Genomic DNA, 56,163 nt, shown 5'->3' with positions numbered 1-56,163 from the left:
GTGCCCGGCTCCATGAACTCTTCGGTGGCGAGGCCGTTCCGGTAGCGGGCGCGAAGGATCCCGTCGCACAGGTTGAACGCCCTGCCGTCGGCGAAGACGTCGACGAGCTTGGCGGTGAAATCGGTGTCACCATAGACGAGGACACGAACAAGGTCAGGCTCACCGGACCGGTCACCTCGACAGCCTCCTCCAGACCGTGCCCGTGAAGCACAGGACGTCGTCTCGGCCCGAGACGGTCCGCCGGTCGACAGGGCCGCCGAACCCTGGCGTCGTCGGCATCGACGCCCCGCCGGCCGAGGGACCGGGCGACGCGGGTCATAGAGGTACGTGTCACGTTCCACGCCGCTCGGCGATTCGGTGGTCAGCGCGCCGTCGCCGTCAGCCGTGTTGGCGCGATCGCCGCTCGTGAGGTGGTAGTCGGTCCACCTGGTGTCGGGCAGCGGCCACTCCTGCTCGTCGCGCCACTGGTCGATCAGCCGCTGCCCGTCGCGTACCTGCGCACAGCTGGCCTGCTGGCGGGCGGTGGTGTAGGTGCGCAGGGTCTGCCCGATGTAGAGGTCGTACCAGCCGCCGATGTTGAGCGCCGGAGCGGTGACGTTCTTGAGTTCGGGTGTGAGCTCCATGGCATCCCAGTAGCCGTCGTGGGAGGGGTGGGCCATGCAGGCGTCCCACCACTTCCCGTACGCCGCCAGGACCGGGACCTCCGCTGTGGGCAGCACATCGTTGAGGGTCTCCGGGAACAGTGCCGCTTGACCGAGCTGCTGCAGCTGGTCCACGGAGCCCTCACCGGCTGCCAGGGACCGCTGGGCGTCGGCCGCGTACATCATGGCGTTCCACCACGTGACCAGGCTCAGTGAGAGCGCGCCGCCCGGGCCGTACCAGGGCGACTCGTAGTTGTCGATCGAGGTGAAGGCCGGCGCGATCGCCTTGAAGGCTGGGGCACCGGTCACGGCGGTCTCCCACTGGACCATCCCAGGTAGGACGGCCCGTACATGCCCACCGTGCCGTCCGACCACGGCTGCTCGGCGATCCAGGCGACGGTGTCCTCACCGTCGGCCCGGTCGGCCATGTGCGGAACGAACTCGCCTTCCGAACGGTGGGTGCCCCGGCAGTCCTGCACCACCACCGCGTAACCGGCCTCCAGCAAAGCGGGCAGATCGGGTATGACCCCGCCCGCGGTGATGACCATCGCGTCCTTGCCCTACGGCAGGCGCACGAGCAGCGTCGGCGCTTGCCCCTCGGCCGGATGCCACACGTTGGCCGCCAGGGCCACACCGTCCCGCATCGGAGCTCCCCGTTGAGCTGAACGGGGTTGCCCTCGAATGGTGCGGGTGCGTTAGAAAACACTTTCGCACCCTGTCAATTACCACAGGGGGGCGACTCTCGTGATTCACCAGCCCCGGCGTGGGCCCTCCAGGTCCGGTCGGCCGGTATCGCGATCAACTGCTCGTCCGCCGCGCCGCATCCATGATCAAAAGATCCGCCATTGATCAGAGGTGTACGAGGTGAGTGGATCGACTTGCCTCTCGGGCGACGCGTGCGTTACGTTTCGGGAGGTGAGTCGATCGACTTACCACGCCTCCGGAATGACGCCGCCAGCTCAGTGAGGAGCGCCATGGCAGCGGCCGGTCGGGCCTTCCATGCGTCGAGGTGATGCGGCAACCCGCCGCCCCCTCCCGTGATTTCACCCAGTAGGAGACGCGCACATGAGACGACGTACGTTCCTTGCGGCGACCACCGCGTCGCTGGCTGCCACCCAGCTCGCGGGGCCCGCCCATGCCGCCGGCGCGACGGTTGGTTCAACCGCCGGACGTCACACGGTCGTTGCCCGCTTCTGGGGCGCGATGCCGACGGGTGTCACCGTCTCGCGCCGAGGCCGGATCTTCGTCAACTTTCCCCGCTGGGGCGACGATGTCCCGTTCACCGTCGCCGAAGTGCGGAACGGGAAGCCGGTGCCCTACCCGAACGCCGAGGTGAACCGCGAGGACCCCGCCGACCTTGCTGGGCACTTCCAGTCGGTGCAGAGCGTCGTCGTCGACCCGGCCGACCGGCTGTGGGTCCTGGACACCGGAAGCCCGCTGTTCGCGGGGTCCTCCTACGGCGGTCCGAAGCTCGTGGCGGTCGATCTGCGCACCGACCGGATCGTACGGAAGATCCTCTTCCCGCCCGAGGTGGTGCCGACGAACAGCTACCCCAACGACGTGCGCTTCGACCTGCGGCGCGGCGCCGAGGGCATGGCGTTCATCACCGACTCGGGCGGCTCGAAGGGTGTGATCGTGGTCGACCTCGCCACCGGCCGCTCCTGGCGGCGACTGACCGGGCATCCCTCGGCGCTCCCGGACGCGCAGTTCCTTCCGGTCATCGAGGGCGAGCCCTTCATGGTCCGCCCCGCGGGCGGCGAACCCACGCACTTCGAGACCGGCTCCGACGGCATCGCTCTCAGCGCCGATGGCACGCGCCTCTACTACTGCCCACTCTCCAGCCGCCGGCTGCACAGCGTGTCCACCGCCGTCCTCGCCGACCCGGACGCCACGGACGCCGAGGTGGCGGCGACGGTCGAGGACCACGGGTTCAAACCGATGGCCGACGGCCTGGAGAGCGACGACAAGGGACGGCTCTACGGCGGCGACCTCGAACACAACACGATCTGGCGCAGGAACTCGGACGGCGCCTACCAAACCCTCGCCCAGGGGAGCGACCTGATCTGGATCGACACCCTGTCCATCGCCCCAGACCGGCACCTGTACGCCATCGCCAACCAGGTCAACCGGCAGGCGCTCTTCCACGAGGGCAGGGACCTGCGCCGCAAGCCCTATCTCCTCCTCCGCCTGCCCCTCGACGCCGGACCGGTCAGGCTCGCGTGACCTCCGGACCACCACTTGGTGCACGAGACATCAAGCAGGCGATCTACTTGCATATGGTGCGACGCTCGCTGGAATCCGTCATCTGCTTCACGGCTTCTCGGCGCGCTGCACAGGACTGATCAGGTTGTTGGTGAGGTGCTCGTAGACGATCGAGGTGCGGACGTCGGCGACCTCTCGCCGCTCGGTCAGGCGGTCGATCACGAAAGCGTAGAGGCTGGCGTTGTCGGGGACTGCGACGTGGAGGATGAAGTCTTCCGTGCCCGTGGTGACGTAGACGCCGAGGAGGTCGGGCAGACTGGTGACCCAGTTGCGGAAGCTCTCGATCACCGGGCGGGAGGGCGGCCGGATGCGGACGGCGATGAGGGCTTGGACGGGGCGTCCGATCGCGGCGAGATCCACATCGAGGATCGCGCCACGGATGATTCCGCGTCGGCGCAGCGCCCGCGTGCGATCGAGCGCCGTCGTGGCGGAGACACCGACCGCTGCCGCGACCTCCCGGTTCGTCTTCCGTGCGTCCGACTGCAGTTCTCGAAGGATCGCCTTATCAAGTTCGTCCATGGCCACGGAAGAACCTCCCCGTCCACACTAAATTCGGATCAAGTAGATCTGTGCCGTACTGATGCCTAGCATCTCGCACACAGTCCGTACGAGGTGAGGATGCGAGTCATGAGTGTGGCCCCGGTCAGCGAGTCCGAAGGTGCCGTGGTCGGCTTTGCGCCGGACGAGGTCGACCTCAGCCTGTCGACGCGCGCTGCCCGTTTGAAGTGGGTGATCGTCGTCAACAGCGACCTGCCGCCCGGCCGCGCCGCGAACGCCGCGATCTGCGCTGCGGCTCCGACCGTGGCCCAAGTCCCCGGCCTGCTCGGAGTGGATGTCGCCGATGCTTCGGGCTCCGTTCATCCAGCGCTGCCTTGGGTGGGTTGTTCGGTGCTGGTCGCCGATCCGGCCACCCTGCGCGGCATCCGGCAGAAGGCGGGCTCGTACGCGGACACCTTCGTCGCCGACATGCCCACCGCCGCCCAGCACACCCTCGTCTACACCGACTACGCCGCCTCCGTGGCCGGCACCGGCAGCGAGGAGATGGACTACTACGCCGTCAGCATCGTCGGTCCCCGCAACCGGGTCTCCAAGATCGTCGGCAAGCTGCCCCTGCTGGACTGACATCGCTACGATCAGATCGTCTTCACCATCGACTCGACAGACGAGCTCAGACGAGGTTTCAGGACGATATCCCTGTTATCGACCAGCGTCTTGAGCACACGATCTGGCGCATCGTCAGTCAATGCGCGCAGTTGGTCCGCTCGCCCCCGGCAGTGTCACCGCTAGGTGGTGTGCGCAATCTTCGACGCTCGTTCCGATGGTGCTGCTCAGGCATCCGGCCGGTCGCGGCCGCCGACCTGCGGACGAGCGGAGCAACTTCTGGGTCGGCCGGTCGTCCCTGCCCGAGCGGCATAGGAAAGCCCCACGTCGCCGACATGTCCCTCCTGGACGACGGAGCGGATAGGGCACACGCCGCTCACTGCATGTTTGGAGTCTCGGTGGCGAGTGTCACGAATTCGGGCTCATCCCGATGCTCCGGCTCGCCGGCGCATCAGCCGCGCGGGCCCGCCAACGTCAGCTACCTGCTCAAGGTCACCCGACAACTCGCCTCACATGCGAAGGCTTCGTTAACCTCCGGCGTTGGGAGCCCGGAGGCATTCTCGTAGCCGAACGGGGTTGGCGATTCCTCCGGTACGCCCGGGTCTCGACGGATCCCGAACATGGCCGAAACCAGGGTCCTGTGCTGGTGTTCCCTCGGGTAACACTGGTCACGCAAAGTTGCTTGAGACTTGTACAACCCCTCGACGATTGGAAGAGGCATGCGCCTGACGTCCCCCCACGGCCGCACTCACCGCACGGCCCGTTCCGCTTCCCTGGCCGCCCTGCTCGCCCTCACCGGCGCCAGCGCCCTTGCGGCTGCGCCCACAGCGTCCGCAGCCCCCACGGCCTCTCTCACCGCCGACGTTCCGCTGGCCGCCCGAGGCGCAGGCAACTCCGTCGTGTATTTCGGCAGTCTCCGGATCGACGACGGCACCTCCGTCACCTGCGTGAACACGAGCAACGCCACCCCCTCTGGCGGCAACGGCCGGATCATATTCGCCACCAACTACAAGATCACCGCAGGCACCACCTACGGCATCTCCGCCTGGGAGACCGGCAACTGCAACTCGGGGAGCCAGCAGTCCCTCGGCGGCGTGACCGTCAAGCCCACCGCCGCCGACGTCTCCAACGGTGTCTACAAGATCAGGATCCCCTAGGGCGCGTGACCGAAACCGGACCGCTGAACGCCACCAGAACGCCCGTCACGATCGTGTGAGCCCTCATATGGGGCGACCGCGATGGGACTGACGCCGACAGTCCGGAACCTTTCGGTGGAGCCCTCAAGGCGGCACGGCAACTGCGTCGGCGGGCCATGGGAGGGCTGTCAGGGTGTCGGTTGATCCAGGCCAGGCCAGCGAGCCATGCGGCTGTGTCGCGGGCCTTCAATGCGACCAGTGAAGAGTCATCCGCCGAGCTCTCGACAGGTGAGCGGTTCGACCATGGCGGAGGAGGCTCCGTTGCGTGGTGTCATCGTCGAGGTGGAAGTCGACAACATGGCGGCCAGCGACCTGAGGCCGTTCCTCGCGGAGGCGGACGCCGTCGACGGGTAACGCGTGGGAATCGCGGTAACCGCCGCTGCGAAGGCAGGAGTCGGTCGGCTCTTCCTCGTTTCCGCCTTCCCGTGCGCGGCCCGCCCCGCCGGACACGTGTCCGGCGGGGCGGGTGGAACATCAGGCACCCTCACGCTCATTGGCCGCCCTGATGGTCACCGCGGCGCTCTGCACCGCCTTGGTGCCACGCGTGTGCACCATCGCCGACAACACCAAGATCTCGGCTGAGCGTCCGTCCACCGACACCGCATCCGTCCCTTCAGGCAGCGTTCAGAAGCTCCCGACCCGCGATGCGGCCCGGGACCGGCGCGCTCCGGTGCCATGGTGGATCGGTGTTTGCGAACTGTTCAGTGGGAGACCTGTTCCGCCCTGGCGGGTGGCGACGATCTCGGCGGCGATGGACAGGGCGGTCTCCTCGGGTATGCGGGCGCCGAGGTCGAGGCCGATGGGTGAGTGGAGCCGGGTCAGTTCGGCTTCGGTGAGGCCCCTCTCGCGGAGTCTGCGGTCGCGGTCGGCGTGGGTGCGGCGCGAGCCCATCGCGCCGAGGTAGGCGGCAGGCAGGCGCAGGGCCGCTTCCAGGAGGGGTATGTCGAACTTGGCGTCGTGGGTGAGTACGCACACCACGGTGCGGTCGTCGGTCCCGGTTCGGCGCAGGTAGCGGTGCGGCCAGTCGACGACGATGTCGTCGGCTTCGGGGAAGCGTGCCCGCGTGGCGAAGACAGGTCGGGCATCGCACACGGTGACGTGGTAGCCGAGGAACTTGCCCACGCGTACCAGGGCCGCGGCGAAGTCGATGGCACCGAAGACGAGCATGCGGGGCGGCGGCACGCTCGACTCGGCGAGCAGGGTCAGGTCCGGCTCGCAGTGGGATCCGTCCTCCGCGATGTCGAAGGTGGCGGTGCGGCCGGCGTTTAGGAGGGTGCGGGTTTCCTCGGCGACGGCGCGGTCCAGGTCGGGTTGTCCGCCGAGTTCGCCTTCGCACGAGCCGTCGGGGCGGACTGCCAGAGCTCGCCCCAGGAGCCCTGCCGGGCCGCGGACCACGCGGGCGAGCGCCGCCGCCTCCCCCCGGGCGGCGGACGACAGCGCCACCTGGAGCACCTTCCTGCCTGGCCCCTCGGCGGGTACCGGGGTGATCAGGATGTCGAGGACGCCGCCGCAGGTCAGTCCGATGGCGAAGGCGTCCTCGTCGCTGTAGCCGAACCGCTCGCGTACCGCCTGGCCGTCCTTGAGCGCCTGGGCGCACAGGTCGTAGACCGCGCCCTCGACGCAGCCGCCGGAGACCGAGCCGATGGCGGTGCCGTCGGCGTCGACGGCGAGCGCGGCGCCCGGCCCGCGCGGTGCGCTGCCGCTGACGGCCACGACCGTGGCCACGGCGAAGTCCCGCCCCTCCTCGAGCCACCGGTTCAGCTCGTCCGCGAGGTCCAGCACGTGCATTCCTTTCGTCGGGGGAAGGGGCGGGCCGTCGTCGCGCATTCGGCACCCGAAGGGCCGGGCGCGGCGGCGGCCCGCAACTACCGTCGTCTTAGAGGTCCTAACAAAGGCGTTGGACATGGCGGTGGGTGATCAGACAGGTGGCGAGGCCGAGGAAGGCTTCGTGGATGTCGTCGCGTCGTTCCCAGCGGATCCGCAGTCGGCGGAAGCCGTGCAGCCAGGCGATGGTGCGCTCGACCACGTAGCGGAAGATGCCCAGGCCGGAGCCGTGTGGCTGGCCTCGTTCGGCGATGACGGGGCGGATGCCTCGTTGCCACAGCAGGCGCCGGTACTTGTCGTGGTCGTAGCCGCGGTCTGCGAGGAGCGCGTCGGGCCGGCGTCTGGGCCGGCCGACGACGCCGGCCACGGCCGGAACCTTGTCCAGCAGAGGCAGCAACTGCGTGACGTCGTTGCGGTTTCCGCCGGTCAGCGAGACTGCGAGCGGGATGCCCTGGCCGTCGGTGAGGACGTGGTGCTTGCTGCCCGGCCGTGCGCGGTCGACCGGGCTGGGACCGCTTTTGGGCCGCGCCGAGCGGCCCGTACGTGGGAGGAGTCGATCACCGCCCGCGACCAGTCGAGCTTCTTCGCCACCCGTAGTTTCCGCAGCAGCACCAGGTGCAGCTCGTCCCACACGCCGGCCTCGTTCCACGCGGCCAGTCGCCGCCAGCACGTCATGCCGGAACCGAAGCCCAGCTCCTGGGGCAGGTACTCCCACTGGATACCGGTGTGCAGCACGAACAGGATCCCGCACAGGGCCTGCCGATCCGGCACCCGCGGCCTGCCCTCCACCAGCTTCGGACCCGGCCCGGGCAGCAACGGCTCAATGAGCGACCACAGTTCATCCGACACGATCCAAGGCCGCGACTGACGTTTTCCCACGACCAGACCAACGACAACCCACACCGAAAGTCACTTGATCAACAACTTCTGTTAGGACCTCTTAGTGGTGACACGCACGTGGACGAGGATGAGTGGGCGGTCATGTTCACCCCCTTCGTCTTCACCTGCCCGGCCTGCGACCTCCGGGTCGAGCACGAGGAACTTGAAGAGTTGGAGGACCTCGCAGAGGAGGTCAAGCTGGATGAGTCACCAAACGACTTCTACGCGGACTGGGAGCCAGATGAAGTCCTCCACCGGGACCGGTGACCACCGTGGATCTCCACGGGATGGAGGACCATTCCGCAACTTCTGATAGCCGGACTTACCAACAACGGCCATGGGCGGGGATTCTCCTTTGTGTGGGGGCGGCGCGGGCGCCGGCGGGGTCAGGGGGTGCGGGAGGCTGGTGCGTGCTGCTGGGCGAACTGCTCGGCGGCGCGTGCGAGGAGGTCCGCCTGGCGCCGCGGGGTCCTGCGGGCAGCGGTGGCCAGGACGCCGTCGATACGGGCATCGAGGGTGCTGACGGCGTCCAGACTTGCGGCGCGGGCTACGGCCAGGCGCAGTTCGGCGTCGACCCAGGGCCAGTGCTCGGTCTTGGGCACCGGGGTGGTCTCGTCGCCGCCCAGGGACGAAGCCAGACCGCGCAGGTAGTGGCCGCCGTCGCTGAGGATCTCGGCCAACGGGATGTCGTCCTCGACCATGAAGACGCCGTGTTGCAAGACCGTGAGGACGGCGCAGCGCAGCAGGGCCGGCTCGTCGCGGTCGGGTGAGGTGCAGACCGCACAGTCCTCGATGTGGTGGTCCCAGACGGACGAAGACGGGTGGGGCAAGGCGGAAGGGCCTTTCAGAGGTGAGGGATGGGAAGCGGGGCGGCGGCGACGTCCACGGGGAGGTGGGCGTGTCGGACTCGGACCAGCGGCAGTCGCCCCGTTCGAGGGCCCGCGGGTCGTGCCGCTGTCGCTGGGTGGACAACAGACGGGTGGGACGACGGCGGTGGGTTCAGTGGCCACCACGGGCGGTGATGCGGTGGCGGGCGGCGGCGAGGACCGTCAGGGCGAGGGTGGCTCCGGCCGCGGGCAGGGCCGCGGCTGTGAGGCGGTGGGTGGCGAGGGCCCCGGCCAGGGCGGTGCCGGCGGCCTGTCCGACGCCGACCGAGGCGATCAGCCATGCGTACGCTTCGGTTCTCCGCTGAGTTGGCACGAGGGCGTCCGCGGTCGTGAAGCCGCAGGCGATCACCACAGTGAGGAACACGCCCGGCACGGTGACCACGACGGTCGCCATGTGAGGGCCGGGAAGGGCGAGCAGTGGCAGCCACCCGGCGCAGAATCCGGCCGCGGCCGACAGCAGCTGGACGATGGGCGAGCCCGGCCAGGCTCGGCGGGCGTAGAGGAGGCCGCCGAGGAAGCTGCCGGCGGCGAAGGCGGCGGGGATCAGCCCAGACAGCAGATCCATGTCGTGCAGTTCGGCCATGGCCACCGCCCAGACGTTCATGGCGCCGAGGGCGATTCCGAAGCCGGCATGGGCCAGGAAGATTAGCGACAGGGGCGTGCCGTGCAGCCCGGCCGCGGCGGAGCCAGCGGTGTGCTGCGGGCGCCAGGTGCGGGACGGGGGCGCGGTGAGCACCACGGTCGTGCCCAGGAGGCCGAGTACGACGGTTGCGAGGATCGCGGCGCGGGGACCGTAGGCGGTGGCGAGCACGGCGACCAGGAGCGGGCCGGCGATGTAGAGCAGGCCCTGGGAGCCGGTGTCGAGAGCGAGGGCGACCCGGCGCCGATGGGGGTCGGGCAGGACGGTGGGCCACAGGGCCCGCAGTCCTGCCTCCAGGGGAGGGGAGGACAGGCCCGCGAGCACGATCGCGGCTAGCGCGAGGGTCGGATCGTCTCCGACCAGCAGGAGCAGCAGACAGCCGGAGTTGATGACTGCGCCGGGTGCGGACACCGGCATCTGGCCATGACGGTCCATCAGGTGGCCTTTGACCGGCTGGGAGAGTGCGCCAGCCAGCCCGTACAGGGCGCTCAGCAGTCCGGCGGAGGCAAGGGAGGCACCTTGGGAGGTGATCAGGAGCACGATGGCCACGGGCGCCATGCCGTTGGGCATGCGTCCGATGAGAGTGCCGCCGAGCAGCCGGGCGACATGCCGGCTGCCCAGCACAGCGCGATAGGAAGTCGAGGCGGCGGCCGGGGCCTGGCCGACCGCATGATCAGTCGTGGTCAATTGGGGAGAGGTGTTTCCATTCAAGGGATCAGCGGCGAGGGCGCCGGGCGCTACCGGGCGGTGCGGGCTGGACGGTCATCGCGGCCTTCGTACGGCGGGTCGTCGGCGGCGCGGATCCGTCGGGCGGGCCGGGTCGCAGGTCCGGGTCGAGGTCGACGCGGTAGCGGGCGGCGGTGAGCATGTCGGCCGCCCAGCTGCCGTGTTCGTTCTCCCAGGCGCGGCCGAGGTCGAAGGGCAGCCGGACCCACTGCCCGCGCAGCGTCGGAAAGGTCATGAATCCGGCGTGGGCCAGGATGCGTGCGGCGAACTCGTCGTACGGTCCTTCGACTTCGACCTCGCCGCCTTCGCCGCGGGTGATGCGGATCGGCTCGCTGGTCAGGTTCACCGGCTCCGTCCTTGACCGGCAGCCGGGGCTTTACCGGCGGCGGCAGGCGGCGCCGACGGCGCGGCGTTGGCCAGGGCTGTGATCCGGGAGGGGCGTACGGCGGCGGCCCGTGCGATGCGGGAGCGCCGTTCGGCCAGGTCGTTGCTGGCCGTCGGCCGGGGTGGAGCTGATGCGTGGGCGGGATCGAGTGCGCTGTCGTCCCGCACGCGGTAGCCGAGGTTGCGCAGGTCGTGGACGGCTTGGCGGGTGCGGCGCAGCCCGTCGCGGTTGGGCTCGGTGAGCCGGTACAGGCCCGGCGAGAAGGGGACGGGCTCGAACTGCTCGCGGACAAGCAACCATTCGGCGAGGTGGGGCGTGAAGCTCGGAGCGGCGGTGGCGACGAAGCCGTGTTCGGGATGGTGGCGGAAGCGGAAGTGGTCGGACAGCGAGGGATCCTTTCTGCTGGTCAGCGGCGAGGGGCCGGTGGTTGGGAGGGGCGTGGTACGGCGGGCTGGGTGCAGGGAACGGGCCCGCCGACGGGCAGCCGGGCGTGGCCGCTGGGCTCGGCCGAGCGGGCGATGCGCACGAACGCGTCGCGCGGGGCGAGCCAGGTCTCGATGGCCGGCACGGCCTCAAGCCCGAGCCGGGTGCGTACCTCGGCCGGCGGCAGGAGGCGGGCGGAAGGCTGGACGGAGGCGGGGTTCTGGCTGTGCCGCCAGACATCAAGTGCCGCCTGGCTGGAGGCGAGAGCCTCGCTCAGCTGGACCACGATGTCGGCGTCGGCAGAACGGCCGGTGGCCGCGGCACCGCACTGTTGCAGCAGGCCAGGCGCGTGAGTCAGGACGGGACGGAAGGTGCGCCAGGCGCGCTCGGCGAAGACCCTGTTCGTCTCCCTTCGTCCGTGGCCGTCGAGGAGGGTGCCGTCGCTGGAACAGCCGGATACCCAGATCGCCGTCACGTCCTCGTATTCGGCGCGCAGTTCGTCCAGTGCGGTGATCACGGCGTCCAGACGCCGTGCGTGCAGGGCCCGGTGGTAGGCAGGCAGGAACGCATCCGTGATGGCCTCGACCGCCAGGTCCGGCTGGGAGGGGAGCACGATGCTGGTCGGTGCGTAGGGGTTGTCGTAGCTGTCGTCGAACTCCTGGGGGGAGGCGAGCGCCCCGACCAGATAGCCGAGTTGGGGATCCTCGCCCCGTTCCGCGAGCAGCAGTTCGACACCGGTGTCACTGGTGAGCGTCGCCGCGTATGGCACCCGCTGGTCCTCCACGGCCCGAACGAGTTCACCGACCGTCCCACAGCCAGGGCAGCAGATCGCCCTGCCAGACGGGATGGGCGTAGATCTCGACCTGCGCGGTCCACCGTCCCGGGCAGCCGCGCGGCGATTCGGTCGGCGATGTCGCCGAGGAACGGACGGGGGCTGACGCCCATGGTGGCGTGGTGGCGCTGGGCGAGGGGCAGCAGCTTCGCGGCGGCAGCGCGGATGTCGGGGCCGGGCGTGCTGTAGCTTCCGTCGTCCCGTTTGGTGAATCCGGCCTGTTCCAAGGCGGTGTTGGCCCACCGGTACTGCTCGCCGTGGGCGATGGCGACCAGACCGGCGGCACGGCTGTAGGCAAGCCGGATCTCGGCAGGAGGGTTCGGGGGCATCTCGGGGGTCCTTCGACAGGCTCAGTGGCGGTTCGGCTGCCGTGGCTGCGGGCCAGCAGCAGGCTGGGTCTGTAGCCCGGTCGTTCGAGGCGTGGATGACCCATCCGGTGTGGATGCCGTGCGCAGGGCAGCGGCGGTGTGGCGCAGGCGGGCGCGGGCCGCGACGTACTTCTCGGCCGTCATGATCCGCAGGACCTCGGGGTCGTTGCGCAGAGGCGAGTGGGCGAGGTCCTCCACGGCCTCGCGCTGGAAGCCGGTCGTGGCATAGGTCAGGGCCTCGGCGAGTGTGTCCAGAGCTCGCGCGATACCGGCGGCGGCCCTGGCGAGCCGGACCAGGGCGACGCGTTCGGGCGGATAGACCGTCTCCGGCGCGGTGAACCGTTCCTGTGCGCGTTCGATGGCGTGCTGCAGGTGGTGGCCCAGTGTGCCGATGTCATCGGTAAGCGTGACCAGGTCGACAGCGTCCGGGCTGGTGGGGAACTGTGCGGCCAGCTCGTCCAGACGCTGGGCCAGGTAATCGAGCGCGGCCGGGGTCACGGAGGAAGACATCAGACCACCCCGGCTGCATCGCTCGTTTCCCGGCCAGAGAGGGTGGCTCGCAGGCTGCGTCCGTAGTTCCACGCATGCCGCCGAGCCCCCGGCTCCAGGACGTCATAGCCGTCCTGGCGGGTCATCTGACCTGGGTGTTTGCGGTAGCGGTAGACCGGGACGGGCAGCAGGATGCCCGGCGCGAGGCAGGTGACGCCGATCGCCGCCATGTAGTCCTCGCCCTGGACGAGCCCGCCCATCGGGGCTGCGCGTACGAGATCGCTACGCGCCAGGATCGTGGTCGGCCCGATCGGGATGGTGTCCTCGGGCCTCGTCCAGTAGGTCCACACGTCTCCGGCCGGGTGCCGGCCGGGCGGTGTCGGGCATCGCCACAGCGAGGTCGTGCCGTCCGGGTGCAAGTCCTCGCTGTATCCCGCGCACTAGCCCAAGCCGGTCATCTCCAGGGTGCGCAACCGTACGGCCATGGCATCGTCGGTGAACTCGTCATCGTCGTCCGCCCAGTTGACGAACTCGGTGCGCACGCAGCCCAGGGCGAGGTTACGGGCGCAGGCCGCGCCGACCTGCCGGGGCAGCGCGAGGATGCACACGTGCGAGTCCTCGGCGAGGGGCGTCGGCAGGCGCGTGCGGTCGGCGCCGTCGAGCGCGATCACAGCCGCCCAGGGCACGCTCTGCCGGGTGAGGCTCTCGTACATGGCCGTCAGGTGGTCGAGCCGGTCGGGGCGTAGCTGGGTGGCGATGACGACTGTGATCTTGGCGGTGGGGGAGTGCAGGAGGTGCTCCGCGGCAGAGGGGACGAGAAGGGGTCAGCGGCGGGGCGCGGTACGAGGTGTAGCGGTCGGCGCTGGAGCTGTGGCTGATGTGCTGGGGCCGGTCGCCCGAGGTGGCAGGGTGGCCGGGATCGGGTGGCCCGGGCGCCAGCGGTAGGTGCCGTTGCTGAACCGGGCCCGGGGGTCGGTGGCCCAGGCCACGAGGGGGCCGCGGTCTTCCGCGTGGAGGGAGATGACCTCGATGCCATGCGGGTGCAGGACGTACCCCCAGTCCAGGCCCCCGTGGGACTTCTCGGTGACGGTCCACGGCTCAGGCTCGGCTGCGCCGATGGTGATGACATGGACGTTGTCGTGCTTTCTGCTGGGGTGTTCGTCGCTGCCGACGAGTTCGGCGCGCAGGGGTTCGGGGGCGCCGTCGAGGAGGTCGGTGCCCAGCTGGGACCAGCCCTCGGGTGCCTCGTCGATCAGGTGCCGGCACAGGGCGTCGAGGTCACCGTCGAAACGGTACTGGTGGGCGCCGAGCAGCAGCGGGACGTGGTGGCTGGGGTAGCCGTCCCAGTGGACGTAGACGCCGGCATATCCGGTGTCGGTGGGGCGGGCGATGAAGGAACGGGTGGCCAGGGAGTTCTCCAAGGACGTGCGGATGATGGGTGGTTGACGCATGCGCTTCAGGGGCGGCGGCGTGCGGGATGGGCGCCACCGGCGTCGGCTACCCGGCGGTGCTGCTCGCTGACAGTCGGCATCAGGGAAGACGCCGAACCGGGTTGAGCCTCAGCGAGCGCGTTGGTGACGGCTTCGAGAGCACGCTGGAGGCTGCGCAGCGCGGCGGCATGGCCGAGAGTGATGCCCAGCTTGCTCTCGACCGGGGTGGCGGTGCCGGGGCGAGGAGTGAGCCGGTGGGTGTCGGCGAGCCCGGTCACCGTTGTGCTCAGGTGGGTGGCCGCGCGGTTGCTGTGCGCGAGGGCGGTGGCCAGCTGGGTCAGGTACTCACGTCCCGCGTCGGTCTTTGCGAGGGAGCTGTCGGTGGACTGCCGCAGATCGGCGACGAGGCCGGAGGACAGGTTGTACACGGCGACCAGCTGGTCCAGTACGGGTACGAGTGCAGCCTGTGCGCTGCCGGTCTGCGGCGGGAGCAGGCCGGCGGCGGTCTCGTTGATGCGGCGCTGCCAGGTGGTCAGGCGGGCGTGGACGAAGGCGTCGTGGCTCTGGCTCATCGGCGGTTTCCCTTGCGCGGGTTGCCCCGTGGAAGGGGCGGGTGGGAGCGCGGGCCCTCGATGGAGCGCACGGTGATGTGGAAGTCGCGGTGCCGCAGGCGCTGGAGGCTCTTGATCAGCTGACGCCGGGTCTGCTCGGGGGTGAGGGTGTCCGGCAGGTGGCATTCGCCGGTGGCGGGGTCGAGCAGAAAGCCGCCGTGCGCGAGCAGTTCGATGAAGACGGTGATGTAGCCGGTGCGGATCCGTGGACGCCGCTGGGCGTCGAGGGTGACGTGGACCTGGAGGTGGCCGGGGCTGCTGCGCCGGATCGGGGTGGGGGACGCGAAGCGGTAGTCGGCCAGCAGCCGGCGGTACATCCTGGCTGCGGCCCGGATGGGATCGGCGGGGACGGCGATGCCGCGCGGAGCTTTGAGACCCTGGACGTGCTGGTGGCTGGTGTTGGCGGGCAGCATCGGCAGGACGAGGTACTGGTCCGGGCGGTGGGGGCGGGGCATGACGTACAGCTGCAGGCCCCAGTGGTGCGTCAGGACGCTGCGCTGGACGTCGTCTGTTTGGAACGCGGCGTAGGGCAAGGGGCCGCTGTCCCAGATCCGGTTGCTGGCCGGGTCGTCGGCGATGGGTACCGCAGTGGGAGAGGGCTGCCAGCCGGGCAGACGGTCGGCGAGCGCGTGGGTGAACTCGGTTATGTGCAAAGGCGGTTCTTCGTGCGGTGGGGTGTCGAGGGGGCCGTGGTCACGAGGAGGTGGTCATGCCGTGGGCATCGGTGCGGCGGCAGGTGTAGCCGATCAGCGTCGACTTGCCCGGCGTGGTGGGGGCGATGGCGACATCGGAGCAGGTGAACGTGTACGTGAAGGATGGGCTGTTGGCCGTGCCGAGCCATGCGCGGTCCTTCTTCGCCGGCACGATCTCGAGCCCGGAGTAGGCGACGGCGTCGCGCTGGGTGTGCGTGTGCGCGAAGACGACGAGGGCGTGGCCGTCGGCGGTCTTGAGGGCGTAGCTGTCGGTGAACTCCGGGGTGGCGGCGGAGAACGCGGCGGTGCCGCGGCTGCCGAACTTGTGGACGGTCGAGTCGTGGGCCTTGATCTGCCGGGCGGACGCCTTCGAGGAGGTGAACACCTTCTTGCCGGTGGTGTCGCCGCCGCTGGTGAAGTTGTCCGTGACAGCCGCGCGCAGGACGTCGAGCGGGGCGGCGACGTTCCTCGTTGAGGTGGCGTCGAGGGCGGTGGCGTAGCCGTCGGCGTCGAGAGCGATCTTCGGAGACAGCTTCTTGTCGTCGAGGTCGACGGCCGCGACCATCTCCCACCGCTTCGTCCTGGTCTGCTCGGCCATGATCAGGACGCGGGCGTACTTGTCTTTCTTGCCGTTGTAGGTGACGGCGGCGAACCACTTCTTCTGGCCGGCGGTGAAACGCGGGATGTAGAGGTTCGTGGAGGCGAGGTTGTACGACCACGGCTTGTACTTCTCGCGGTCGGCCTGGGGCAGGCCCTCGTTCTCCTTGTAGTCCGCGACCGACATCGCGTACAGCGGGCCGTCCTCGATGGTGCCGAGGAGCGCGCGGTTGTCGTCGTCGTTGGCCGCGTTGTTGATCTTGGAGTAGCGGGCGATCTGGGCGCGGGCCTCCTGCTTCGTCAGCGCCGGGGCGGCGGTCGGCGTGGGGGAGGCGGCGCGGGTGGCCTTGGCTGCGGCATCAGGACTGCTGGTGTGGGAGGTGGTGCAGGCGGACGCGGTCAGCGTGACCGCTACGAGCGTGGTGAGCAGGAGGGCGGCGCGGCGGGCGGAGTTGTGCGGGGAAATGACGGTGCTCCGGGGGAGGGGATCAGCGGGAACGGGATGGGGTTGTGGTGGCCGACGGCGCGGAGGGCACGGTGGTAGCGGCCGGTGCCGTGCGAGTGTCGGCTGCCGCACGCAGGTGCTTCGCGGCGCGGGCGAGGTGGATGCGGCTGTCGCCGAGGCGGTCCACGAGCCCTTGGTGCGCGGCGGTGACCGCCCGGTCGCGGGCGGGGCTGGGGGCCTGGCTGGTGAGGTCGGCGAGCTGGCCGAGGTGGTGGACGGCGGCGCCGAGGGCGGCGAGCGCGAACCCGGTGGGTTCGGCGGCGCTCGCGAGCGCGAGGGTCGTGCGGCGCACCGTGGCCGTGGTCCGGGCCGGGTAGCGGGCGGCGGCTCGGTGACGGAAGGCGCTCTCCCCGGCCAGGAATCCCAGCAGGCGGGCCAGATGGCGGACTTCATCGTCCAGGATCTCGCTCAGCGCGGGATCCGGGCGGATCTGGTCGGGGAGCGGAAGCTGATCGGCCACGGTGTTGAGCCGGTCGGCCACGTCGTGCAGCAGCATCCGCTGGTCGGGATCGGACAGCGGCAACTCCTTGATACAGGAACTGGGTTCTACCGCCGGGTGGCGGACGTCGGGGCTGCGGACACCGTCGTCAGTGCCTTGCTCGCGGCAGCTGATGCCGGAGGGAAGGGAGGGGAGCGGCGCGGCGGAAGTTGACCCCGATGCCCTGGAGCGTGAGCCGCAGAGCGACGAGCTGGACCAGCAAGGCGCGCTCTTTGGAACTGTAGGAGGCTGGCAGTACGAAGGCGGACTCGTGCGGGCTGTACTGGAAGTTGCAGCCGAACAGCGTCATGCGCGCCTCCTCGGGCACCGAGTCGTACGGGGCGCCCACCACGCCGTCCGGGTACCAGACCAGTGTGAGGGTCTGGGCGACCTCGGGGGCAGGCTGGCGGTGTGGCGGCTCGGGCTGGACGAGGGCGTTGTGACGGACAGCGTCCAGGGCCACCTGGTAGCGGGGCAGCAAGCGTCGGATGACTGAGGCGGCGGCTCGGACCGGATCGTTGGGGACAGCGATGCCGTCCGGCTCACGCACCGGGGAGATCTGGTGGGTTTTGAAGCCTTCGGGCTCCAGCGGGGCCACCACGAACTGGTGGCGGTACAGGGGCCGGTCGGTGACGTAGAGCTGCTGTCCGTGGGGGCCGTGGAGGACGGCGTCATGGCCGAGGACGTACTGGCTGACGATGTAGTCGACGTGGCCGGCGTCCCAGAGCCCTTCGATGGTGGGGAACTGGTTCTCGTAAGCGGTGTGGCGGTGATACTCGCTCGTCCACGTGCCAGGCAGTCGTTCGGCGAGGGCGGAGGCGAAGGCGGACAGATCGGTGCGAGACGGGGGCATGGATTCCTGAGGTGCGGCGGGTGGTTGATCAGTCGGCGCTCAGCGCCGCGGGCCTCCGGAGCCGGGCTGCGGTTGGGGCGGGGCCGGGCGTCGTGCGGGTCTGCTTCAGGAGCGCGTCGAGGTCCGGCGGCGGGTCGTAGTGCGCGCGGAGGATCTTGAGATCCGCTGCGGTTGCCATGGCCAGCGCTGAAGCGATGCTGCTGGCGGAGCCGCGCAGCAGCCAGGGCGGTGACTCGGGTTCGGCTCCGCGGTTTTGGCCCTTCCACTGGGCAGTGGCGGCCAGGTGCTCGATGACCTCGTTGAGGAACGGCGCGACTGCGTCCAGCAGGGCGTTGAGGACGGTGCTGAACTCGGCCGGAGTTTCGGCCGCGTCCAGAGCCTCGCGGTAGGGACTCAGGTCCGGGGCGGGGAAGGGCTCGGGCGGCAGAGTGTGCCGGGTGCGGAAGGCTTCGGCATCGCGCTCCGCCCAGCGGTACAGGTCGCCCCTTGTGGCGGAGCGAGTGTGGTAGGCGCTGATCTGGTCGGCGGTGCGGCCAACGTTGTCGTACAGCTCGAAGTCGGGGTGCTGCAGGGGTACTCCAGGTCAGGGGGGTCAGAGTCGTTTCTGTCGGTCGTCGCGGGGGCTTCTAGTGCATGCGGGCGTCGGTGTCGAACAGTGCCAGCTCGTGAGGGTGGAGTTGATGTTGAACGATGAAAGATCGTCCGGCGACGCGCCACAGCCCGCGTCCGCGGTTGAGGTGGGCAATGGCGCCGGTCTCGACCGAGGTGAGCCCCAGCAGGGCTGCGGCGGCGTGGAGTTGGTCGGTTTCCTGGCGGTAGATGATGCGGGTGGAGCAGTCAGCCAGGAGGCCCTCGGCGAGGGCGCGGCCTTGTGATCCGGCGTCGCCGGCGGTGAGCAGGTCGGACAGTCGGTGGATGACCATGAGGTTGGCGATGCCCAGGCCGCGGGAGAGTTTCCACTGGGACTGCATGCGCTGGAGGAGGCCGGGGTGCCGCATCAGGCGCCAGGCTTCGTCGTAGACGATCCAGCGCCGACCTCCGTGCGGGTCGGTGAGGGCGGATTCCATCCAGGCGGATGCGCAGGTCATGGCGAGGACGAGGGCGGTGTCGTCGCCGGAGCCGCCGAGCCGGGACAGGTCGATGGTCAGCATCGGCGAGGTGGGATCGAATCGCACGGTGGAGGGGGCGTCGAACATGCCGGCCAGGTCGCCGTGGACCAATCTCCGCATAGCGTGGGCGAGGTCACGGGCGGCCTCGCCGAGCCGTCCGGACATGAGCCCAGCGGCGGCATCGAGCTGGTCGGGATGGTTGAGGGTGGCCGCGATGTCGCCCAATAGCGGAGTGCGGTGGACGGTGGCGGCCTGGGCGACGACCGCGTCGAGGGCGACATCGAGCGCGGTGTGCTCCATCGGCAGCAGGTCGCGGCCGAGAACGGTGCGCGCGAGGGAGCCGAGCAGGAGCAGACGGCGCTTGCGGATCTCCCCCGCCCAGTCGGCCTCCGGCACGTTGTCCGGCCGTGGGGCGGCGTCCAGCGGGTTGAGTTTGCCGGGCAGGCCGGGGCCGAGGGCGATGGAGGTGCCGCCGAGTGCGGAGGCGACGGGGGTCCATTCGCCTTTGGGGTCGCAGGGCACGTAGACGCGGTAGCCGTGGGCGATGGAGCGCAGGGCGAAGGACTTGGCCAGCGCGCTCTTGCCCTGGCCGATTACACCGGCGAGCAGGATGTTGGGGTTGGTGAACCCTTCGAGGCGCCCGTACAGGGAGAAGGGGTCGAAGGTGAAGGACGCTTCGGCGTGGACGTCGCGGCCGATGTAGATGCCCTCGGCGCCGAGACCGCCTTCGGCGAGGAAGGGGTACGCCCCGCTGGCGGTGGCGGTGGTCATGCGGTGCTGCGGCAGCTTCAGTCGGCTGCCGCGGGCGGAGCTGGGGCCGGGACGGCCGCGGGGCGGGTACAGCGGAGGCGGCATCTCGGGCTCGACGGGCTCGCTGCCGTCCGGGTGGGCGGTGGCTTCGGCGCGGGCCTTGGCGGCGGCTTCGGCGAGCTGACGGCGAGCGGTCTTGCGGCTGGCCCGGTCGGTGCCGTGGGGGGTGAACAGGGGGGAGGCCGAGGCGCGTCGGGCGCGTCGGGCGGGCCGGTGGGTCATGGCGGGGCGGGCTCGATTCGGCGCGGGTTTTAGATGGTGCAGTTGGTGGTGTGGCCGTGCAATGGCGTGGCCAGGTCGGTGGGGGTGGTCTTGCGGCGGATCGCGTGGGAGGCGGCCAGGTGCCGCTGGCAGATCGTGAGCACCAGCGGGCCGTCGGGGAGCCGCTCGGGTCGGCACTCCTCGGTTGCTGAGCCTTCGGTGCCGGTGGGCACGGTGTGGAAGGCGTTGTGGACGGCAGCGGTGGCCTGCCACAACCGCAGGTGCGCGGCGGCCAGATGACGCCCGGCGGCCGGGTGCGGGGGCCGGGTGGTGTCGGTGAGCTGGTCGAGCAGCTGGTGGGCTGCGGTGAAGTGGGCGTGCAGCGTGTCCAGGTGGAGGCGGTCGGCCGGCGCGCCGGAGGTGGCGTGGCTACGGGTGTGGTGGCGCAGGCCGGCGGTGGCGGCGCGGAGGTAGGGATGCGCGTCGGTGGTGGGGGGTGCGTTCAAGGGAGTCCTTGGTGCCGCAGAACGGCGAGGTCGGCGAGGGCGGGAACGGGTCCGGAGAGCGAAGTGGTGGTCGGCAGTGGCATATACCGGTGAGCGCGGAGCGGCTGGTGGAGGCCCGGGCGGAGAGTATCTGGGCGGTGCGAAAATCGACGTAGTCACCGGGAGCGCTCAGTCCGGGGCGGCTCTGCCGGGGCAGGAAGGCGATGTCCGGGCCATGCCGTCTGGCGCGGCGGGAGCGTCATCGCGGCACCACTGTCACAGCGCCGTGCGGGCGAGCGGCAGGGCGGCGAGGGCGAACGCGTCGGGCTGCTGGAAGAAGAGCCGTCGCAGGTCGACCTGGGCGGTGACCGCGGCGGTCTCGATCTGCGCGCACGCGGCGTCGAGAGCGGCGTCCGTTGCGGCGCTGACGGTGAGCAGCCCGGTCAGGGCGACGTCGGCATGGCCGGCGATCAGCTGCCGCTCACGGACTTTGACGTCCGCGTACTCGACCGAGTCGGCCTCGGAATCCACCTGTCCGCGGCGGGCACGCTCGTTGGCGTCGGCGATGATCGCCGCCTTCTTGCGCTGGACGTCGCGCAGCGCGGACTCAAGCCCCTGCGGCACGTATATAAGGGACAGGCTGCGGCGGACCCCGGCGGTGAACATCAGCCCGTGCAGGAAGCCGGGGGTGGTCTCGGTGCGGGGCCAGTTCTCGATCCAGTAGGTGGCGTGGCGGGCGGTGTCGGTGCCGAGGCGGTCGTACTCCTCGACCTGGACAACCGGCCCGGCAGCAGCAGGGTCGGCCTCGGCCCGCCCGTTCGGCGACCACTGTTGGAGGGCGGACAGGGCGTGAGGGTCGTAGGCGGTGCGGATGACTGCGGCGATCTCCCGCGCAGTCAGCCAGCCCGTCACCATCAGCCCCGCGCTGCGCGCCGCGAGCGCGATGGCCGAAGTTGTCTGCTCCAGCACCGTGAAGGCGCCGGGGAGCCCGCCGCCGGCCTGGCTGATGAGGCGCTTGGCGGCCTTGAGGTCCAGGCTGATGGCCAGGTACGCCTCGTGCGGGGCGGCGGCTGGGCCGGCGGAGGCGACCAGTTCGGAGTACACCTGCCCGGCGACGGGGGTGTCGGGGCGGCCGTGCTGGGCCCAGTGACGGGCGAGGGTGTCGCCGGAGTCGGGGACGGTGCGTTCCAGCACCTGCACGGTGGCGACGTGGCCGGTGCGGGCGATGCCGGCCAGAGCCCGGCCCCAGCCCGCCACGTTCGAGTTCTGCGTGGCCGGATCGAGCAGGGCGTACGCGCGGCTGCTGACCCGGGCAATCGCGGTGAGCCGTTGGTGGTGCGGGTCGTGGACGGCGGCAGCCTGGTTGGCGGAGTCGCCGGGGGTGACGACCTTCAGCGAGGCGGCGGTGCCGGGCAGGTGCAGCACGCCGTCCTGGCGGGGCCGGGAGACCGGCCGGGCCAGCCACAGCGTCTGGCCGGTGCGGCGGCGGTGGGCGTAGCGGGAGACGATCGGAGCCCAGTCGATCAGGGACCTGCCGTCGCGGCGGACGGCGACCAGGGCAGCGACGACTGCCCATAGGGGGGTCAGAGCGATGGCGCCGAGCAGCCCCGTGGTCACCACTGTGATCAGCAGCAGCGCCAACGCAGTGGAGACGAGGGTGAGTTGGGGGAGGGAGAGGCCGAGGAGGATTCCGCGCCGTGAGCGGTGCGGGAATTTGACCGTGATCGGGGAGACGGATAGTTCAGACAAGGCCGGTTTCCGGGAAGGCGCGGGGCGGGGCCGGGACGGCACACCTGAACGGGAGTGCGGGTGTGCCGTCCCGGCGTGGGGGCAGGGTCAGAGGCCGGTGGGCGGAGGGGGTGGAGTGCCGGTTCCGGCCGAGGGCGTGGAGGTCGGGACTGGCGGGGCGCCCTGCGGCGGCGGGGTGGAAGCGTCGGCCGGAGACGCGGACGCGGACATGAAGCCGCTGCCGGTGGGAGATCCTCCGCCGGAGGTCGGCCCAGGGCTGCCGCCGAGATGGCCGCTGGTGTCCTCGCGCGGACTGGTCGGCGCTGGCTGCACGGCCTTCTCCAGACCGCTCTTGATCCCCTCGCCCTCGGATGACGGAGCGTCCGAACCGCCGCCTTCCTTGCCGGTGTCCGGCGTGGGGGTGGTGGCGATGTCGCCGGGGAAACCGCCCGGCACGGCGTCCGGGCCCTGGGGAGCGGCGCCCGCTCCGGCCGCGGCACCGCCAGTTCCTGCGGTGGCGACCGCGGCGGCGGCTTTGCGGCCGGCGCGTTCGGCGTGCTGGCGGGCCATCTGCGCGCCAGCTCCGCCGGAGCGGTGAAGCGTCTCGGCGTCGGAGCCTTCGGAGGCGGCCCAGTGGACGAACTTGAACGTGGCGTAGGGGCAGAGCAGGACGAGCGCCATGATGACGATGCCGGCCATGACGTCGGCGAGAGCGGCGACGCCATCCTTGGCCTCCGTTTTGCCCATCGCCGCGATACCGAGCACGAAGATCACGGTCATCAGGAGCTTGGAGACGACGAGGGTGGCGGTGGCCTCGATCCAGCCCTTGCGCCAGCGCCGGGCGACCTCCCAGCCGCCGCCCGCTCCCGCGAAGACGGCGAGGGTGACCATGACGAGGATGCCGACCTTGCGGACCATCATCACGCACCAGTAGAGGAACGCGCCCAGGGCGGCGCCGACGCCGGCGAAGACGGCGACCAGCCAGCCCATCGCCGACAGGCCAGGGATCGCGGCGACCTTGACGATGCGGCGTACGGCGGAATCGATGGACAGGTTCGCCGCTTTGAGCAGGCCGTTGGAGAGGGCGTCGACCACTTCGATGGCGACAGTGGTGAAGGCGATCGCGGTGAAGGCGAACAGGACGCCGGCGGCGGTGCCGGTGAATGCCTGCGTGAGGGCCTGGCCGTCGCGGCGGATCGCGGCGCGGACAAGCTGGGCGCAGAAGGTGGCGACGAGGACGATCAGGCCGATCGGCAGGATCATCTCGTAGTTGTCGCGGAACCATCCGGCGTTCAGGTCGACCTTGGTGGTGGTGTTGACCGCCTCGGCGGCCAAGTCGGCTCCGGCGGCGGCGAGTTCGCCCGCTGATTTGGCCATCCAGTTGCCGATGGCCGCGCCCGGGTCGGAGGCGAAGGAGACCGCGTCGCCGACCGCGCACAGTTTGTCCGCGAGGGGGAGGTCGCAGAAGCCCAAGGGGAGTCACCCCTCCTTTCTTTAGTGGCCTTGTGGCGCGTGTCAGGGCACGACGCGGGGGGAGATGGAGACCAGGGAGCAGTCGGCGTTGGGACGGCACTGCACGGCGAGGGTGATCGAGCGGTCCTCGGCGCCGGCGCCGCCCTTCTTCCAGGCGATCTGCTGCTTGCCGGTGACGGTGACGGCGTAGATGTACGCCTCGGTAATCGCCGAAGGATCGTCCGCCAGGGCCTGCTTGAACGCTGACGGGTAGTGGGCCTCGTTCACGGCGGCAGTGGCGTACTGGTCCTGGTCGGCCATCCGCGACCACAGCACCGGATCCGGTACCTGGGCAGTGAGGGAGGACCAGTCGGCGTACTTCGTCTCCGCCGTCAGCCACGCCTTCATCCCGGCGAGCTGCTGATCACGGCTGGTGGTCCGGGTGTCGTACGACCACAGCATCGCCGCGGCGGCCTTGGCGAAGTTGACCGGGTCGGCCACCGGCGGTGGCTTCGCCACCGAACCGGTCCCAGCCGACGCCGTCGGGTCGGCGGACGCGGAGGCGGTGCTGCCCGTGCTGGGCGGAGTGGCGGTCTGGCTGTCGCTGGTTCCGGTGCGGCCGGTGAACACAGCGACGGTGGCGGCGAGGGCGAGGAGGATGGCGAGGCCGATCGCGCTGACCGTGATGCGCTGCCGGGTCGACCAGCCGATGCCGTAGCCGGACAGGGAGGGGAGTCGTTTCGGCATCAGTGGACTTGCGACCCGAGGGCGGAGAAGAACGCGACCACGCCGTTCGCGGCGCCGAGGCCGAGGGCGGCGCCGGCCGAAACGACCGCGCCTTTCTTGCCGTTGGCCTCGGCCTGGTGTCCGCCGGTGTGATGGCCCCAGGCCCACACGCCGAGGGAGACGGCGAGCGCGCCGACCACGGCGACGATCGCAAACAGGTTGATGGAGTTGACGACGTTCTTCAGCACGGCGAGGCCGGGCAGGCCGCCACCCGAGGGTGTGATGCCGGGGTCGTAGGCCAGGTACTGCACGGTGTCGAGCAGGTGCAAAGGGAGGCTCCTTGCGCGCGCCGAAGCCGACGCGCGGGAATCAATGAAGAGAAGAGGAGGAGGTGCGAGGCGGCGGCCTCGGGGAGGCGGACGGCAGCCGTACGGGATTTGGCCGAGCCCGTCGACGCATGCGAAGCGTCGTCGCGCGCGAGGGCACAGCAGCGCTCGTGCCGAGGCTGGGGAGAGGCCACAACGCGGGCCGGTGCCGCTTCGACGGCCCTACGGCTAAGCCTCTGATCCGGCTGCCTGGCGTACTACTTCGGGATCGGCGGTGTGGGCGCGCCGTTGCTGCCGTACGGGTTCGCGCACTGGTAGATCACGTAGCCGCGGATCTTCTTGCCGTCGGACTTCCGGGTCACCGTGCCCCGGGTGTACCAGGTCTTCTCGGAGCGCTTGTACGCGAACTGGTTGTAGGCGATCTTGTCGTGCCGGTAGGCGACACCCAGCGCAGTGGCGTTCTTCGCCGGGGACTTGCGTACCTTGACCGCGCTGCACGAGATCGTCGTATGGCCGGTGTCGTACGCCTGCGCCGTGGAGGCGGTGGCCAGGCCGCCGACTACGACGGCCAGGCCCGTCGAGGCGGCCGCAAGAGCGCGCCGGCCGCGGTGGTGAGGTATCACTCAGATGCTCCGTGATGTCGAGAGAGAGGAGGGAGAGAAACGGGTAGGTCGTCCTGCCGATGGGCCGCATGCAGGCGGGCAGGGAAGCGGTCCAGGGGGGGATTGGGAGCGGCGATCCGGCTCACGTGCCGTGCGTGGCCGTTCCCGCGCTGAACTGGTGATGCAGGCGGCATGTGGGGTCTGCGCCCCGACCGAGGGTCAGATGACACGGCGGGCGGCGAGGATGTCCCAGTCCGCCAGGGGCGTGATTCGAACTGGCTTGCCAGTCCGGGGTGCCTCGATCGCGAGGCCCGAGCCGATGTACATGCCGACGTGTTCGGGGCGGGCGGCGCTGCCGCGGGAGAAGATCAGGTCACCGGGCTTGAGCGACTTGGGGGAGATGGTGTTGCCCTCGTTGATCTGGGTGTACGTGGTGCGGGTGAGCTGGATGCCGGCATGGGCGTACGCCTGCTGGGTCAGCGAGCTGCAGTCGCAGCGGCCCATCGGGTCCGGGCCGTGCGGCGCGGTGCAGGTGCCGCCCCACTGGTACATCGTGCCGAGCTGCGCCATCGCCCAGGCGATCGCCTTGCGGGCCTTCGGGTCGGCGTCCTTGGGGATCGAGTAGCCCTTCGGTACGGACCCTTCGGGGATGGTGCCGTATCCGGAGCCGTCCTCGGTCGCCGTGCAGGACGCGGTGTTGGAGGGGGTGGCCGTCTCCGTGGAGTCCTGGTCGGCGTCGGGGAAGGTGGCGGCGATCGCCTTCTGCAGGGCGGTGGCCAGCTCCTCCCACTTCGCGTAGGCGTCGGGGTAGGCGGAGCGCTGGACCTTCTGCGCGGCCTGGGCGACGGTCAGTTGCTGCCATCCGTCCACCGCGAGCAGGTGCTCGTAGAACTGGGTGGAGGCGTAGACGGGATCGTGGATCTCCTCGGCGGTACCCCAGCCCTGGCTCGGGCGCTGCTGGAACAGCCCGAGCGAGTCGCGGTCGCCGGAGCTGAGGTTGCGCAGCCGTGATTCCTGCATCGCGGTGGCGAGCGCGATGATCTGGCCCTTCTTCGGCACGTGGAGGCTGATCCCGGTGGCCACGATGGTCTGAGCACTGGGGATCTGTTCCTCGGGCAGGCTCAGGCCCTCGACGTGGACGTCCTTGGCGGATGCGCCGTTGAGGATCTGGGTGACCTGCTCGACGACGGCGTCGGTGTCGACGTCGCCCACGCAGGTGAGGGACGAGTAGGTGCTCTGGGCGGCCTCGCTGGAGGAGGCCATCAGCATGGCCGTGCCGGCGAGGAGGAGAGGGGAGAGGGCGACGACACCAATGCCGGCGGCTACGCCCTTCAACCGGGGACGCCTCCCGAGCGGCAGTCACGGTCCGGCGGCCGGTGTTCGGGCAGGGGAGGGTAGGGAGCTGTCACAAGGGGATCCTTCGAAGGCACGGTCCCGGCCGCGCGGCAGTAGAGGCGGAAAGGGCGCTGCGGCACGGGAGTTGGGTGAGTCGTGGATGTACCTCGTGAGCGCTGGTTTCAGCTCACGAGGCGCGGGGGTGTCAGGTCACGTGTGCCGGGGCACGGGGAAATCTCCATGAAGGCAGGGGCAGGGATTGCGCCATCGGCGGTGTTCGCCGGGCAGTTCCAAAACAGTAAGGGCGGATCCCCGGTTGCCGAAATCGCGGGCGATCAAGCCCTGATTTCCTGGGCTGGAAGGCGGCGATGCGTCTCAACCGGGGATCCTGCCTTACAGTTTTGGCTCCTCCCCTCGCCACCCCACTTTCGTAGGTCAGCGGTGCCGTCATGCCCGCATTCGGCCTGCCCGGGGTTACATGCGTGAGCCGGAGGTCTTCCCCCCTCATCTCACCCGACCCGAAATTGGGGTATCTCTTTGCCTTTTTCCCTGCACGAGGGCGACGCGCTCAGCGTCCTCGCCGAACTGCCGGAAGGCTGTGTCGACTCCGTCATCACCGACCCGCCGTACAACTCCGGTGGCCGGACGGCGAAGGAGCGCACCTCCCGCAGCGCGAAGCAGAAGTACACCTCCGCCGACGCCGGCCATAACCTGCCGGACTTCACCGGCGAGAACATGGACCAGCGCTCGTACGGGTTCTGGCTGACGCAGATCATGACCGAAGCGCACCGGCTCACCCGTACTGGCGGCACCGCGCTTCTGTTCACCGACTGGCGTCAGCTCCCCACCACGACGGACGCGATCCAGGCGGCCGGATGGCTGTGGCGTGGTGTGCTGGCCTGGCACAAGCCGCAGGCCAGACCCCAGAAGGGCCGCTTCACGCAGAACTGCGAGTTCATCGTCTGGGCCTCCAAGGGTGCCATCGACGCCTCCCGCAACCCGGTCTACCTGCCTGGCCTCTACAGCGCGTCGCAGCCGTCGGGCAAGAACCGGCAGCACATCACCCAGAAGCCGGTCGAGGTGATGCGCGAGCTCGTGAAGATCTGCCCTGAGCAGGGCACGGTGCTCGACTTCTGCGCCGGCTCCGGCTCGACCGGCGTCGCCGCCCTTCTGGAAGGCCGTGACTTCATCGGCGTCGAGAAGACCGAGCACTACGCGACGATCGCCGCCGACCGGCTGACCGAGACCCTGCAACAGACCCTGAATCAGGACGACTTCGTCCTGTCCTCCTGACCCGCAGGGGCTGCCCGACCTGGGCGGAATCTGAATTACCGGATTCCTTCCCGGTCGTGAGTGCAAGCGTTATAGCACCGGATCCCCGGTTATCGAAACCGGGGATCTTCCGGATGGTTGGAGCCGCCATCCCAGTCCATGGGAAGCGGCTTCAAGGAGGACCCTTTCGTGCCTGAACCCATAAACCCCAACGACGACGGGGAAATGGAACCGGTCCGCTTGCCGGACACGGATCTGGAAAGCATCGAGGCCAGCGTGCGCAAGCTGCTCAAGCAGTCGGCCCAGCAGGCCCAGCAGCTCGACAGCCTGTCCACGGAGCCCGGACCACGCGCGTTCGACGGCTTCGGCCTCCCGGGATTCGCCGGCCTGCCGGTACCGCCCGCCCCACCGGAGCCGCGCCCGATCCTGGAACTGGACGGCGAGGAGTACGAGGACGAACTCGACAGCCTCAGCGACTGGGTGGACGACTTCCTCATGCCCATCTACGGCGCGGAGGTCACCACAGCCACGCCCTGGTGCCAGCAGTGGCAGGAACACGACTGTGTCGTCGCCTGGCTGCATGCCCTGTGGCTGGCCTACCAGCAGCACAAGGACCCCGAAGCCGGACCCAGCGGCTTGTTCGTGTGGCACCGTGACTTCCTCACCCATGCCATGACCACCGTTCGCGCCCCCGGCGGGCCGCTGTCCGCGTGCATGACCGACCCGGACCGGCCCGCCCACCGCCTGCTGCCCGGGCCCAAACCCTCCACCTGGGCGGCGAGTTCCCCCGCCGACGAGCCACCCACGGTCGGCGAGCCGGGCCAGGCCGCCGCATGAGCGATCCCGAACCCCGGCCGGCCTTCGGCCTGTCCTTCGACCCGAGGGCTCTGACCGACCTTCTCCAGGCCCCGGGCGACATACGCGACTTGGCCCTCGACCAGCTCCAGAAGGTCGTCAACGCCCAGTTGTTCGGCGGCAAGCTGACCGAGGAGCTGACCGGGTGCCGCAAGCTCTACGTCGATCACCGCAACGCCTGGCGCATCGTCTACGCCCAGCGCCCGGCCCCACCCGGCGCGACGCACCGCACCGAGATCCACGTCGTCGCCGTACGCCCGCGCGCTCGGCACGACGTGTACGAAACGGCCTGCGCCCGCCTCGGTATCGCCCGGCGCCCGACCGGCGCGCGCACCCACGCCGCCCGCGCCCGCTCCCCGCAGCTGGACACGCAACGGCCGCCGGTCCCCAAGCCCGGCCCGCCGCCCTATGCGGTGCCCGGCCTTCCCTCAGCCGCACCCACGCACACTCCCTTGAAAGGCCCTGTCCGTTGACCCGCCTGTCCTTCATCCTCGACCGTGTCGCCGAGGCGCTGGCTGTCGAGCCCCCGTCCGCCAACCAGCATCACCTGGCCATCTTGGAGATCGCCCGGGACTGCTACGACCTAGACGAGGCACTCGACGCCCTCGTCGGCGACCACGCAGATGGTGTCCTCGCCATCGAACGACCCGACACCTTCGCCCACCGGCTCGCCGAACGCCTGCGGCTCGAAGTGGAGTTGACCCGGCTGGTGTCCCAGCCCTGCTGCTGCGCGCCGGTCTCCGAGGCCACCGAAGCCCAGGAGGACTTCGCGCTGCACTGCGGGAGCGAGCCCGAGACGATCCTGCACGCCTGCCGTGACGCCTTCGCCGCCGCCGGCGATCCACCCGCCCTGACGGCAGCGGACCTCATCGGCTTGCTCAGCGACCTCTCCGCAGGCTCCGACGGGCGCGGCCCGTACGCCGGACTGACCGAGGCCCGCCTGTCCAAGCTCCTGGCCCTGAACAACGTGTACGCCTGCGCCATGGACGAAGACCGGGAAGTCAAGGGGTACCGGCGCGGTGCCGTGCTGATCGCCCTGCAGGGCTTCGCCCCCTGATCCACCAGCCATCTCTCGCCAAGATCCACCCGGCGACCGAGGCGGACCGGCCGCTGGCCGATTCCCTCCACCAGGACTGCTCCGAGGCGAACCTGCTCCTGCGCTGGGGCCGGACCCGAATCACCCATCGCGACTTCACCCGGCTACTGGACCACTGCGATGTCTGGATCGGCCTCGACGTCGAGGGCCGTCCACTCGCGATGGTCTCGGCCGGGCTCGTCAGCCACGAAGCGGGCGTCGTCGATCTCGGACTGCAGGTCGCCGACGCCCACCAACGTCGCGGCATCGGCACCCTGCTGGCTCGGCACGCCGCCGACCACGCCCGCCGCAGTGGCGCCCACACCCTGACTGCGTACCTCCACGCCGCTAACACGCCGATGCTGCGCCTGCTCGCCCGGCTCGGCCCCGCCGTACACACCCGCGAGGGCGTTCACCTCGATGTCCGCATTCCCCTCGGCGACACCCCCGCCGGCCATGCGCCGTCGTGATCGCCCCCACCGAGAAACCAGTCCTATTTCATGCCTGCCACTCCTGCCCCCGCGCCGGCGAAGAAGGCGCTCACAGGTCTCGATCACCGCATCGAGCTAGCCGTCGGCCACAGCATCGACCAACTGTGGCAGCACCGCGACCGCGACCTCCTCGACGAGCCACGCAGCCGTCTGGTCGACGCCCACCGCACTCTGGTCCAGGCCGAACACGGCGTGACCTTCTACCGGGTCCAGCTCCAGCGGCTGGCCTCCGGGGAGTTCGCGGTCGACCAGGCCCTGTTCTCGCGCATCAACCGCACCGTCGCCACGCTGGAAGAGGCCGCCGCCACCCGCGACGAGCGCGAGCAACAGGTCGTGGCGGCGCTCGAACCCATCGAGGCTGCCGTTCGTTCGAGTGGAACAGGTCCGGCGGCGGAGCTGCCAGCGCCGGATCACGCGGCCCTGCTGGCCATCGCCCAGGGCGCCAAGCTGCGCGAACACCTGCTCACCCAGCGCCTGTCGGTCGTGACCGCATCCGGTACCCGCCTCGCCTACAGCCAGTTTCAGCGACTTGAGGCGGCCGGTCTCGTCGTGCGCGACGACGCCCATCCGCTGCACGCCGGGCAGCCCGTCACCCTCACCGACGACGGCCGTGCGCTTCTCGCCTCACCTCGACTACCCAGGCCACCGGCAGCGTCGCCCGAGCGGCGGCCCGGAGCCTGGCCAGCTCCCTCCGCCCGTCGGCGCTGACCCCGCACCAGCCCACCCGCACAGGCCGTTTCCTGCCGCCGACCCGAAACCACCGATGCCCCAGTACATCCCCGAACTCCGCCCTGACACCACTCCGGACTTCCGCCTCGAAGGCTACGAAGCCGCCAATGACCGCGTCGTCGATCGCTTCCGGCTGCAGATCACCTTCGTGGAGCACTGCTCGACTGTGTTGGCCGAGCACCACACCAACGACGGCCAGCACAGCTACTACGTCATGCACGACGGGAGTGCCACCTGGGGCATGCCGGGTGCCCCCCAGATCGTCGCCCTGCACCTCAAGCGCGACATGACCGCGCGGACGTTCCGCTTCGACCGCACTGAACTGCCCCTGCCGGCCATGGCCCAGTCCTGGCTGATCGCCCGTGGGTGCCCCGAGACGGAGATCCTCCTGACCGAGGAGCTGGGCACCACGCCCGCCGACGCCGCCACGCGTGCGCTGGAGGAACGGCTGCGCCGGGACGGAGACCACTTCTCCCTCCTGCACAGCTACACCCACGACATGGGGCCCGTCGAGACCACCGTGCTTTTGCGGGCCCTCGACGAACGGGCGCCCATGCCCTTCCGGGTGCTGCTGGAACAGACCGACACCGAGACCTTCACGCACACCCTGCGCGAGGGCGGCTTCGCCACCTTCGAGGCCGCCACGACCTGGTGGGAAGCACACTGGAGCGGCGAACCCGCCTCGCTGTCCGCACCTGCCCCTCCCGCCTGCCAGAGCACCCAGCCTGTGGCCCAGGCGCGTCCCGTGCCGCCGACACCACCGCGCCGTCCCGGCCGCTGATGGCGGCAGCAACACCCGGTGATTATGGGGCGACTTCACGCCGCCTCGTCTGATGGTGGCGAAACATAGCACTCCATCCCCGGTTAGCGAAACCGGGGATTCTCCGCACTCTTGAAGCCGGCCCGCACAGGCAACTGTCCGGCCTGCATTCTCTGTTCCTACTTCCTGACATGGAGCTCAATTTCCCATGCGCTCAACCCGAATTGCGATATCCGCCGCACTGCTCGGCTCGCTCGCCCTGCCCCTCGCATCGGCTTCTGCGGCGACCGCAGCGCCGACGTCCGTCGCCACTGCGGTGCCCGCGTCATCCTGCACCAGCAGGCCGTACCTCCCGTGGGCGGTCCACGGCACCAACGCCGTGACCATCCGCAAGAAGGCGACGACCAAGTCCGCCGCCGTCGGCATCCTCTACAAGTCGCACAGGTTCACGGTGCACAAGACCACCAAGGGCGCGAAGTGGGTGTACATCACCGACAAGACCACCGGCGTCAAGGGCTGGGTTTCCGGGACCTACGTCTATCGCGACGTCCGCATGTGCCTGGACTAACCAGTCTGCCCCTCTCTCCCGAGCGGCCCTGAATCGCACTCGTCTGTAAGGCGGTTGGGCCGTGGAAAAGCCACGCCCTGTTTCCCCGAATCCAACGGAAAGGAATTGTGCTGTGCCTGACGCCGTCGACGTGCTGGGCGTCCTGACCGAGCAGATCCAATCCCGCTTCCAGATGCCGATTGCCGAGCTGCGACGCGCGGTAGTCGCCGCCCCGCAGGCCCACCCGGAAGCCACAACGATCGTGCGCTGGCACGGGCTGCTCACCGAGGCCCAGCAGGTGCTGAACAGGGCCGAAGACGCCCTTGCCCAAGCCCTCGCCCACCACGTCGACACGGTGCCCGACGGCGAATTCGTCGAGCTGCCCGAACACGTCATGCGGCTCGCGGACTCGGTGAACAGCGCGCACACCGTGCGGGAGGGACGCGCCATGACGGTGCGCCACCTCCTCGACCCTCAGGCGATCGGGAACCGCAGCCCGGGGGCGTGGCGCGGGACGGCGCCCACCGCCCGCCGGGGCCCGGCCCTGCCCACCACCGCACCGTCTGTGCCGGACACCGCGCAGGCCCCCGTACGCGGGGCGGCCCGGTGAGCGTGACCGACAAGACCTCCAGCCAGGACAGCCTGCTGGAGCAGACGTTCGGCGCCCCCGTGCGTGAGCTGTACACGCAGGCGTCCGGCCGCGATGCGTCCGCGGCGCTGCGGCGGGCGCTGGAGCTGCGCTCCTTCCTCGTGGTGGCCGAGGAGCAGGTGGCCTGGGTACGGGACCGCGTCCACGAGGCCACCGCCGCCGATCGTGACATGAGCGGGCTGTCCGCCGACGACCTGCGCTTCGACGCGCAGTGGCTGGAGGGGGCCCTGGCCGGGCGCAACGGCTACGTCGCCGCCATCGGCCAGCTGCTGCGCACCATGCCTCCACCCGAGCCGGTGCCACGCCGACCCGTACGGCTCACGCAGCCGACGACCACCACCGCCCTTCCGCCCGGCCGACATCCGAGCCGGGGCAGTGCGAGGGCCCCGACCGTGAAAGCCCCGATTGCCCGCACCTGACGCCACGGCCCAGACGATCGCCGAGCGCATCGAGGACCTGTACGCCCAGCCGCTGGCCGACCTCGGAACCTTGGCCGGCCTCAACCCCGACGGCAGCATGCTCGCCGCCCTGATCGCCGGCCTCACCGACCTGCAGTTCGCCGAGCGCAACATCGACTTCCAACGCCAGCGGCTGCTTCAACTGGCCGATCCGGAACGAGAGATCGGCACCTACGAGGCAGGTCACATCCTCGACTGCGCGCGCCGGATCTCCGACGCCGTCGCCACCCGCGACGCCCACGCCAAGACCCTGAGCGGCGTCCTGGCCAGCCTGCACCGCGTCCCCGCCCCGGACGCGGAGCCCGAGCCCGCGCGGGCCGCCCCCACTGCCGCACCGGTTCCCGCTCCCGCGCGTGCTGTCGCCCGTACCCGCTGACCCATCGCCCCGCCTGAGGAGATTCCCCCTTGGCCGCCACCGGTCTGTCCCGCACCACCCTGAACGACCTGTCCCGCGTCACCGAGAGCCTTCAGATGCTCGCCCCCAGCTGGAGCGTGTGGGTGCTGATGACCCTCGCCGCCCAGCCGCTGCGCTACAGCGAGGTCAAGGCAAAGCTCGCCCTGCTTGCGGACGGCCAGCTCCACCCGAAGCTGGGCAAGCTCGTCGACGCCGGTCTCGTCGAACGCACCGAGCACACCCCCCGGCACGTCACGTACGGACTGACCCGTCGCGGCGCCGACCTGATGCCCGTTCTGCCCGTGCTCGCCGCCTGGGGGGACACGCATCTGGAGAATCCTCTCGTACGGAACAAGGCCACCGGCGAGCTTCAGCCGCCGCAGCCGGTCGCGGTGGCACAGAACATCGAGGACACGATCGCACTGATCAGCCCGCGGCATTCCACGCCGCTGGTGTGGGCGCTGAAAGCCCGTGGGCCGGCGAGTGCCAAAGCACTGGCCGCCGAGGTCATGCCCCACTACAGCCTCAGCCGCGTCTACCCGCCGCTGCGCCAGGTGATCGACGACGGGCTGGCCGAGACCACACCGGCCGGCGACTACCAGCTCTCCGCCAGCGGGCGGGCCCTCGCCCCGGTCTACCAGGCGCTTTCCGCGTGGGCGGCCGGATACCCCCTCGCCGAAGCTACCCACTCTCTGTGGGGCCAGGCCCTGACACCGTCTTCCTCAGCCCGCTCGGGACCATGGCTGACCACCCAGTCCCGACTGCCCGCGCCACCGGCCGTGCCCGCCCCGGGCCAGATGGCCAAGGCTCCGGCCACACCGTGGCAGCCCGGCGACCTCTTCTCTCACCCGATACCCGCCCGCCCCCTGGCGATCTCTCCGGCAGGAGGCCCGCGCCGATGACCAGCACCGCGATCCTCAACCACCCGTACACCGGCCAGGTCATCAACACCCTGTCCCTGCCATCCCTGATCCGGCTGGTCAGCGAGATCGACGACAACGGCCCCATCAGCCACCGACGCGGCAGCCTCCAGGGCGCGTTCGGCGACCTCACCCGCCGCCAGCTGCGCTACGCCATCGACGTCGCCCGCGCACTGGGCCTGGTGCACTTCACCGACCACGCACCGGCCCGCTACCGGCTCACCGAAGCAGGCGAGGACCTCGCCTCGGTGTACGACACCGTCGCCCGTTGGTCCCGCACCCACCAATACCCCAACACGGCGAGGGGCTTCGTCACCCGCGTCCAGCACACCCTGAAACTGCTCGGGGACAACGGCGCCGTCCTCCCCACCGAGGCGGCCTTCGCGCTTGGTCAGCTGCGGACCACTCTGGCCGACTGGCTCCAGACGCATCCGCAGGTCCTTAACGCCATGGCATCCCGCTCCTCCCACGCGGCGGATGAGACGGAGCACGCTGCGTGAGAGCCCGTACCGGAAACCGGCCCTCCCACCGACCGGTTTCCCCCCTGCTGCGCAGTGTCTATCTCCCGCGCAGCATGGACGCCGCCGCGTTCGCCATGACGACGTACGGCATCCCCCTGCTGGTCCTCGCCACCACCGGATCCGCGGCCCTCACGGGCCTGGCCTTCGCCGTGGCTGGTGCCCTGGTCGACCGCCACGGCACCACCCGCGTCTTCCGCCTCGCGGCCACCGCCCGGGCCACCCTCGTCCTGGCCGCCGCGCTGCTCCTTGAGGCCCAGACGGGCGGGCTGGGGAAGACAGTCACGGTGATGGCGCTCGCCGCCGGCACCGGTGTGCTCACCGAGTTCAGCTACGTCGCGGCCGAAACCGCGGGCGGGCTGGCAAGCCGTACCGCCGGTGCGCGTGCTCACCGTGTGCAGTCGGTGCTCCTCGGCATCGATCAGACGGCGACCCTGGCCGGACCCGCGCTCGCCGGACTGCTCCTCGCCCACACCGGCGCCACCGGCATGCTCGCCGCGACCGCCGCCTTCTCCCTGCTCGCCGCCGCCCTCGCCTCCAAGCCGCACACCGACCAGCACGCCACTACCCCGGCGGCCGTACGGCAGGGATGGAAGACGGGCTGGCAGACCCTGCGCGCGCTGCCGGCACTCGGCTGGCTCGTCGCGGGGCTGACGCTGTCCAACCTCGCCGTCGGCCTCCTGCAGGCCGCTGCCCCGGTGATCGTCGTCCAGCAGTTCGGCCACTCCAGCGCCGATGTCGGCCTGCTCTGGTCGGCAGCCGCCGCAGCCTCCCTGATCGCGATCTGCCTGTGCCGCCACGTCATCGACCGCTGCGGTCTGTGGCCCGCCGGGGCCGTCTGCGCGACGATCACGGCCTCGGCCTGCCTCACCCTCGCCCTCACGCACACCTACCCCGCCTATCTGGCGCTGATCGCGCTCTTCATGGCTGGCGAAAGCGGCATGACCGTCGTGCTGCGCACCCTGCGCTCCCACCTGATCCCCGCCGACGTCTTCGGCAACACCCTCGCGGTGACGATCCTGCTGCTCCTTACGCCCTTTCCGGTCGCCGGCCTGCTTGTTGCCGCCATCCCGCCCAGCCAGCTCGGCCATGCGATCACCGCCTGCGCCGTCCTGCAGGCAATCGGCCTCGCCACCGCCTTCACCCGGCTGCGCACCCTCCCGGCCCTGCGCCCGTCAGCCGCCTGACCTCCACCTCGCACCCGCCTCGCCCACCCGTCCGCCTTCCTGGAGGGCTGCCCGATTCCCATGCCCCACGCCGTCAGGCAGCACGCCTGCCGCTTTCCGAACCTGTTGGCCTTCGCATCGACAGGCGAACGATCACGGAGCAGTTCCACGACTTCGATACTGAACACCCATACGTCTACCGCGCGTTGGAGCGGCTCACCGCAGACCGGATAGCGGCGGGAGTTACCCGCATCGGACTGAAGGCCCTCTTCGAAGCGCTGTGTTGGCGACTCCCGCAGGGCTTGCGAGGGCTAAACAACAACTTCACGGCCTTGTACGCACGCAAGCTGATCGCCGATCACCCCGACTGGGCCGGCGCTCTCGAACTCCGCCCCCGACGCACCCCCTGACCCGACGGCGAACCAGACCAGACCCACTCCCCTCACCGCAACGCCAATTTGGAGCACTCTGTTGCCGTTTCGCCCTGTCGTCCTGATCGTCGCCGCCGCTGACATGGAGGCCGAGGCATACCGCGCGTACTGCCTTGAGAACGTCGCCGCCCACTACGACGTCGTCCTGATCACCGATGCCGAACCGACGTGGGAACGCCCCTACCTTTTGGACTGGGAGGTCGCCGACCCGACTGACCAGGCGGCCCTGAGCGCCGCCGCCCTGGCCCTGGCCGAGCGGCATCCGGTGGCCGGGGTGATGACGTGGACCGAGTGGTACCTCGTGCCCGTGGCCCGCCTCGCCCGCCGCCTCGGCCTGCCCACCCCCGGCCCGGAGGTGATGCAGGGCTGCCGCGACAAGGCCACCTCCCGCGCCCTGTTCGCCCAGCACGCGGTGCCCTCGGCAACCTCGAACGGCGTCCGCACCGTTGCGGAGGCGGCCCGCGCCGCACAGCACATCGGCTACCCAATCGTCCTCAAGCCCGCTGCGCGTGCCGCGAGCGCCGGAGTGATCCGCGTCGACACCCCCGAAGAACTGCCGGACGCCTACGCCTTCGCCGCCCAGGCCGCCCGCTTCGGGGCCGAGGGCACCGAGGTGCTGGTCGAGGAATACCTCGACGGTCCGGAGGTGAGCGTCGAATGCGTTACCTACCACGGCACCACCACCGTGGTCGCCGTCACCCGCAAGACGGTAGGACTCCCGCCGTACTTCGAGGAGATCGCGCACGCCGTCGACGCCGCCGACCCGCTGCTGGCCACGGTTGCCCCAACTGCCCAGGCCGCCGTGCAGGCCCTCGGCGTCACCGACGGCGTCAGCCACGTCGAACTCCGCCTCGTCGACGGCCGCCCCCGGTTGATCGAGGTCAACGCCCGCCTCGGCGGGGACATGATCGGCCACCTCGTGCACCTCGCCACCGGCATCGACCTCGCCCGGGTGGCGGCGGACATCGCCTGCGGACGTGCCCCGGACCTCACCCGGACGCACAGCCGGGCAGCGGCGATCCGCATGATCTACCCCGCCCACCCTCACCGCACGCCACCTCACAGACGGCTTCGCCGAGCAGGCGCCGTGGCTGGAGCGGGCCCACTTCCACCGCGATGTCGGCGACCAGTTGATGCTGCCGCCGGACGGCGACCTGTTCACCGCCCGCATCGGGTTCCTGATCACCACCGGCCCGACCGCCGACGTGGCCCAGGACCGTTCCCAGGAGGCATACCGCCACCTCACTGTCCAGGTCGCCCCGCATCCGACCGCCGTCCCCGCGGACTCGGCCACGTGAGCACGACGACTGCTCACGCCCCGGTCCACGGCCGCCGTCTGCTGACGGGGTACTTCGCCGCGCTCGGGGTCGTGATGGCCGTCTGGGGCGCACGGATGCCAGCCGTCCAGCAGGCGGCCGACCTGAGCACCGCAGGTCTCGCCCTGGTCCTGCTCGCCGCCGCCGTCGGCATGGTCATCGGCCTTCACGTCGGCGGGCGTCTTGCCGCTCCTGCCCGGGAGCCGCTGCTGCTGACCAGCGGCGCAGCCGGCCTCGCCGCCGCCCTGGCGGTGATCGGCGTCTGTCGCACGCCGCTCACCCTCGCTCTGGGGGCGTTCGTGTTCGGTATCGCGCACGGTGTGCTGGACGTGGCTCTGAACGCCGCGGCGGTCCGCTACCAGGACCGACTCGGACGTTTCATCATGTCGTCCTTGCACGCCGCCTACAGCCTGGGCGCGCTCGGTGGGGCCGGACTCGCCGCTCTCAGCGCCCACACCTCCCACACCTGGCTGTTCGCCGTCACCGGCCTCGCCGTCGCCTCGGCTGCTGTGGCCATGGCTCCAGTGGCCCGCACCCTCGGCATGCTCGAGCCCACTACCCCCGCCATATCCCGGCGTACGCCGGACCCGAAGGACTCGCCGGGCTTGCCCCGGGCGCGCTTGTGGCTGCTGGGGGCACTGGCCGCAGCGTGTCTGCTGGGGGAGGGGGCCGCAGCCGACTGGGCGGCCGTGCACCTGCACAGCCTGGATGCCTCGACGGCGGTCAGCGCCTCCGCGTTCGCCCTCTACAGCGCGTCTATGGTCGCCGGAAGGCTCGCCGGGGACCGCCTCATCGCCCACTTCGGCGCCCCGATGGTCGTACGCATCGGGGCCGTCCTTGCCGCGGCCGGGCTCACAGCTGGCCTGGCCCTGGCCACCGTCCCGGCGGCCCTGGCTGGCTGGGCGGCACTGGGCCTGGGCCTGTCCGTCACCATCCCCAGCCTGATCACCGCCGCCGGACGCGGCGGCCCCGGCGCCGTCGCCACCGTCTCGGTCACCGGCTACGCCGGACTGCTCGCCGGCCCCGCCCTCATCGGCGCCCTCGCCACCCTCACCGCCCTGCCCCACGCGCTGCTGCTGCCCGCCCTCCTCGCAGCCGCCGTCGCCGCCCTGTCCCTCAAAGCCCTGGAGAACCCCACCCCTTGACCAGCACTTCCCTCACTCCGACCGGCGTGGACGCCGTGATCGCCGACTACAACGGTGTCGCCGGTCTGCAGCCCACCAACGCCATGTGGACCCGCCTCGCCGACATCGCCGAGTGGCCCAGCGGGCAACTCGACTCCTTCCAGGACGCCTTCTGGGCTCCCCGGAATGAGTACGACGCCGGAGAACTGAGCGATCTCGCCTACTGGGCCAAAGTCCTCGGCCACCACCCCAGCCCGCGGTGGCTGCGCACCCTACGCGCCGCAGACACCGCCATGTGGATCCGTACCGACAACCGCGTCCTCGACATCCTGCACCGCGCCCGCCAGCCGGGACTGCCCATGGTGCTCCTTTCCAATGCCCCGCACTTCCTGAGTGACGTCCTTGACGCCACCGACTGGCGGCGCGAACTGATGACCGACGCCCTGTACTCGGCCCGCCTGGGCCTGTGCAAGCCCGACCCGGCCGCCTACAAACACGCCCTGGCCGCCACCGGCATCGACGACCCCGGACGCGTCCTGTTCATCGACGACCGCGAGGACAACTGTCAGGCCGCCGCCGAACTGGGCCTTCGCACCCTGCACTACACCGGCCAACCCGCCCAGATGGAGGCACAGTTGCTCCGCCCCCGCCCAGCTGCGGTCTTCCGAGCACCCGCATACCCGCGCGGCACCAGCCGCTGACTGCCTCCCCTCCGCTCGACACCCCCACCCCGACCCCCAGGACCTTCGTGCCCGACACCGAAGAGATCGACGGCGACGTCTACGTGACCCCCCGCTACCTCGCCGGAACCACCTGGACCGGTGACCCCGCCCTGGCCCCGCTGCTCGCCCTGGGCTGGGACCTGCAGCATGGCGAGGACGGCAACGTCTACGTCACGGCCCCCGACCGCAAGGTCCGCCTCGGCTATCTGCCCGAAGGCCCCGACGACGGCCTGTGGCGAATCACCGCGTACGAGGACCCCTTCGCCCAGCCGAAGTGGGGTGCGTCCTTCAACAACATGTGCCCCACGGAATTCGTCACGGCCTTCACCGCCGCCCTCGCCGATGCTTACACGACCGGCCCGGCCGCCTACCTCCCCGAACCCGCCGACGACCCGGAACTGGACGCCTTCCGGGCCGTCGCCCCTCTCATCCAGCGTGGCTGGGCGATCCAGCACCCGAGGTGGGGCGTGCTGGAGGTGCGCACGCCCGACGGCCTGGCGAGCCTGGAGTACACCACCGGCCGACTCGACGCCGGCCAGGAACTGACCACCCTTCAGGCCCGCTGGTATCTGCAGGGCGGACCTGCCGCCGCCAGCTGGTACGCAACCGCCTCCACTCACACCCCTGTCCACCTCGTCACGGCCCTCACCACCTGCGTCTCCGACCCCGAGCCCCTGCCGCGCTGGAAGGACTCGATGCTCCACTACCTCACCGACCGCGCCCAGCTCACGCCCGTGACCCCTCCCGGACCCCCGATGCCGACCCCGCTCGACGTGCACCGCGCCGCCACCCGCCGCAGACCGGCCCCCACTGCCCGCAGTGTGCCGCGCTGGAGCACCAGCAGCCCGCCCGCCGCAGCCGTCGCCCCGCGTGCACCCGTGCGCCGCTGACCCATCGGGGCACGGGTGCACGTGACCCTTCAATTCCGGCCTACCGAAAGGACCTTGTGTCGCTCAGCCCTCTGGACGATCTCGACAATCATGACGTGATCGAGGTCCTCCCGCGCCACCTCGCCGGCCCCGGCATCCACGAGCTCGTCGACGTGTGGCACTTCCCTTTCGACCAGGACTGGACCCTCAACCGCTCCGAGGACGGACCTGCCATCGCTATCAGTCCTGGCATGCGGCTGCTTGCCGGACACATCCCGTCCGAGACCCACCCGCGAGGCCGCGAGTGGCTGGTCGCCGCGCACAAGGATCCCTTCCGACCCGCGACCTGGACGGCCACGCTCGATGCCAGCACCCCGGTCGAACTCGTCCGCGACTTCTACACCGAAGTCCTCGCCCTCTGCGAGGCCGATGCCCGGGGCGACGCGACCTGCTGCGCCCAGACGACGTTCGCCCGCAAGACGTACATCTGCCACTGCTCGCCGCCGGGTGGAGACACACGGTCAAGACGGACGGCACCCAGTACTTCCGCAGTTCGGACGGATACGGTGTGCTCGAACACGCCTACGTTCGCAAGAACCCGGCCGCACACGTCTGGTCCGCCTGGGGTGGACCACCGGACAACCCTCTGTGGAAAGCCACGTTCTCCTCCGCCGTCCCCGCCTCCCTGGTCGCGGCGTTCGCCTCGTCCCTGGCCTCCACCGTGGGCCTCCACCGTGCCGCTCGCGCGCGCCGTGTGGAGCGTTCCGGCCGAGACCCGCCTGCACCTCACCCTTCCCGAAGCCCGGACCGACTCAGTCGGCCACAAGCCCGGACTGCCGCTCAGCGGGGCACCTTCGCCGGCGGCCACCGCGTCGCGCACGAACGCCAGGGCCTCGGCACCGAGCACCGGCCCAATGCCCCTGTCCGGTTCCGGACTTCCTGCCGGCCGCCGCAGGTGACCGCCCCTGCGCCCCTTTCCGCTGTTGAGGAGCACCACCGCATTTGTCCCTGCACGCCCAGCACTTCTTCACCGAACTCCTCGACCTGCCCGTCCACGAACGACGGGTGATCGGCGACGCCTGCTACGCGGTGATCTCGCCCGACTCCCCGCTGCGCCTGCGCATCGAATTCGCCCAGACCATCCGACACCGCGAGTACGGCGGACTGCGCCTGAGCATCCTCCACCCGGATCAAGGCGTCCTCGACAACGCGTACCTGTCCTTCGCCGACCACAGCACCTTCACTGTGCGGGACTCCCGCACCGGCAGACAGCCCGGACACGACGGGTACGGCGTCATACGGGACTGGCACCACGACGACATCTCACCCTGGATCGGCGCGGCCCTCACGCCCCTGAGCCATGCCATCCAGGACTACCTAAACGTATGGGTTCCCGGACTCGCCCCGACCAGTACGGCCGTCGCCGAACGGGATCGGTCGGTGCAGCACGACACCGATCCTGCGCCGGCGCGAGGATGCTGGCTCACCGACGCCGACTTCCTCGCCCGCCTCCACCGCGCCACGCCGCTCTGGCTGGACATCGTCGACAGCGTCCTCGACGACGACTTCCCTCTCACCGAAGCCCTGACTGGAACCCGCGATCACGCCGCCCAACTGCTCGGTATCCCACCGGCATTCGGCCTCCTGATCGAAGCTGAGGCTGCCGCCCAGATCGTCCAGGCCGCCGGCCTGCCCGTCGGCTCACCTTTCGGCCCGGCCCTCGCCGCAGGCATCGACCACATCGCCGGCCTGCCCACCGAACAGCAACAGCAACTCGTCAAGGCCGCCGCCCGCCGCTGCGCCCTCACCACTCCGGTCCCCGCGAGCCTCCGGCCAGCCATCGCCCCACCACGGTCCTCCAATCCGGCGCGGCCGAGCCGGGGACGGTGAGCTGCTCACCGTCCCCGGCACACGGCAAGAGGCGGCGCCGTCCTCTGGACCACACCCGGCAGGCGTCTGCCACGCCGACATCGACACCGACGTCCAGAGCCTGTTGCCCGTCCTCGCGTCCACTCTGCGCCGGCACGCACCCACGTGCGACTTCGTATGCCACGCCGCCGACCAGTCGACCTGCTCAACATCGCTTCTCCCTGCACACTCCAGGAGCCATCCCTTTTGACCCGCATCGAATCCACTCGCCGAACTGCTTCGGCCGCTGTCGTGACGCTCGCCATGGCCGGAACCCTGATGTGGGCGCCGGCCGCTGTGGCCCAGGACCCCACCCCGTCACCGCCTACCGCGCTCAGTGCCACCGAGACCGGCGGCGTCGCCATCCACAAGAAGGACTCCGCTGGCGACGTCCTTGCCGGCGCCACGTTTAGCCTCTTCGACTCTGCGGGCCAGCAAGTCGGAACCGGCATAACCGACGCCGACGGCCAGCTGGCCTTCAAGGACCTGGCCCCGGGCGTCTACCGGCTCAAGGAGGTCTCCAGCGGCAGCCCGCTGCACGACGTCGTGGACGACCAGGACGTCATCGTCACCCCGGGTACCGACGCGCCGTTGACGATCATTGACCCCTTCAAGCCCGCCACGGTCACGCTCAAGGCCAAGGCCAGCAAGAGCGGCAAGCTGCTGCCCGGATCCACCGTCAACATCGGCACCGGCGACGAGGTCGTTCTCACCCTCACCACCGGCTCCAACGGCACCGCGTCTGCCAAGCTGCCCGTGAACAGCCGTACCGGAACCGCCTTCTGGGTCAAACAGACAAAGGCACCCGAGGGATACGACCTCTACAAGCCCTCACGTGCCTTCACTGCGAAGCCCGGCGCCCCGGTCACTGTGACCGTCACCAACGCCAAGACCGCCAGTACGACACCGACGCCCACAGCCACCCAGACGCTGTCCGGCAAGCCGACGCAGGACACCTCCGGCCAGGGCGACAGCACCGTCTCCTCGGCCCCCTCCACCGCCGACTCGACGTCCGACGCCACGATCGCGGACAAGCCCGCCGCGAGCACCCCCGCCACTACACCCGAAGGCACTCTCGCCCACACAGGAGCCGACGCCACCCCCTGGCTGATCGGCGGCGCCGCACTGCTCGTCGCCTCCGGCGTGGGCGTGGTCGTCGCCACCCGCCGACGCCGTACTGAGGCCGACGCACTCGAGAACTGACTCATCTGAGCCCGCCCGCCATGAGCCCCAGGCATCCACCGGATGCCTGGGGCTCATGCACATCCGGACACATCGTGGGCTGTGCTCAATCCCGCTTTAGCCTCGGCCGCTGTCAAGGACGGTAAGCGCAACCGGCTGATCGTCCCCGAACCCCTTATCCAGGTGCAGTCCGGTCGATACGATCTCTGGACGGGCACGACGGGGCAGGTCGGAGCGGGGGATGCAATGAGCGGCAAGTCTGATCCCTTTGAGGCGTCCGCAGCGGCACTCGGCTACCTGTACCAGTTGCGCATGGCTTTGCTGGTGTGCGTGGAGCATCTACAGACAGGTTTCGACTGGACGGTTGCCATTGAGGCCGGGGACGACATCGAAACCGTGCGCGGCGCGTCCACAGACTGGTGGCAGCTCAAGCACCGCGCCCCCGGGACGCGGATGACCGATGCCAGCAGCGACCTCTGGAAGACGCTACGGATTTGGGCTACAGCCGTTTCCGGCCAGCAGATTGACCTGGAGCGGGCGAATCTGTTTCTGCTGACAACCGGTATCGCGCCTGAGGGGACCGTCGGGTCCTACCTGGCGCCCAGTCGGGCAGGCGGACCACGGAACGAAGCAAAGGCCCTGACGCTGCTGAATGCGGCCCGCGGCAACTCTGCCGCGAAGAGCCCGACCGCCCTAGCCAACTTCGCAGCTTGGGACGCTCTGGATCAGGATCAGCGGTTAAACCTGCTCAAACGCATCCAGGTACTCGATGAAGCCGACAACATCATGAAGGCGGGTGACCAGCTGCAGGGCCGGGCCGCCCTGGTTGTCGGTCACGCCCACGCCCAAGCCTTCCTTCAGCGCTTGGAGGGCTGGTTCTTTCAGCGCTGCATTGCCCACCTGGCAGGCAAGGGATCCGGCCCGGTCACCGGAGTCGAATTCGATGACGTCTTTGACCAGCGCCGTAACCAGTTCCGGCCCGACAACCTTCCCATCGATGCCGACGTCGTCGACCTCACCGGCGAGGTCACCGAGCACACGGAGAAGACCTTTGTGCGCCAGCTGACGCTCGCCGGTATCGGCAACCGCCGGATCCGGATGGCAGTCAGGGACTACGTCCGGGCATATGAACAGCGCTCTCGGTGGTCCAACGAAAACCTTCTGCGCCCCGGCGAACTCGGCAACTACGAGCGGCGCCTGGTCGAGGAGTGGGAGAGACGCTTCAATGTCATGGTCGACGACCTCGGCGAGGACGCGGCCGAAACGGAGATGCGTGCACAGGCGAAGAAGATTTATGCCTGGGTCGAGCAGGACGCCCGGACTAGAATCAGGGAGGGCTGCGACGAGGCGTTCGTGACGACGGGCTCCTACCAGATGCTGGCCGACGAACAGCGTGTCGGCTGGCACCCAGACTTCGAAGCCCGGTTGATGGCCCTACTGGAGCCGACGGTGGGCCGATGACCGCACCCGTCGAGTTCAGCCGCGAGGAACGGGCCCTGTTCAACCCAGCGTTCATGGCTCTCGTCAGCTGCCGCGCCGTACAGGGACACCAGCGCGACGCGGGCTCCTGCCCGCTGCCCATTGTGGTCACTGCCGCGGTGATGGCTCTCCAGCCAGCTATTCGGACGATCCTGCCAGGAACGACGAGGGCGAGCCTGCCCAAGTGGGCTGAGGACAACCAATCCGTCCGTGTCCTGATGGCAGCCAATGCACCCAGCCTGGCCGCAATGGTCCGCCCCGGCATCCTTTTCGCGCTGCAGACGGATCTGCTCAACCTCGATGAGAGCGCACGACTGACCCTGCGCCGCCGCGCGATACCGGCAACGATCACCGGCACGTCAGATACCTTCGTCGCGATTCAAAAGACGGCACACATGCTCGGCCGCTGGCTGCCCACCGGCGGAAGTACCGCCACGACCCTGACCTTGCTCGGAGTGCGCCCGTGACTTACCAGATCAAATCGCTGGCCTTGTACGGATACCGCCCCGGGCAGATGCGAGTCCTTGCACTCCACCCAGGCCGCCTCAACATCATCACTGGCGACTCCCGCACGGGTAAGACGTCGATCTGGACCATCACCGACTACTGCATGGGTAGTAGCGACTACCCCGTTCGCGCCGGCAAGGTCCGCGACTGCACGAGCATCTTCGCCCTGCAACTGGTGCGCGGCGACCAGCAGCTGTTTATCGCCCGTCCGGCTCCCGAGAACAGCACCACTCCCGCTCCCCGGCTATGTCTGCAGTTCCAGAGCGCGGGCGCACCCCCGCTGCCCCGAGACGACATCGACTTCACCTTCCCACTGGATGCCGCTCGCCGCCTCCTCAGCGAGTTCTGCGGCATCGACCGGACCGTCCGTATCCCCGCAGCACGCGGCACCACCATGTCGCCGTCCATTCGCCACGCCCTGTTCTTCTGCCTCCAGGCACAGAACGAAATCGCCAACCCCGACCACCTCTTCCACTCCCAGGGACATGAGTGGCGGCCGCAGGCCATCCGCGACACGCTGCCCTACTTCCTGGGCGCAGTCGATCCCGAACAGGCCATACGCCATGCCCGCCTCAGACAGTTGCGCACCGAACTGAAAAACGTCGAGCGGCAGATCATGCAGGGCGCCCAAGCTGCTCCCGCGCCCGGACAGGCCCGTGCCCTCATAGCCGAGGCCGAGAGCGCAGGTCTCCTGCCTGCACCGGTCGATGACACCATCAGTCTCGACGAGGCACTGAGCATCCTTGCGGCCGTTCTTACCCATGCTCCTGGTGAACTCGGATACCCCGACTCCACCGACCACGCTGCCCTGTTGGACCGCGAGCGACAGGAATTGCGCTCCCGCCATCAGCAGATCAGGGCGCGAATCACCGAGTTCCGCCAGACCCTGGCCGAAGAGAGCAACTATCTGGTTCAGGCCAGGGATCAGCGAGAACGACTCGCCTCCCTCGGTCTGCTGGGGACCGCAGTTGACGGCACCGGCCAGCACTGCCCCGTATGCGACAGCGTAGTCTCCCCGGCACAGCAGACCATTCAAGCGATCCGTGAGGATCTGGAGCGTCTGGACTCCGACGTCGCCTTCGTTAGCGACGACACCCCTCTCGTCCAAAGCATGATCGCCGCCGAGGAAGAGCAACTTCAGCAACTGCGCGCCGAAGTGGTCCGCAACCGTGAGCAGCGCCAAGCACTCGACGCCGGCGTACGGGAGGCGGCCCGCTACCGCAGCCAAGCTCTGCGCGCGGCTTCCGTCCAAGGCAGGATCAGTCTCTTTCTCGAAAACGCGGCCCGAGCGGAACACGCTCCTCCGATCACCGACACGCGCGAGGAACTGAATCGGGAAATCACGGACCTTGAGGAGGTACTCGGCTCAGACACGCAGGCCGACCGGCTCTCCAGCTGCCTCTCTTTGATCAACCAGAAGATCGCGACCAAGGCCCGCACACTTGGCCTGGAACACTCGGAACACCCCGTGCGGCTGGACCTGCGCCGCCTAAGCATCGTCGCCGACACTCCTCGCGGCCCGGTGCCACTGAGCGACATGGGTAGCGGCGAGAACTGGCTGGGTTACCACATCGCGGCCTTGCTAAGTCTGCATGAGTGGTTCGCTGAACAGGGACGCCCCCTGCCGCGCGTCCTGGTCCTAGACCAGCCCTCTCAGGTCTACTTCCCTTCCGACTACGACGGCCAACAGGTGGATCTGGCCGGCGAGGACCGCACCTCACTTCTGCGGGTCTACCAGGCCATCAATGACACCGTGAGCCACCTCGACGCAGGCTTTCAGGTGATCGTGATGGAGCACGCGGACTTGGAAGACGACGTCTTCCGCACTGCGGTGGTGGAACGCTGGCGCGGCGGGCGCGCGGCTCTCATCCCACCAGCCTGGATCGACCAAGGCGACTGACCCACCTCTGGGCGAAATTGCTGGCGGCGCAGAATTCCAACGCCCGGCGCGCTCGATGATGAACCTCGCAATGGAGGCACAAGTGCCACTGATGTGCCCTCGCTGCTGAGAACGTGCCACGAAATCTGAGACCCCACAATCGTCAAGGACACCAGTTTGTCCGTTGCCAATGAAGTCAGCCGGGCGGAAGATCCCGGCCTGCGACGACTAACTTCCATGGCAAGGCGGTCCCGTGTCGCTGAGCGGCTCCAGCCCGCTGCCACCTGCGACGACTGGAGCCGATGGCAAGGAATGCCATGGGCTGGGTTCGATGCAGCGGTCACCAGTTCGCCTGGGGCAGACAGGAAAGATCGCGGAAGGACTGGCCAACGCTTCTGGAGCATGTCAACGTGGACGCCTTCCCGGAAAATACCAGGTCAGAGAGGTGATGCCGGTGACCGTGGAGGTTGCCCAGCCCGGATTTGCCGCGACTGCCGAGGTCCTGAGACTGCGCTCCTGGAACCTCGGTCCGGGCCAGCCGACGCTGGTGACCGACCAGTTCACGGACGCCGACTTCAAGCTGGTCGTGGACGACCGCGCCGATGTCCATGTGAACAGCAAGGACGGGCGGTTCTACCTCGGGTGGTTCCCGACGGGTCGTCCCGGCACCGACGGTGAGGGCTGGGTGATTGCGGTCACCGGCACCGCGAAGGTCCGCGGGTACCGGATGTCGTTCGACACCGAGACTCCGGCGGCCATCGTCGCCGCTGCCGTGGCCCAGGTCCTCGCCACCTCCCAGCCGCTCTGAACAGCGGGGCCGACGCCACACCACCGGGCGCCCTGCGCGCCGCATACCCTGCCCAGCTTCGGGACACCCTTGTCCGCTACCGCGAGGAGAACGCTGTGGACGAACCGCATCTGCACGAGATGACCGTCGGCGAACTCGTCGATCTTCTGGCCGCCTGCGACCGTGAAGCGACGGCCCGGCTCGCCATCAACCCGCTCTTTCCCATGGCCCACCGTATCGGCGGGGTGATCGCTGCCCAGGATGAGAACGGCGACCCGCTGGTCTTCATCACCGAGGCCAAGGACGCCGAGCAGGTCGGCCACCTCCCACCGGACGTCGCCGTCGAACTCACCTGGCACGAGCCGACCGAGGCTCCCGCACGCCGCCGTCGCAGGGCGACCGGGCCACGCGACGACGGCAGCTGAACCACCAACGACCCTACGGAGGCGCCCCTGCACCCGCACGACCCCCACGACCCTGCCCACGCCGACCCGCAGGAGGCGGTGTACTCGGTCACCCCGCGCCACCTGGCCGGCGACGACGGCGCGCTCGGCGAGCGGATCGGCGACCTGCTGACCGGCCTGGGCTGGCGGCTGTGGCCGACCTCCCGCCACACCCTGCTGTACGTGAGCCCGGACGAGCTGCGCGGCGCCGAGTGGATCCTCGCCAGCTACCCCTCTGAACTCGGCGGACTGCCCGTGGCGTGGCAGTTGTCCGCCCGTCCGCATGCCGCGAGCGCCCTGACGGAGTGGAACGCCTACTTCACCACGGGCGTCCCGCACGAGGCGCTTGCCGACCTCCTCGTCGCGCTCGATGCCCGCGAGGCGCCCGACACCGGGTTCGACGGGCCTCAGGCGGTCATGGCCGCGCTCGTCTCACAGGGCTGGATCCGGGACGTGGACCGCCCCGCGACCGCGGCCACGGACCCCGGCTTCGCTTCCAGCGTGTCGCTGGAGGAACTGCCCAAGCTCATTCAGGACGCCGACCCGCGCCCCGATCTGATGGGCTGGCAGGCGTGGGCGGAACCTGTTTTGGGCGCCCCCTACTTGTGGTGCGCCAGCTTCAGCGCCAGCGTCCCGCACGACCTGGTCGCGGCCTTTGCCGCCTCGCTCGCCTCCCCGGTCCCCGTGCCTCGGCGCACCCTGCCCGAGGGCGCGCAAGGGCGGCTCACCGTCGTGCGCCGTGACTGACGACGACGCCTCCTCATGCCGGCCGCCCCTCGCCCCGGGCGGTCGCTTCCGCTGCGAAAGGACACCGATCTGTCGGTTTCATACCTGTCCCCTGGACGACTTCGCGGTCGCCAATGCCATCGCGGCGGCCGGGCCGGGACGTCACTACCTGCACGTCATTCGGCCGCTGGTTGCCCAGGAAGTGCTCGCCGAACTCCTCTACCTGGGCGGCAACACCCTTGTGCTCGGGCCGGTGAGCATGGAGCGCTTTGATCGCCTGACGCGCCTGGTAGACCGGGCCCTGGAGGATGCGGGTAATCGGTGCGGGCCGTCGGTGCTGTCGCTGGTGTCCGATGCCCCCACCGACTCGGGCCTGACCCGGACGGTGACCCGGTACATCATCGAAGACGGGCAGTGCACCGAGGCCGGAGAGCTGAACGTGCGCGAGTACGGCGAATGCGCGGTCACGCTCGCCCGCGTCGAGGCTGACAGAGCGGCCGAGGAAGCGCGCACGCTCGCCACCCTGCCCGGCCGTTTCGACTTTCTCTGACGAGCCTTTCGTCACCCACCCGCCCCACACTGACCCTTGGAGGTCTGCTTGCCCCTGCCCATGATCCGGCTGTCCATCTCTCCCACGAACGGGACCGCTCATCACGGCGTCCTGATCGGCACCGAACCGTTGACGGTGTGCGCTACGCACTCGACCGATCTCGCACCGATCGCGGAGAACACCACGCACTCTTTGTGTCAGAGCTGTACACGTGCTTGGCTGATCCTGACCACGCAACCGCACCCCGGCGGCGAACGGGATCTCCGGCCCGCCGCAGGCACCGGCAAGGGCGCCACCGCCCACCTGCCGATCCCCGGCCATCTGCTGGGCTACTGCGGCAAGTCCCTTGACCCTCGCTCGACTTCGGCCCGCCGGATGTGCGCCAACTGCTCGGCGCTTGCGGCGGCTTTGGAGCGCTTCCACCGGCTCGCGGGCGAGGTGAGTGTGTCCTTCGACGGATCCTGCCCGCGCGACGAGGACCTGCTGCGGGCACCCAAAGGCCACGCCAATCTTGTCACGGGACACCGCCGCCGCGCCGCGACCGGCACCGGCCTGTGCGACACGCGCTGGCCGGACCGAACCCCGAGGCCACCAACGAATGCGCCCCCTGCCACCGAGCATGGAGGACCGAGCGCGACCGGCGGACCGCCGCACTTCCCCACATGAGGGCACGTGCCCGCTGGTGGGACCAACGCCGTGAACTGGACACCTTCCAGGGCCGTGCCGATGGCCTCAACTCCGGCGACGCCTATACGCTCTCCGGCTGCCCGGACCAGCACCACGTCCTGACCGTGACCCACCCCGGCCGGGGTCGGCGACTTGCCGTCCTGGTCTATGTCCCTGCCGCCGACGAGATCGTGGAACTGGGCCTTCACCCCGATCGCCTGCTTGCCATCGAACGGCCGCACACGCCGGAGGCGGGCATGCCCACGCTGCCATGACCCCCTGTAGCGGCACGCACCAGCCTGCTCTGGACGCGCCGTGCCTGACCGCCGCGCCACCCAAAGGGCCCAGTTTCCTCACCTTCGTCAAGGTGAGGAAACCGGGCTCGGTTTCGTTGCGCCAGGCCGTGCCGTTCCGTCTCGGTGCTCACAGGAACCCGGAGGATGTGGGTGGCGTGGGGTCGTTCCTACGGGGTGGCAGGCGCAGTGCGAGCTGTTCGACGTAGTGCCGGACATGGGGCGGCATCGGCTCGGGCAGAGCGTCCAGCGGGAACAGACGAAGGGCCTGCCCCTCGCCGAGGACCAGCTCGCTCTCGGTGCCGTCCCAGACTGCGGCGAACACGTGGGGTGGCGTCTTGCCCTCCTCGTAGGCGGTGACAGCCACTTCCTCGATCACCGTCGGTACGATGCCAGTCTCTTCCAGCAACTCACGCAGGACCGTCTCGAGCGGCGACTCGTCCGCCTCACGTCCGCCGCCGGGAAGCGACCAGCGCCCCGGCCAGCCGATGCCGGCCTTGTCGTCCCGCAGCTGCAGCACGACCTCACGGCGCGGTGTAGTGACGAACGCGAAACACCCGCGGGTCTTCGTGGGACGGTCCACCACGCCGGTGACCTCTCTTCGTACGACAGCGTCCGGATGGCCCACGGCCGAAGCCGGAGCCGGAGCAGGGCCCTCGCCGTGTGCAGGGCCCTGCAGCACGGTAATGCTGGATGACGAACGCCCCGTTCTCCACTGCCTGGCAGCGGGGAGAACGGGGCGCGACGGAGCGTCGAGTGTCAGCGGGCCTGCGCCGCCTGGACGGCGTCGGCGAGATGGGCGTCGACGAGGGCGGGCGCCCCGGACAGGACCACCAGAATCGTGCCGGTGCGGATCGCCGTCTGCTTGACGACGCTGCGCTGCCCGCCGACCGCGTAGGTGAGCAGCTGGCTCCACTGCTCGTCACCCAGGTCCGGGGCGGCCGTCTGCTTCGTACCCATGTCGATGACGATGCTGCCCGACACGAGCTGGTACGTGGGGCAGGCGGTCATCGCGTCGAAGATCTCCCCGATGCCCTGCGAAAGCTTCGTCGCGGTGTCGCTGTACAGCTCCTCGGACACCTCGGAGTCGCTGCCGCCGGCGTAGGTGAAGGACGCCTTCGCCTTGCGGGGGAAGGACAGGCCGGTGCCGGTGGCCGCGCTGCTGCCGAGCTTGGCCAGTGCCGGGCAGCCGATCACGGTGACATCGTCGTGCGTGGCCGGGCGCTGCGGCTTGCGGCTGTAGCCCTCGCCGAGGTCGCTCTCGTCAAGGAGCCGCTTGCTCAGTGCGGCCGAGGACAGCGGCGCAGACGCTGCGGTATTCGAGCCCACCTTGCGCGGCGCGGCGGTTGTGGGGGAGGCCGGCTCGGCGGAGGTGGTGCTGCCCGTCGAGCAGCCGGTCAGAACCAGAGCGGCGAGAGCGCTGAGGCTGAGGACGGTCGTGGTGGGAAGGCGCATGCGAAACCCCTAAGTGGCCTGCGAAGCGGACAGGTTGACTGCGCCGGCCCGCCGGGCACCGGCAGAGAGAAGGGGAGTTGGGGTTTCAGGGGTTTCGCCGGCTTCAGTGGCCGAGGTGGAGCAGGCCCTCGTCGAGGGTGGGGTGGAAGTGATCGACCGGACCGGAGTTGCGGTTGAACCACACCGGGTCGAGGCGGGGCTCCGGCGTTGTGTGGCCGGCCCGGCAGCGCAGGTGGATCGTGTCGTCGCACATGCTGAAGATGATCCAGTCCCGGTATGCGCCGCACTCGGGGCACGAACGGACCTCGCCGTCGATGACGAGTGGCTGCTGCCAGCGCATCATCAGGCCCTCGACCTCCTGACGCGAGGGGACCCGCAGATCCGGCGGCAGAAAGTCGGGCACCACCGCCTCTGCGTCGGGGTCCGAAGCCTGATCAGCAGGGGGTGCCGGAGGCTGGAAGCCGGGATGCGACTGCATGGTGTGCAGCAGGGCGTGGCCGGCACGCTGGGCTTCACGGAATTCACGGTGGGCACGAGCACGTCCGAACATCCGCTCTCCTTCTCTTCGTCTGACAGGCCACAAGGAGGGTGCCTCATGCACCTGACCTGCTTCAACTCTCAGACTCCGTAATTAGCGGGCCTTGCCCGGACCCTCGCCGCGGCCCGCTGCGGGCTTTGTCGCACGCCCCGGCGTACTGGCCGAGGTAGGGATGGAGTCGATGGGCATCGTGGTCGAGTCGGCGGGCAGATCGGCCATGCGGCGCAGCCGCCACACCAGCACGTCGCTGATGGAGTCGGCGGTGCCCAGCTCTCGCCGCGCGGCGGCCTCGGCCAGCAGCACCGCCGGATCGTGGCCGGCGCTCTCGGCGTCGGCGAGGGTGGCCGCGAGGGCGTACCAGCCCGGCTCGGCCAGGATCTGCTCGGCCAGCTGCGGCACCGTCGCTCGTAGGCAGGCGGCCTGCTTGTGCCGCAGTGGCTGCGACAGATGCCGTCCCCGCTGGTACAGCACCCCCAATGGGATGCCGGCGGCGGCCTGGTAGGCGGCGCGCAGGTGCACGGCGGCCTGGCGGGCGGCGGCGGCCTGCTGGGCGTGGTTCTTCTTCGCGTGCCAGTGGGCTGCGGCCGTGACGAGGAAGAACGCCATGTCGATCAGCATCGCCGTGGTGGCTCCGTCCTCTCCGCGGCCGAGTGCGGGTCCGCTGTAGACGAGGTCGCGGGCGGCTTCGCGCAGGGCGCGGTCGTGCCCGCGTTCAGCTCGTACGTGGGAGCGGGTGGCCCGTTCGAACGCGAAGGCCGCATCGCGCAGTTGGGTACGGGTGTGGGCGGCTGAGGTCTGGGCGAGTGCGTCCAGGATTTCCCCGGCCGCCGCGATCTGCGCGGCCACCGCCGCGTCCTGGCCGCCGTCGATGACCAGCACCGCCTGCCATACGGCCGTGGCCGCCCGGCGCCTGGCCGTGGCCGGGCCGCTCGGCGCCAGGGGGGTGGCCTGGTCCGAGGACGTGTCGGCGCTCGGTGAGGGCGTGCCGTTGGAGAAGCGTTTACGGATACGGGGCAGGGACAGGTCGGGGGAGAGGGTGGAACCGGCGTAGAAGACGGGCTCCTGGTCTTCGTTGCGGTCGTCGGGGAGCGCGACTTTGTAGCCGAGAAGGTCGCCGGAGGGAGCGACGCGTTTGTGGATCAGTACGCCGGCGTCGGCCAGGCGGTCGAAGAACTCCTCCTCACTCGTGGCGCCGGCAACTGCCTGCCGTACGGTCTCGCGCAGTTCCTCGCGGGCGGGGCGCTCGCGGCCCTCGCGTTCGGCCTTGTGGCGCTCGGCGCTGGTGGGGCGTTTGGCGGCGGTGCCGTCACCGGTGTTGAGCTGCTTGAGCCCGTACTCGGCTTCGATCAGCCTGGCTTCGGCCTGGGACCGGGCGGCGTCATTGTTCAGCCGTGGCCGGCGGCGGTCCTCGCGGACGAGCGTGGCGATGATGTGGATGTGGTCGTCGGCGTGCCGTACGGCGGCCCAGCGGCATGCCGCGTCGTCGCCATCGGGGGCGATGCCGGTGGCCGCGACCATGCGCCGGGCGATGTCGCCCCACTGTTCGTCGCTGAGGATGGGGTCCTCGGGGGCCGCCCGGACGGACAGGTGCCATACGTGCTTCTTGGGCCGACGGCCTTTGGCGAGGGCTTCGACGGGCATGTCCAGCAGCTGCTGGAGGTCGGCGTATGTGGCGTTCGGGTCGCGGCCGGGGTCGGGGGCGAGGCTGTCCCAGGCGGCAACCAGGTGGGGGTCGATGTGCTCCTCGTGGGTGCCGGGCCCGTAGAGGTAGTAGAGCAGGCCGATGGTGCGTTGCCCGCGATCGTGGACTCGGGGAATCATGCCGCGGTGGTCTCGGTCTCCAGGTAGTGCCGGGTGAAGGCGTCCACGCGGCGGGCCGCGCGGGTCACGGCGTCGAGGACCGCCACCGTGTTCGGGGCGTCCGCACCCGAGTTCAGGGCCTTGGCCACCTGATTGACGTTGTTGCCGATGTGTCCGAGGTGTCGGCGCAGGGCGAACAGCTCGTTCAGCACTTCGCGTTCGGTGGCGATCTCGGCGGCGGTGCGGTCGAGATCGCGGGCGGCTTTGAGAGCGGCGTGGGCAAGGAAACTGGCGACGCTCATACGGCACGCGGACGCTGCACGTGCGAGCAGCTGGTACTCGTCGTCGTTCATGCGGCAGCTGGGCTGGCGCACGCGCTTGTGCTCGTCACGCAGGCGCTCGCGCTGCTGCACGTGCGGCTTCGACGGTGCGGTGTGGGCGCACTGCTCGGTGTGGCAGGTATGCGTGTGCTCTTCCCCCGGACGCGAGCCGCCCTCGGTCGCGTCCTGCTCGTTCGGCGCCCCCTGGCGCCGGACTTCTCCCGCCACTTCAGGGGCGGGGGAGGCAAGAGCATTGCTCCCGACGGGAGCAATGCTCTTGCGATAACTTGCTCGCTCAGTAAGCGAGTTGGGGACCGGTTCATCCGGTGTGGGAGTGGGGCTCGTAGTCGAGTTCGTCATCGGGTGCGGTTCCTGGTGGCGCGGAGGCGGTGCTGGATTTCGGCGGCGAGGTCGACCATCGCGGCCGGTCCGTCGAGGACACGGACGCACGTTTCGGGTGTGTCCTGGACGAGCCACTGGCCGTTCGGGGCGAGCACGGCCGCGTACAGGAGCTGGTGGCGGACCAGGACGTCAGCCCAAGCGGCCGCCTCGGCGGTCGTGGGGGCGTACGTCCGCGGATACGAGGGTCGGATGGCGTGTCCTTCGTTGTGGAGGGGGCGGTGGGGCCGCGGAAAAAACGGGCCCCCCCCCCCGGGGTTTTTTGTGGGTTGGGGGAAACACGGCGAATTGGGGGTTAGACCCCCCCCCGGGCCCCGGGGGACGTTCGGGCGCACACCCCGG

The 56,163-nt window shown here is 69.9% G+C and carries 64 protein-coding genes and 4 pseudogenes (1 of these 68 cut by a window edge); 36 read left to right on the top strand and 32 right to left on the bottom strand.

All coding sequences use genetic code 11. The annotated features are described in order from the left end of the window. Positions 1–1,189: pseudogene (locus ACH4TV_RS32235) on the bottom strand (CocE/NonD family hydrolase); its annotated part reaches 76 nt to the left of the window's first position; the annotation flags it as partial. A 517-nt stretch (positions 1,190–1,706) separates the two neighbouring features. Between ACH4TV_RS32235 and ACH4TV_RS32230 the strand changes: the two are divergent. Beyond that, positions 1,707–2,864: an L-dopachrome tautomerase-related protein gene (locus ACH4TV_RS32230; RefSeq protein WP_398404336.1), complete on the top strand. Its 1,158-nt coding sequence runs from the start codon at positions 1,707–1,709 to the stop codon at positions 2,862–2,864. Between the two features lie 87 nt (positions 2,865–2,951). On the opposite strand, the gene ACH4TV_RS32225 is transcribed toward ACH4TV_RS32230, so the two are convergent. Continuing rightward, the gene (locus ACH4TV_RS32225) at positions 2,952–3,422 is read right to left on the bottom strand and encodes an Lrp/AsnC family transcriptional regulator (protein ID WP_398404334.1); all 471 of its coding nucleotides are present in this window, start codon (positions 3,420–3,422) and stop codon (positions 2,952–2,954) included. A gap of 108 nt (positions 3,423–3,530) precedes the next feature. Here ACH4TV_RS32225 and ACH4TV_RS32220 point away from each other — a divergent pair, with 108 nt between their 5' ends. Together ACH4TV_RS32220 and ACH4TV_RS32215 are read left to right on the top strand one after the other, a co-directional pair. Continuing rightward, complete coding sequence (locus ACH4TV_RS32220) at positions 3,531–4,025, top strand: DUF2000 domain-containing protein (protein ID WP_398404332.1); 495 nt, start codon at positions 3,531–3,533, stop codon at positions 4,023–4,025. Between the two features lie 698 nt (positions 4,026–4,723). After that, entirely contained in the window at positions 4,724–5,161 is a 438-nt protein-coding gene (locus ACH4TV_RS32215) for a hypothetical protein (RefSeq protein ID WP_398404330.1), read from the top strand. Between the two features lie 663 nt (positions 5,162–5,824). Here the strand turns inward: ACH4TV_RS32215 and ACH4TV_RS32210 are convergent. Continuing rightward, complete coding sequence (locus tag ACH4TV_RS32210; RefSeq protein ID WP_398404328.1) at positions 5,825–6,982, bottom strand: XdhC family protein; 1,158 nt, start codon at positions 6,980–6,982, stop codon at positions 5,825–5,827. Between the two features lie 103 nt (positions 6,983–7,085). Further along, positions 7,086–7,876, bottom strand: a protein-coding gene (locus ACH4TV_RS32205) for an IS5 family transposase (RefSeq protein ID WP_398404593.1) whose coding sequence is annotated in 2 segments (ribosomal slippage) — positions 7,086–7,546 and positions 7,546–7,876 — 792 coding nt in all. Because the reading frame shifts where the segments join, the coding sequence is not laid out codon by codon here. Between the two features lie 105 nt (positions 7,877–7,981). Between ACH4TV_RS32205 and ACH4TV_RS32200 the strand changes: the two genes are divergently transcribed. Then, the gene (locus ACH4TV_RS32200; protein ID WP_398404326.1) at positions 7,982–8,170 is read left to right on the top strand and encodes a hypothetical protein; all 189 of its coding nucleotides are present in this window, start codon (positions 7,982–7,984) and stop codon (positions 8,168–8,170) included. A gap of 119 nt (positions 8,171–8,289) precedes the next feature. On the opposite strand, the gene ACH4TV_RS32195 is transcribed toward ACH4TV_RS32200, so the two are convergent. From ACH4TV_RS32195 to ACH4TV_RS32090, 22 genes and pseudogenes are all read right to left on the bottom strand, one after another. After that, positions 8,290–8,733 carry a hypothetical protein gene (locus ACH4TV_RS32195; RefSeq protein WP_398404324.1) on the bottom strand — a complete coding sequence of 148 codons (444 nt, stop codon included), beginning with the start codon at positions 8,731–8,733 and terminating at the stop codon, positions 8,290–8,292. Positions 8,734–8,902: 169 nt separating this feature from the next. Further along, positions 8,903–10,117: an MFS transporter gene (locus ACH4TV_RS32190; protein ID WP_398404322.1), complete on the bottom strand. Its 1,215-nt coding sequence runs from the start codon at positions 10,115–10,117 to the stop codon at positions 8,903–8,905. Positions 10,118–10,145: 28 nt separating this feature from the next. After that, on the bottom strand, positions 10,146–10,502 hold the full coding sequence (locus tag ACH4TV_RS32185) for a hypothetical protein (RefSeq protein ID WP_398404320.1): 357 nt from the start codon (positions 10,500–10,502) through the stop codon (positions 10,146–10,148). After that, on the bottom strand, positions 10,499–10,837 hold the full coding sequence (locus tag ACH4TV_RS32180) for a hypothetical protein (RefSeq protein WP_220645643.1): 339 nt from the start codon (positions 10,835–10,837) through the stop codon (positions 10,499–10,501). The genes ACH4TV_RS32185 and ACH4TV_RS32180 overlap by 4 nt, the downstream gene beginning before the upstream one ends. A 110-nt stretch (positions 10,838–10,947) precedes the next feature. Continuing rightward, a complete protein-coding gene (locus ACH4TV_RS32175; RefSeq protein ID WP_398404318.1) occupies positions 10,948–11,733 on the bottom strand; it encodes a hypothetical protein in 786 nt (261 codons plus the stop codon). 413 nt (positions 11,734–12,146) lie between these two features. Beyond that, positions 12,147–12,674 carry a hypothetical protein gene (locus ACH4TV_RS32170; RefSeq protein ID WP_398404316.1) on the bottom strand — a complete coding sequence of 176 codons (528 nt, stop codon included), beginning with the start codon at positions 12,672–12,674 and terminating at the stop codon, positions 12,147–12,149. Further along, positions 12,674–13,423 (bottom strand): annotated as a pseudogene (locus tag ACH4TV_RS32165) (glycosyltransferase family 2 protein). Before ACH4TV_RS32165 ends, ACH4TV_RS32170 begins: the two are co-directional and overlap by 1 nt. Positions 13,424–13,477: 54 nt before the next feature. Beyond that, entirely contained in the window at positions 13,478–14,104 is a 627-nt protein-coding gene (locus ACH4TV_RS32160; RefSeq protein ID WP_398404314.1) for a hypothetical protein, read from the bottom strand. Positions 14,105–14,109: 5 nt separating this feature from the next. Beyond that, positions 14,110–14,655, bottom strand: coding sequence for a hypothetical protein (locus ACH4TV_RS32155; RefSeq protein ID WP_398404312.1), 546 nt, complete (start codon positions 14,653–14,655; stop codon positions 14,110–14,112). Then, on the bottom strand, positions 14,652–15,347 hold the full coding sequence (locus tag ACH4TV_RS32150) for a hypothetical protein (protein ID WP_398404311.1): 696 nt from the start codon (positions 15,345–15,347) through the stop codon (positions 14,652–14,654). Before ACH4TV_RS32150 ends, ACH4TV_RS32155 begins: the two co-directional genes overlap by 4 nt. A gap of 40 nt (positions 15,348–15,387) precedes the next feature. Next, positions 15,388–16,560 carry a hypothetical protein gene (locus ACH4TV_RS32145; protein ID WP_398404309.1) on the bottom strand — a complete coding sequence of 391 codons (1,173 nt, stop codon included), beginning with the start codon at positions 16,558–16,560 and terminating at the stop codon, positions 15,388–15,390. Continuing rightward, on the bottom strand, positions 16,472–17,011 hold the full coding sequence (locus tag ACH4TV_RS32140) for a hypothetical protein (protein WP_398404307.1): 540 nt from the start codon (positions 17,009–17,011) through the stop codon (positions 16,472–16,474). Before ACH4TV_RS32140 ends, ACH4TV_RS32145 begins: the two co-directional genes overlap by 89 nt. Positions 17,012–17,075: 64 nt before the next feature. Beyond that, positions 17,076–17,819 (bottom strand): hypothetical protein, encoded by a 744-nt coding sequence (locus ACH4TV_RS32135; protein ID WP_398404305.1) that lies wholly within the window; start codon positions 17,817–17,819, stop codon positions 17,076–17,078. Positions 17,820–17,847: 28 nt separating this feature from the next. Continuing rightward, the gene (locus ACH4TV_RS32130; RefSeq protein ID WP_398404303.1) at positions 17,848–17,997 is read right to left on the bottom strand and encodes a hypothetical protein; all 150 of its coding nucleotides are present in this window, start codon (positions 17,995–17,997) and stop codon (positions 17,848–17,850) included. Positions 17,998–18,445: 448 nt separating this feature from the next. Then, a complete protein-coding gene (locus tag ACH4TV_RS32125; protein ID WP_398404301.1) occupies positions 18,446–19,960 on the bottom strand; it encodes an ATP-binding protein in 1,515 nt (504 codons plus the stop codon). A 29-nt stretch (positions 19,961–19,989) separates the two neighbouring features. After that, a complete protein-coding gene (locus ACH4TV_RS32120) occupies positions 19,990–20,445 on the bottom strand; it encodes a DUF6238 family protein (protein ID WP_398404299.1) in 456 nt (151 codons plus the stop codon). 255 nt (positions 20,446–20,700) lie between these two features. Beyond that, positions 20,701–22,173 (bottom strand): SCO6880 family protein, encoded by a 1,473-nt coding sequence (locus ACH4TV_RS32115; RefSeq protein WP_398404297.1) that lies wholly within the window; start codon positions 22,171–22,173, stop codon positions 20,701–20,703. A gap of 87 nt (positions 22,174–22,260) precedes the next feature. Further along, positions 22,261–23,625: an ATP-binding protein gene (locus ACH4TV_RS32110; protein WP_398404295.1), complete on the bottom strand. Its 1,365-nt coding sequence runs from the start codon at positions 23,623–23,625 to the stop codon at positions 22,261–22,263. Between the two features lie 42 nt (positions 23,626–23,667). Continuing rightward, positions 23,668–24,351, bottom strand: a complete 684-nt coding sequence (locus tag ACH4TV_RS32105; protein WP_398404293.1) for a hypothetical protein — start codon at positions 24,349–24,351, stop codon at positions 23,668–23,670. Further along, positions 24,351–24,659: a DUF6112 family protein gene (locus ACH4TV_RS32100; protein WP_217570564.1), complete on the bottom strand. Its 309-nt coding sequence runs from the start codon at positions 24,657–24,659 to the stop codon at positions 24,351–24,353. Before ACH4TV_RS32100 ends, ACH4TV_RS32105 begins: the two co-directional genes overlap by 1 nt. Before the next feature lie 254 nt (positions 24,660–24,913). Further along, positions 24,914–25,279 (bottom strand): hypothetical protein, encoded by a 366-nt coding sequence (locus ACH4TV_RS32095; protein ID WP_398404291.1) that lies wholly within the window; start codon positions 25,277–25,279, stop codon positions 24,914–24,916. Positions 25,280–25,477: 198 nt separating this feature from the next. Then, positions 25,478–26,593, bottom strand: coding sequence for a C40 family peptidase (locus ACH4TV_RS32090; protein WP_398404289.1), 1,116 nt, complete (start codon positions 26,591–26,593; stop codon positions 25,478–25,480). 537 nt (positions 26,594–27,130) lie between these two features. Here ACH4TV_RS32090 and ACH4TV_RS32085 point away from each other — a divergent pair. The 32 genes and pseudogenes from ACH4TV_RS32085 (at position 27,131) to ACH4TV_RS31930 (ending at position 51,291) form a co-directional block, all read left to right on the top strand. Then, positions 27,131–27,886, top strand: a complete 756-nt coding sequence (locus tag ACH4TV_RS32085) for a DNA-methyltransferase (RefSeq protein WP_398404287.1) — start codon at positions 27,131–27,133, stop codon at positions 27,884–27,886. Between the two features lie 204 nt (positions 27,887–28,090). After that, the gene (locus ACH4TV_RS32080; RefSeq protein WP_398404591.1) at positions 28,091–28,702 is read left to right on the top strand and encodes a DUF4913 domain-containing protein; all 612 of its coding nucleotides are present in this window, start codon (positions 28,091–28,093) and stop codon (positions 28,700–28,702) included. Next, complete coding sequence (locus ACH4TV_RS32075) at positions 28,699–29,193, top strand: type II toxin-antitoxin system RelE/ParE family toxin (protein WP_398404285.1); 495 nt, start codon at positions 28,699–28,701, stop codon at positions 29,191–29,193. Before ACH4TV_RS32080 ends, ACH4TV_RS32075 begins: the two co-directional genes overlap by 4 nt. After that, positions 29,190–29,777 carry a hypothetical protein gene (locus ACH4TV_RS32070; protein ID WP_398404283.1) on the top strand — a complete coding sequence of 196 codons (588 nt, stop codon included), beginning with the start codon at positions 29,190–29,192 and terminating at the stop codon, positions 29,775–29,777. The genes ACH4TV_RS32075 and ACH4TV_RS32070 overlap by 4 nt, the downstream gene beginning before the upstream one ends. Continuing rightward, complete coding sequence (locus ACH4TV_RS32065) at positions 29,696–30,265, top strand: GNAT family N-acetyltransferase (protein WP_398404589.1); 570 nt, start codon at positions 29,696–29,698, stop codon at positions 30,263–30,265. Before ACH4TV_RS32070 ends, ACH4TV_RS32065 begins: the two co-directional genes overlap by 82 nt. 30 nt (positions 30,266–30,295) lie before the next feature. Then, positions 30,296–30,994 (top strand): hypothetical protein, encoded by a 699-nt coding sequence (locus ACH4TV_RS32060; protein WP_398404281.1) that lies wholly within the window; start codon positions 30,296–30,298, stop codon positions 30,992–30,994. 55 nt (positions 30,995–31,049) lie between these two features. Further along, complete coding sequence (locus ACH4TV_RS32055; protein WP_398404279.1) at positions 31,050–31,796, top strand: hypothetical protein; 747 nt, start codon at positions 31,050–31,052, stop codon at positions 31,794–31,796. 187 nt (positions 31,797–31,983) lie between these two features. Next, the gene (locus ACH4TV_RS32050; protein WP_398404277.1) at positions 31,984–32,343 is read left to right on the top strand and encodes an SH3 domain-containing protein; all 360 of its coding nucleotides are present in this window, start codon (positions 31,984–31,986) and stop codon (positions 32,341–32,343) included. A 112-nt stretch (positions 32,344–32,455) separates the two neighbouring features. Then, positions 32,456–32,932: a hypothetical protein gene (locus ACH4TV_RS32045; RefSeq protein WP_398404275.1), complete on the top strand. Its 477-nt coding sequence runs from the start codon at positions 32,456–32,458 to the stop codon at positions 32,930–32,932. Further along, positions 32,929–33,390 (top strand): hypothetical protein, encoded by a 462-nt coding sequence (locus ACH4TV_RS32040; RefSeq protein ID WP_398404273.1) that lies wholly within the window; start codon positions 32,929–32,931, stop codon positions 33,388–33,390. The genes ACH4TV_RS32045 and ACH4TV_RS32040 overlap by 4 nt, the downstream gene beginning before the upstream one ends. Beyond that, positions 33,377–33,805 (top strand): hypothetical protein, encoded by a 429-nt coding sequence (locus ACH4TV_RS32035; protein ID WP_398404271.1) that lies wholly within the window; start codon positions 33,377–33,379, stop codon positions 33,803–33,805. Before ACH4TV_RS32040 ends, ACH4TV_RS32035 begins: the two co-directional genes overlap by 14 nt. 29 nt (positions 33,806–33,834) lie before the next feature. Then, complete coding sequence (locus tag ACH4TV_RS32030) at positions 33,835–34,725, top strand: winged helix-turn-helix transcriptional regulator (RefSeq protein ID WP_398404269.1); 891 nt, start codon at positions 33,835–33,837, stop codon at positions 34,723–34,725. Then, positions 34,722–35,243, top strand: a complete 522-nt coding sequence (locus ACH4TV_RS32025) for a hypothetical protein (RefSeq protein WP_398404267.1) — start codon at positions 34,722–34,724, stop codon at positions 35,241–35,243. The genes ACH4TV_RS32030 and ACH4TV_RS32025 overlap by 4 nt, the downstream gene beginning before the upstream one ends. Beyond that, positions 35,240–36,448, top strand: a complete 1,209-nt coding sequence (locus ACH4TV_RS32020; protein WP_398404265.1) for an MFS transporter — start codon at positions 35,240–35,242, stop codon at positions 36,446–36,448. The genes ACH4TV_RS32025 and ACH4TV_RS32020 overlap by 4 nt, the downstream gene beginning before the upstream one ends. Before the next feature lie 86 nt (positions 36,449–36,534). Further along, complete coding sequence (locus ACH4TV_RS32015) at positions 36,535–36,837, top strand: hypothetical protein (RefSeq protein ID WP_398404587.1); 303 nt, start codon at positions 36,535–36,537, stop codon at positions 36,835–36,837. Positions 36,838–36,940: 103 nt separating this feature from the next. Beyond that, positions 36,941–38,156: pseudogene (locus tag ACH4TV_RS32010) on the top strand (ATP-grasp domain-containing protein). A 74-nt stretch (positions 38,157–38,230) separates the two neighbouring features. Next, on the top strand, positions 38,231–39,319 hold the full coding sequence (locus ACH4TV_RS32005) for an MFS transporter (RefSeq protein WP_398404585.1): 1,089 nt from the start codon (positions 38,231–38,233) through the stop codon (positions 39,317–39,319). Then, the gene (locus ACH4TV_RS32000; RefSeq protein ID WP_398404263.1) at positions 39,316–39,999 is read left to right on the top strand and encodes an HAD family hydrolase; all 684 of its coding nucleotides are present in this window, start codon (positions 39,316–39,318) and stop codon (positions 39,997–39,999) included. The genes ACH4TV_RS32005 and ACH4TV_RS32000 overlap by 4 nt, the downstream gene beginning before the upstream one ends. Positions 40,000–40,046: 47 nt before the next feature. Beyond that, on the top strand, positions 40,047–40,910 hold the full coding sequence (locus tag ACH4TV_RS31995; RefSeq protein ID WP_398404261.1) for a DUF317 domain-containing protein: 864 nt from the start codon (positions 40,047–40,049) through the stop codon (positions 40,908–40,910). Positions 40,911–41,140: 230 nt separating this feature from the next. Then, positions 41,141–41,239, top strand: a pseudogene (locus tag ACH4TV_RS31990) (hypothetical protein); the annotation flags it as partial. Then, complete coding sequence (locus tag ACH4TV_RS31985) at positions 41,194–41,958, top strand: DUF317 domain-containing protein (protein ID WP_398404583.1); 765 nt, start codon at positions 41,194–41,196, stop codon at positions 41,956–41,958. The pseudogene ACH4TV_RS31990 and the gene ACH4TV_RS31985, both read left to right, overlap by 46 nt. Next, positions 41,892–42,779, top strand: coding sequence for a hypothetical protein (locus ACH4TV_RS31980; RefSeq protein WP_398404259.1), 888 nt, complete (start codon positions 41,892–41,894; stop codon positions 42,777–42,779). The genes ACH4TV_RS31985 and ACH4TV_RS31980 overlap by 67 nt, the downstream gene beginning before the upstream one ends. Positions 42,780–43,061: 282 nt before the next feature. After that, positions 43,062–44,000, top strand: coding sequence for a collagen binding domain-containing protein (locus tag ACH4TV_RS31975; protein WP_398404581.1), 939 nt, complete (start codon positions 43,062–43,064; stop codon positions 43,998–44,000). An 81-nt stretch (positions 44,001–44,081) separates the two neighbouring features. Beyond that, positions 44,082–45,440, top strand: coding sequence for an ABC-three component system protein (locus ACH4TV_RS31970; protein WP_398404257.1), 1,359 nt, complete (start codon positions 44,082–44,084; stop codon positions 45,438–45,440). Further along, positions 45,437–45,925, top strand: coding sequence for a three component ABC system middle component (locus ACH4TV_RS31965; RefSeq protein ID WP_398404255.1), 489 nt, complete (start codon positions 45,437–45,439; stop codon positions 45,923–45,925). Before ACH4TV_RS31970 ends, ACH4TV_RS31965 begins: the two co-directional genes overlap by 4 nt. Beyond that, positions 45,922–47,865, top strand: coding sequence for a DUF3732 domain-containing protein (locus ACH4TV_RS31960; protein WP_398404253.1), 1,944 nt, complete (start codon positions 45,922–45,924; stop codon positions 47,863–47,865). The genes ACH4TV_RS31965 and ACH4TV_RS31960 overlap by 4 nt, the downstream gene beginning before the upstream one ends. Positions 47,866–48,298: 433 nt before the next feature. Then, positions 48,299–48,652, top strand: coding sequence for a DUF317 domain-containing protein (locus tag ACH4TV_RS31955; RefSeq protein WP_398404251.1), 354 nt, complete (start codon positions 48,299–48,301; stop codon positions 48,650–48,652). A gap of 95 nt (positions 48,653–48,747) precedes the next feature. Next, positions 48,748–49,056 carry a hypothetical protein gene (locus ACH4TV_RS31950; RefSeq protein WP_398404249.1) on the top strand — a complete coding sequence of 103 codons (309 nt, stop codon included), beginning with the start codon at positions 48,748–48,750 and terminating at the stop codon, positions 49,054–49,056. A 78-nt stretch (positions 49,057–49,134) separates the two neighbouring features. Next, positions 49,135–49,821, top strand: a complete 687-nt coding sequence (locus ACH4TV_RS31945) for a DUF317 domain-containing protein (RefSeq protein WP_398404247.1) — start codon at positions 49,135–49,137, stop codon at positions 49,819–49,821. Then, positions 49,814–50,350: a hypothetical protein gene (locus tag ACH4TV_RS31940; protein WP_398404245.1), complete on the top strand. Its 537-nt coding sequence runs from the start codon at positions 49,814–49,816 to the stop codon at positions 50,348–50,350. Before ACH4TV_RS31945 ends, ACH4TV_RS31940 begins: the two co-directional genes overlap by 8 nt. Before the next feature lie 48 nt (positions 50,351–50,398). After that, positions 50,399–51,016, top strand: coding sequence for a hypothetical protein (locus tag ACH4TV_RS31935; RefSeq protein WP_398404243.1), 618 nt, complete (start codon positions 50,399–50,401; stop codon positions 51,014–51,016). Then, positions 51,013–51,291 carry a hypothetical protein gene (locus ACH4TV_RS31930; protein ID WP_398404241.1) on the top strand — a complete coding sequence of 93 codons (279 nt, stop codon included), beginning with the start codon at positions 51,013–51,015 and terminating at the stop codon, positions 51,289–51,291. Before ACH4TV_RS31935 ends, ACH4TV_RS31930 begins: the two co-directional genes overlap by 4 nt. A 148-nt stretch (positions 51,292–51,439) precedes the next feature. On the opposite strand, the gene ACH4TV_RS31925 is transcribed toward ACH4TV_RS31930, so the two are convergent. The 6 genes from ACH4TV_RS31925 to ACH4TV_RS31900 all read right to left on the bottom strand — a co-directional run bounded on the left by ACH4TV_RS31925 (position 51,440) and on the right by ACH4TV_RS31900 (position 55,919). Beyond that, positions 51,440–51,937 (bottom strand): NUDIX domain-containing protein, encoded by a 498-nt coding sequence (locus ACH4TV_RS31925; protein ID WP_398404239.1) that lies wholly within the window; start codon positions 51,935–51,937, stop codon positions 51,440–51,442. 131 nt (positions 51,938–52,068) lie between these two features. After that, a complete protein-coding gene (locus ACH4TV_RS31920) occupies positions 52,069–52,764 on the bottom strand; it encodes a hypothetical protein (RefSeq protein WP_327731511.1) in 696 nt (231 codons plus the stop codon). Between the two features lie 103 nt (positions 52,765–52,867). Further along, the gene (locus ACH4TV_RS31915) at positions 52,868–53,314 is read right to left on the bottom strand and encodes a hypothetical protein (protein WP_398404237.1); all 447 of its coding nucleotides are present in this window, start codon (positions 53,312–53,314) and stop codon (positions 52,868–52,870) included. An 81-nt stretch (positions 53,315–53,395) separates the two neighbouring features. After that, positions 53,396–55,123 (bottom strand): relaxase/mobilization nuclease domain-containing protein, encoded by a 1,728-nt coding sequence (locus ACH4TV_RS31910; RefSeq protein ID WP_398404235.1) that lies wholly within the window; start codon positions 55,121–55,123, stop codon positions 53,396–53,398. Further along, complete coding sequence (locus ACH4TV_RS31905; protein WP_327743275.1) at positions 55,120–55,650, bottom strand: plasmid mobilization protein; 531 nt, start codon at positions 55,648–55,650, stop codon at positions 55,120–55,122. The genes ACH4TV_RS31910 and ACH4TV_RS31905 overlap by 4 nt, the downstream gene beginning before the upstream one ends. Positions 55,651–55,778: 128 nt before the next feature. Continuing rightward, positions 55,779–55,919: a hypothetical protein gene (locus ACH4TV_RS31900; RefSeq protein WP_398404233.1), complete on the bottom strand. Its 141-nt coding sequence runs from the start codon at positions 55,917–55,919 to the stop codon at positions 55,779–55,781. Between the last annotated feature and the right edge of the window lie 244 nt (positions 55,920–56,163).

Origin of the sequence: Streptomyces sp. NPDC020898, from assembly GCF_044333925.1 — a bacterium.
GTDB lineage: Bacteria > Actinomycetota > Actinomycetes > Streptomycetales > Streptomycetaceae > Streptomyces.
This window is presented reverse-complemented; position numbering and strand designations above follow the sequence as displayed.

What these genes read in the sequence shown, in the direction of transcription:
- ACH4TV_RS32230 (WP_398404336.1), top strand. Translation starts at nt 1,707, where the DNA reads ATGAGACGACGTACGTTCCTTGCGGCGACCACCGCGTCGCTGGCTGCC.
- ACH4TV_RS32225 (WP_398404334.1), bottom strand. Translation starts at nt 3,422, where the DNA reads ATGGACGAACTTGATAAGGCGATCCTTCGAGAACTGCAGTCGGACGCA.
- ACH4TV_RS32220 (WP_398404332.1), top strand. Translation starts at nt 3,531, where the DNA reads ATGAGTGTGGCCCCGGTCAGCGAGTCCGAAGGTGCCGTGGTCGGCTTT.
- ACH4TV_RS32215 (WP_398404330.1), top strand. Translation starts at nt 4,724, where the DNA reads ATGCGCCTGACGTCCCCCCACGGCCGCACTCACCGCACGGCCCGTTCC.
- ACH4TV_RS32170 (WP_398404316.1), bottom strand. Translation starts at nt 12,674, where the DNA reads ATGTCTTCCTCCGTGACCCCGGCCGCGCTCGATTACCTGGCCCAGCGT.
- ACH4TV_RS32160 (WP_398404314.1), bottom strand. Translation starts at nt 14,104, where the DNA reads ATGCGTCAACCACCCATCATCCGCACGTCCTTGGAGAACTCCCTGGCC.
- ACH4TV_RS32155 (WP_398404312.1), bottom strand. Translation starts at nt 14,655, where the DNA reads ATGAGCCAGAGCCACGACGCCTTCGTCCACGCCCGCCTGACCACCTGG.
- ACH4TV_RS32135 (WP_398404305.1), bottom strand. Translation starts at nt 17,819, where the DNA reads ATGCCCCCGTCTCGCACCGATCTGTCCGCCTTCGCCTCCGCCCTCGCC.
- ACH4TV_RS32130 (WP_398404303.1), bottom strand. Translation starts at nt 17,997, where the DNA reads ATGGCAACCGCAGCGGATCTCAAGATCCTCCGCGCGCACTACGACCCG.
- ACH4TV_RS32125 (WP_398404301.1), bottom strand. Translation starts at nt 19,960, where the DNA reads ATGACCCACCGGCCCGCCCGACGCGCCCGACGCGCCTCGGCCTCCCCC.
- ACH4TV_RS32105 (WP_398404293.1), bottom strand. Translation starts at nt 24,351, where the DNA reads ATGCCGAAACGACTCCCCTCCCTGTCCGGCTACGGCATCGGCTGGTCG.
- ACH4TV_RS32080 (WP_398404591.1), top strand. Translation starts at nt 28,091, where the DNA reads ATGGAACCGGTCCGCTTGCCGGACACGGATCTGGAAAGCATCGAGGCC.
- ACH4TV_RS32075 (WP_398404285.1), top strand. Translation starts at nt 28,699, where the DNA reads ATGAGCGATCCCGAACCCCGGCCGGCCTTCGGCCTGTCCTTCGACCCG.
- ACH4TV_RS32060 (WP_398404281.1), top strand. Translation starts at nt 30,296, where the DNA reads ATGCCTGCCACTCCTGCCCCCGCGCCGGCGAAGAAGGCGCTCACAGGT.
- ACH4TV_RS32055 (WP_398404279.1), top strand. Translation starts at nt 31,050, where the DNA reads ATGCCCCAGTACATCCCCGAACTCCGCCCTGACACCACTCCGGACTTC.
- ACH4TV_RS32050 (WP_398404277.1), top strand. Translation starts at nt 31,984, where the DNA reads ATGCGCTCAACCCGAATTGCGATATCCGCCGCACTGCTCGGCTCGCTC.
- ACH4TV_RS32025 (WP_398404267.1), top strand. Translation starts at nt 34,722, where the DNA reads ATGACCAGCACCGCGATCCTCAACCACCCGTACACCGGCCAGGTCATC.
- ACH4TV_RS32005 (WP_398404585.1), top strand. Translation starts at nt 38,231, where the DNA reads ATGGCCGTCTGGGGCGCACGGATGCCAGCCGTCCAGCAGGCGGCCGAC.
- ACH4TV_RS31975 (WP_398404581.1), top strand. Translation starts at nt 43,062, where the DNA reads ATGGCCGGAACCCTGATGTGGGCGCCGGCCGCTGTGGCCCAGGACCCC.
- ACH4TV_RS31965 (WP_398404255.1), top strand. Translation starts at nt 45,437, where the DNA reads ATGACCGCACCCGTCGAGTTCAGCCGCGAGGAACGGGCCCTGTTCAAC.
- ACH4TV_RS31930 (WP_398404241.1), top strand. Translation starts at nt 51,013, where the DNA reads ATGAGGGCACGTGCCCGCTGGTGGGACCAACGCCGTGAACTGGACACC.
- ACH4TV_RS31920 (WP_327731511.1), bottom strand. Translation starts at nt 52,764, where the DNA reads ATGCGCCTTCCCACCACGACCGTCCTCAGCCTCAGCGCTCTCGCCGCT.
- ACH4TV_RS31915 (WP_398404237.1), bottom strand. Translation starts at nt 53,314, where the DNA reads ATGTTCGGACGTGCTCGTGCCCACCGTGAATTCCGTGAAGCCCAGCGT.
- ACH4TV_RS31910 (WP_398404235.1), bottom strand. Translation starts at nt 55,123, where the DNA reads ATGATTCCCCGAGTCCACGATCGCGGGCAACGCACCATCGGCCTGCTC.